Consider the following 57,671-nt stretch of genomic DNA (forward strand, 5'->3'; position numbering starts at 1 on the left):
AAGGAGCAAGCTCCTCTCATCCGCTCGACTTGCATGTGTTAGGCCTGCCGCCAGCGTTCAATCTGAGCCATGATCAAACTCTTCAGTTCAAACATCTTTGGGTTTTTAAGAAACCCTAAACTTGGCTCAGCAATCGTTGGTTACATCTTTGATTTCTCGCGGAGTAACTTGTGATGCTGATAATCTTGTTGACTATCAGTCTGACTCCACAAGCACCCACACGAATTGCTTGATTCAGTTGTTAAAGAGCGGTTGGTTAAGATCTTTCGTCTCAACCGAGGCGCGCATTCTACAGCAGCCTCATTTGCTGTCAAGTGATTATTTTCAGAAGCTTTCGAAGAATTCTTCAACAACTTCAACCACTTGCGCTTCAGATCTCTCGTCAGCGGGAGGCGAATTCTACAGCGTTACACGCTGCTGTCAACACCTCTTTTTCAACTTCCTTTTGGCTTCGATAAACTGAAGCAACCTGCCGTCGAAAACTGCGCAACTCATTGAATCTCAAGGAGTTTTCCGTTTCGACTGCGCCGGAAGTGGGGCGAATTATAGACATCTAGAATTCGCCGTCAACCCCTATTTGCAGCTTTACTTGGATTTCAGCGTAATCCGTGCAAATGCCTTCTTGCCCGCCTGGCAAACGTGAGTCGCGCCCAGTACATATATAAAGGAGCGATCAACCACCTCACCATCAACACGCACACCACCGGACGCCAACAGGTCGCGCGCCGCTGCAGAGTTCTTCACCAGACCTGCCTTATTAAGAACAGCGGCGATCGGCATGTCTTCAGCAGAAGTCAGCTCGATCTCTGGCAGGTCATCCGGCAGCTCGCCATCCTTCATGCGATTGCCCGCCGCGCGATGAGCATTGGCCGCAGCCTCTTCACCGTGGAAGCGCGCAACGATTTCTTCAGCCAGCTTGATTTTGACGTCACGCGGATTGGCGCCTGCTTCTACATCAGCACGCAGCGCATTGATCTCGTCCATCGAGCGGAAGCTAAGCAACTCGAAGTAACGCCACATCAATGCATCCGGGATCGAAACCAGTTTGCTGTACATGACGCCCGGCGCTTCCTGAATACCGACGTAGTTGCCCAACGACTTGGACATCTTCTTCACGCCATCCAGACCTTCAAGCAGCGGCATGGTCAGAATGCATTGAGCTTCCTGACCGTAACCACGCTGAAGCTCGCGCCCCATCAGCAAGTTGAACTTCTGATCGGTGCCGCCCAACTCAACGTCCGCACGCAAGGCCACCGAGTCGTAACCCTGAACCAGCGGATAGAGGAACTCGTGAATAGCGATCGGTTGATTGGTGGTGTAGCGCTTGTCGAAGTCATCGCGCTCAAGCATGCGAGCAACGGTGTACTGCGAAGTCAAACGAATGAAGTCCGCCGGCCCCATCTGATCCATCCAGGTGGAGTTGAAAGCAACTTCGGTTTTCGCTGGATCGAGAATCTTGAACACCTGAGTCTTATAAGTCTCGGCGTTTTCCAGGACTTGCTCACGGGTCAACGGTGGGCGCGTGGCGCTCTTGCCGCTCGGATCACCGATCATCCCGGTGAAGTCACCTATAAGGAAGATCACCTGATGCCCCAGTTCCTGGAACTGGCGCAGCTTGTTAATAAGCACCGTGTGACCCAAATGCAGATCCGGAGCGGTCGGATCGAAACCAGCCTTGATACGCAGCGGTTGGCCGCGCTTGAGCTTCTCGATCAGCTCGGACTCGACCAATAGTTCTTCCGCACCACGTTTAATCAGCGCTAGCTGCTCTTCAACCGACTTCATAACAGACCCGCAAGGCTCAGATTCAAAGGGAACCAACCATACAAGATCGTGCACCAATTACAAGTTTTGCCCGGCGCACGGACACCAATCCACAAACGCGCTGTCTGTAGACTTGCTTAAGAGATGATTTGGTTATATTTTATACAGTTATTTCATCTTCATCATGTCATTCATCTTTTCCAATTCATCATATTTCAAAGTCAAAACTACTTATGACCACAGAACCGTCTAAAGCGCCTCCGCTTTACCCGAAGACCCACCTGCTCGCTGCAAGTGGAATCGCTGCCCTTCTCAGTCTGGCGCTCCTGGTATTCCCTTCCAGTGATGTTGAAGCCAAAAAGACGACCCTGAGTCTTGAACTGGAAAGTCCTGCTGAACAACTGACACAAGATCAAGACGCTGCTGACGCCGCCCAAGCCACAAATGAGCCTGTCAGCTCGCCATTTGCACAAATCGAAAACACTGACGAAAACGCACCGCAAACCGCTGAAACCGAGCCGGCACCTGCCCCGGCTGCAGAGAAAGCCAAGGCTGCCAGCCATCGCGAAGTGGTCGTCGCCAAGGGCGATACGCTGTCCACTTTGTTTGAAAAGGTCGGTCTGCCCGCCGCTTCCGTTCACGAAGTATTGGCCAGCGATAAACAAGCCAAACAGTTCAGCCAACTTAAGCACGGCCAGAAGCTCGAATTCGAATTGAACCCGGAAGGCCAACTGACCAGCCTGCACAGCAAGGTCAGCGACGTCGAAACCATTACCCTGACCAAGAATGACAAGGGTTATGCCTTCAATCGGGTTACCGCTAAACCCACCGTACGCACCGCTTACGTACACGGCGTGATCAACAGCTCGCTGTCCCAGTCCGCCGCCCGCGCTGGCCTCTCGCACAGCATGACCATGGACATGGCCAGCGTGTTTGGTTACGACGTCGACTTCGCTCAGGACATCCGGCAGGGCGATGAATTCGACGTGATCTATGAGCAAAAAGTGGTCAACGGCAAAGCCGTTGGCACTGGCCCGATCCTCTCTGCACGCTTTACCAACCGCGGCAAGACTTACACCGCCGTGCGTTACACCAACAAACAAGGCAACAGCAGCTACTACACCGCTGACGGCAACAGCATGCGCAAGGCGTTCATCCGTACGCCGGTGGACTTCGCCCGCATCAGCTCGAAGTTCTCCATGGGCCGCAAGCACCCGATCCTCAACAAGATCCGCGCCCACAAAGGCGTCGACTACGCAGCACCACGCGGCACGCCTATCAAGGCTGCCGGCGACGGTAAAGTACTGCTGGCCGGCCGCCGCGGCGGTTACGGCAACACCGTGATCATCCAGCACGGCAACACTTACCGTACCCTTTACGGCCACATGCAAGGCTTTGCTAAGGGCGTGAAAACCGGCGGTACCGTCAAGCAGGGCCAGGTCATCGGCTACATCGGCACTACAGGCCTGTCTACCGGCCCGCACTTGCACTATGAGTTCCAGGTCAACGGCGTCCACGTCGATCCGCTGGGCCAGAAGCTGCCAATGGCTGACCCGATCGCCAAAGCCGAGCGCGCTCGCTTCCTCGCGCAGAGCCAACCGCTGATGGCGCGCATGGATCAAGAGAAGGCCACCATGCTGGCTTCGAGCAAGCGTTAAGCCATGGCCCTTTATATCGGTGTGATGTCCGGAACCAGCCTCGACGGTCTGGACATTGCTCTGATTGAGCAGACCTCGGCGATCAAACTGATCGCCACGCACTACATTCCCATGCCTGAATCCCTGCGCGCCGAGCTGCTTGGCTTGTGCGCCAGCGGCCCCGACGAAATCGCCCGTTCGGCGATTGCCCAGCAACACTGGGTGAAGCTCGCCGCGCAGGGTATTCATACTCTCCTCGATCAGCAGCAACTCAAACCCGAAGCCATTCGTGCGATCGGCAGCCACGGCCAGACCATTCGCCACGAACCGGCGCGCGGCTTCACGGTGCAGATCGGCAACCCTGCCCTGCTCACCGAATTGACTGGCATTACCGTGGTCAGCGACTTCCGCAGCCGCGATGTCGCCGCCGGCGGCCAAGGTGCGCCGCTGGTTCCGGCCTTCCATGAAGCTTTGTTCGAAGAGCGTACCGGTAACCAGGCAGTCTTGAATGTCGGCGGTTTCAGCAATCTGAGTCTGATAGAGCCGACCAAGCCTGTAGCCGGTTTCGACTGTGGCCCTGGGAATGTTCTGATGGACGCCTGGATTCAGCAGCAGCGCGGTGAAAACTACGACCGTAATGGCGACTGGGCGAGATCAGGGGCTGTTGAGCCAACCCTGTTGCAGGCGCTGCTCAGCGATCCATTCTTCGTCACCAAAGGCCCGAAAAGCACCGGCCGCGAAGTGTTCAACCTGCCTTGGCTGGAGCAACACTTGTCACGGTTGCCAGCCTTCGCTGCGGAAAACGTGCAGGCCACGCTGCTTGAACTGACGGCGCTGACCATCATCGAGTCGCTGCAAAGCGCTCAGTCCGACACCCAAGAGTTGCTGGTCTGCGGCGGCGGCGCGCATAACGCCACATTGATGAAGCGCTTGGCCGCCCTGCTGCCTAATGCAACCGTAGCCAGCACTGCCACTCACGGCGTCGATCCGGACTGGGTTGAAGCCATGGCGTTCGCCTGGCTCGCTCATTGCTGCCTCGAAGGCATGGCCGCCAACCGCCCGAGCGTCACCGGCGCGCGCGGTCTTCGCGTCTTGGGCGCCATCTACCCGGCCTGATCAAACCGCACACAGCAAAACGCCGCAGAACCGAAAGGCTCTGCGGCGTTTTGTTATCTGAAACGAAGAGGCGTCAGATCGAGAACGAAGAGCCGCAACCACAGGTCGTGGTGGCGTTCGGGTTCTTGATCACGAAGCGCGAACCTTCCAGACCTTCCTGGTAATCCACTTCAGCACCGGCCAGGTACTGGAAGCTCATCGGATCAACCACCAGACTCACGCCTTCGCGCTCGACGATGGTGTCGTCCTCGGCCACGTCTTCATCGAAGGTGAAACCGTATTGAAACCCTGAACAACCGCCGCCCGTAACGAATACGCGCAGCTTCAAGCGATCATTCCCCTCTTCATCGACCAGGCTCTTCACCTTGTGCGCGGCACCGTGGGTGAATTGCAAAGCCGTGGGGGTGAAGGATTCGACGCTCATGCTGACTATCTCCCGGCGTTACGCCGCCATAATGCGTGATGACGCGCATTATCCGCTTCTCCTAGAAAATCGGTCAACTATTAGAGGAGCAGCGGCAAGATTCAAGCTGCGAGCTTCAGGCTTGCGGCTCTCAACTTGAAGCTTGTAGCTGCTCTTATGGCAGCATACCGGCATGAGACAGGCCGAAGCGCTCGTCCAGACCGAACAGGATGTTCATATTCTGCACCGCTTGGCCCGACGCGCCTTTGACCAGGTTGTCGATCACCGACAACACCACCACCAGATCGCCATCCTGTGGACGGTGCACCGCGATGCGGCAGACATTGGCGCCACGCACGCTGCGGGTTTCCGGATGACTACCGGCTGGCATCACGTCGACGAACGGTTCGTTAGCATAACGCTTTTCGAACAGAGCCTGCAGATCCACCGAACGATCAACCACGGTCGCGTAGAGCGTGGAATGAATGCCACGAATCATCGGCGTCAGGTGCGGAACGAAGGTCAGCCCCACGTCCTTGCCCGCTGCGCGACGCAGACCCTGGCGAATTTCCGGCAGGTGACGGTGACCTTTTACCGCGTAGGCCTTCATGCTTTCCGACGTCTCGGAGTACAACGAGCCTACAGCCGCACCGCGACCGGCGCCGCTGACACCGGATTTGCAGTCGGCGATTAGCATCGATGTGTTGGCCAAACCAGCTTCAAGCAAAGGCAGGAAACCCAGCTGCGTCGCGGTCGGATAGCAACCCGGCACCGCGATCAGACGAGCTTTCTTGATCTGTTCGCGATTGACTTCCGGCAGACCGTAAACCGCTTCGTCTAGCAGTTCAGGCGCGCCGTGCGGCTGGCCGTACCACTTGGCCCACTCTTCCGCGTCTTGCAGACGGAAGTCCGCCGACAGGTCGATGACCTTGGTGCCCGCTGCCAGCAGTTCGCCCGCCAGTGCGTGAGCCACACCGTGCGGCGTGGCGAAGAACACCACGTCGCAAGCGCCGAGGGTTTTGATGTCCGGCACGCTGAAGGCCAGGCCGTCGTAGTGACCGCGCAGGTTCGGGTACATATCAGCCACGGCCAGACCGGCCTCGGATCGGGAAGTGATCACAACCACTTCTGCCTGCGGATGCTGTGCCAACAGACGCAGCAATTCGACACCGGTGTAACCCGTGCCGCCGACGATACCGACCTTGACCATAACCTGCCCTCAAAGAACCCACTGGAAAGCCGTCGATAATAGGGGCCGCGCGGCCCTGCGACAACCGTCAAGGTGACGTGCGGACGCTCAAGCCTCTACTATCCCGGGTACCGTGAACCTGGAATAACTAAAAATGCTCTATTTATGGATAAAAGCTTTTCACATTGTCAGCGTCGTTTGCTGGTTTGCCGGACTGTTCTACTTGCCGCGACTGTTCGTGTATCACGCGCAAAGCGAAGACACGATCAGCAAAGAACGCTTCAGCGTCATGGAGCGCAAGTTGTACCGCGGCATCATGGGCCCGGCGATGATTGCCACGCTGATCTTCGGCGGCTGGCTGATCTACCTCAATCCGAGCATCTTCAGCATGGGCGGCTGGATTCACGCCAAACTGACTCTGGTCGTTTTGCTGATCGGCTACCACCACATGTGCGGCGCGCAGGTAAAACGTTTTGCCCGTGGCGAAAACACCCGCAGCCATGTCTTTTATCGCTGGTTCAATGAAGTGCCGGTTCTGATATTGCTGGCTATTGTAATTCTGGTCGTGGTCAAGCCGTTCTAACTTCAACAAGAACAGATCTTTGGGGTATTCATCATGTCGCTGCCCGCTTTGCTCGAACAACGTCTGCGTCTGCCCGTAGTGGCGGCGCCGATGTTTCTGATTTCCAACCCTGAGTTGGTGCTCGCCTGCTGCCGTAATGGCGTAGTCGGCAGTTTCCCCGCGTTGAACCAACGCGAAAGCAGCGGCTTCAAAGCGTGGCTGGAACAGATCGAAGCGGGCCTTGCGACACTGGAGAACCCCGCGCCCTACGCAGTGAACCTGATCGTGCACAACAGCAATCCGCGCTTGCAGGCGGATCTGAACATCTGCGTCGAACACAGAGTACCGATCGTCATCACCAGCCTCGGCGCGGTGAAAGAGTTGGTCGACGCGGTACACAGTTATGGTGGCCTGGTCTTCCATGACGTCACCACGCGCCGGCACGCCGAGAAAGCGGCCGAGGCCGGGGTCGATGGTTTGATCGCGGTCGCCGCCGGCGCCGGGGGCCATGCCGGCACCTGGAGTCCGTTTGCGCTGATCGCCGAGATCCGTGAGTTCTTCGACAAGACGCTATTGCTTGCAGGATGTTTGAACCACGGCCATGAGATTCTCGCCGCACAGCTGCTCGGCGCGGATTTGGCCTACTTCGGTACGCGATTTATCGGTACCACTGAAAGTCATGCGCCTGACGCTTACAAGCAGATGCTCCTGACAGCCAAGGCAGCGGACATCATTCATACTCCAGCGGTGTCAGGGGTTCCCGCCAGTTTCATGCGCCAGAGCCTGCAAGCCGCCGGTTTCGATATGGCCTCGCTGCAAGGCAAGGGCGAAGTGAATTTTGGCGACAAGCTCAAGCCGATCAATGACGAGGCCAAGGCCTGGAAGACCGTATGGTCTGCCGGTCAAGGTGTCGGGCAGATCGATGACCTGCCGAGTGTCGATCAGTTGATCGCACGACTCGACGCCGAGTATCGTCAGGCGCAGGAGCGCGCTGCACAGCTACCGCTACGCTGGCCTCGTCAATAAAAACAGGCCAGTCGCCCGTTGACTGGCCTTACACTGCTGACCTCAATCATTCGCGACAAGGATGCCTCGGCCATGAGCGACCCCCGTTACAAGATCGTTTTCGACGGTGCTCTACAGCCCGGTGTCGATATCACGACCGCCAAACTCAATCTGGCGAATCTATTCAAAAGCGATGTGGCCGCCATTGAGCGCCTCTTCAATGGCAGCGTCGTCGCCCTCAAACGTGATCTTTCCCACAGCGATGCGCAGACGTACCTGCAAGCGCTGAACAAAACCGGGATTGATGCGCGCATTGAAAATGAAACCGCTATCGAGCTGAACCTCAATGACGTCCACGAGCATGCTCCCGCCGTGGCCGAACCTGATTCCCCTTATGCACCGCCGCGTGCCAGCGTCGGCGAAAGCCTGCCGGCCTTCGCAACGCTCAAGCCGTTTGGGGTCGAAGGCCGGATCGGTCGTCTGCGTTTTCTCGCCTGGACAATGGTGCTCGGCCTGGTGACGCTACCGATCGTAGGTGTGTTCGCACTGATCGCCTTGGGGCTGGTCAGCGGCGAATCGACCACTGGCTTGATCATCGGCGGGATTCTCGCCTTCTTTTTGTTCCTCGGCTTTTTCATCGTCAGCATTCTGTTCAGCGTTCAACGCCTGCACGATATCGGCTGGTCGGGCTGGCTCTGGTTGCTCAACCTGGTGCCGGTGGTGGGCAGTTTCTTCCCGCTGGTGATCATGGTCGTGCCGGGCAATACCGGCGCCAACCGCTACGGCCCGCCGCCGCCACCGAACAGCACAGCGGTCAAAGTGCTGTGCTCGTTGTGGATCGTGTTCTTCGCGCTGATCTTTGTCGGTGGGATATTCGGCGGTTTCTCGGCCGTTCAGGACGAATATGAAAGCAATCTGGAAAGCAGCTACCAAAGCGGTTCAGTGACCACCGATGAAATCGACGTCGAGGTCGAACCCGCAGCGAATTCCGCCGACGAGGCAGCCGAACCGGCGCAGGCCCCTGTAGACTCTGCGAAAGAATGAACAGCGCTCCCCGCCGTGACACCCGCGTCGCCGGCGCGGAGCTGTTGCGATGGAGAATTGCATGACCCGTTACGCTCTGATCACCGGCGCCTCCAGCGGCATCGGCCTGGCCATGGCCGAAGCTCTGGCCCGGCGCGGCCGCAGCCTGATTCTGGTGGCTCGACAGCGTGATCAGCTGGAAAGCATTGCGATCGAATTGACCCAGCGCTTCGGCGTCGAAGTGTTGTTCCGTGCCTGCGATCTCGGTGAGCCGTTGCGCTTGTCCGGTTTTCTGCTGGAACTGGAAGAAGGCGATCGGCAGATTGATCTGCTGGTGAACTGTGCGGGTATCGGCACTTGCGGCCCGTTCCTCGCGCAGGACTGGATGACCGAGCAGGATCTGATCGAGGTGAACATCCTCGCCCTCACCCGCCTTTGCCATGCGATCGGTAACAGCATGGCACTGCAAGGTGGCGGGCAGATTCTCAACGTCGCTTCGGTGGCGGCGTTCAATCCCGGCCCGTGGATGAGCACTTACTTCGCCAGCAAGGCTTATGTGCTGCACTTTTCCGAAGCGCTGCGGGTCGAGCTGAAAAAGTGCGCGGTCAAGGTCTCGGTGCTCTGCCCCGGCCCGACGCGTACTGCCTTCTTCCGTACCGCACAGCTGAACACGGAAAAGCTCAACGCCAGCAACGTGCTGATGAGCCCAGAGGAAGTCGCGCTGTACACCGTGCGCGCCCTCGACAAGAACCGCGCGATCATCATTCCGGGGCGCCGCAACCGCTGGTTCGCGTTCCTGCCGCGACTGGGTTCGCGCTGGCTTAACCGCACGATTGTCGGCATGGTTAACAAAGCTTACTGCCCGCGCTGAAGCAGCATTATTCAACGCGGTACACTCGATTCAGCCCTAACAACGGAGAAAACAGCAGTGGATACTCTGTTCACCAAGATCATCAACCGGGAAATCCCGGCCAAGATCATTTACGAGGACGACCAAGTTCTGGCCTTCCACGACATCGCCCCTCAGGCGCCGGTGCATTTTCTGGTGATCCCGAAGAAACCGGTGCGTACCCTCAATGACCTGACCGAAGATGACAAGGCTTTGGCCGGGCACATCCTGTTCACTGCGCAGCGTCTGGCACTGGAACTCGGTTGCGAGGACGGCTTCCGCGTGGTGATGAACTGCAATGAAAAAGGTGGCCAGACGGTTTACCACATTCATATGCATGTACTTGGCCAGCGCCAGATGAACTGGCCGCCGGGCTAAGATTCACCGACCAGGCCTGCGGTTTGTCACCTGTAGGAGCTGCCGAAGGCTGCGATCTTTTGATCTTCGAGGTAGCAAAACATGATCAAAAGATCGCAGCCTTCAGCAGCTCCTACATAAAGCCCCCCAGTACATCCAGCACATAAAGCGCATCCCGCGTGGCTGATGACCCAGCGCAAACCTTCCCCGGCCGATTCGGTTAAACTGGCCGCCGAGATTCTTCCCGGAGGTCAGCATGACTACCCAACGTCACTACTCGCCGATTGACCGTCTTCTGCTGCAAGCCGATGCCGCGATGCGTACCCTGCTGCCCTCCAGTGGCCAGCCGTACCGTCCGTCGCCAGCGATCTTGCAGCCGGACACGCAGATGAGCGACGAAGACACCCGCCACGTCGCCGGTCTGATGCGCATCAACCACACCGGTGAAGTCTGCGCCCAGGCGTTGTATCAAGGGCAAGCGTTGACCGCCAAGTTGCCGCAAGTGCGCGCAGCCATGGAGCACGCGGCTGAAGAAGAGATTGATCATCTGGTCTGGTGCGAACAACGCATTCACCAGTTGGGCAGCCATACCAGTGTGCTCAATCCGCTGTTTTACGGGATGTCGTTCGGGATTGGTGCGGTGGCCGGGTTGATCAGCGACAAAGTGAGTCTGGGCTTTGTGGCGGCGACCGAGCACCAAGTGTGTAAACACTTGAATGAACATCTGGAGCAATTGCCGGCGGAGGACGAGAAGTCCCGGGCGATTCTGGAGCAGATGCGTATTGATGAAGAGCATCATGCGGAGAGTGCGCTGGAGGCTGGAGGGTTTCGTTTTCCGGCGCCGGTGAAGTTCGGGATGAGTATTTTGGCTAAGGTGATGACCAAGAGTACTTATCGGATTTGAGAGATGTATTGCTATATAGGGCCCCTTCGCGAGCAGGCTCGCTCCTACAGGGGGCTTTGTTTCAGTAATAAAAAAGGCGACTGTCCTGAGACAGTCGCCTTTTTTTGTGTGCGGGAATCTTAGGTCGGCATGTTGCGCGCGTAGAAGATTTCCAGCATTTCGTGTTTCACCCGGTCGGTCACCTGAGCACGCTGCTCGGAGGACAGGCTACTGGTCGCGTCGCCGAACAGGTAGTTATCCAGTTCGAAGTTCTTCAGCAGCATTTTGGTGTGGAACAGGTTTTCCTGGTACACGTTCACGTCGGTCATCTGGTACGCGTCGCGAGTGTCTTCGGAGAGGTAGTTCTGGATCGAGTTGATCTCGTGGTCGATGAAGTGCTTGTTGCCTTCAACGTCACGGGTGAAGCCGCGCACACGATAATCCACAGTCACGATGTCCGAATCGAACTGGTGAATGAGGAAATTGAGCGCTTTCAGCGGTGAGATGACACCACACGTCGACACGTCGATGTCCACACGGAACGTGGCAATACCGTCGTCCGGATGAATTTCCGGATAGGTGTGCACCGTGATGTGGCTCTTGTCGAGGTGGGCCAGGATAATTTCGGGCAACGGGCCCGGCGATTCTTCGATCTGGCTGTCGGTCGGGGTGACCGGCTCTTCAGAAATCAGAATCGTGACGCTGGCGCCCTGGGGTTCATAGTCCTGACTCGCGATGTTCAGGATGTTGGCACCAATGATATCGACAACTTCCGTGAGGATCTGCGTCAGACGTTTCGCGTTGTACTCTTTATTGATGTACTCGACGTACGCCTGCTGGTCTTGCGGGGTTTCCGCGTAGCAGATGTCATAGATGTTGAAGCTCAAGGTCTTTGTCAGGTTATTGAACCCGTGGAGCTTGAGTTTGCTTTTCACCGTTAAAAACTCTCTATGTATGCGGCGCAGCCGCGTGATCAAGCATGCCCGTCAAGTGCGAACAACGCACCTGCGTAGGACGGTTAACACCTCTTCGCGATGGCGATTTTGGTTATCTGTTCAGGCGGATGATCCGTCGGTTGACCGATCACTGCCCTGAAAAAAGTGGCGCATTATGCAGACGTCAGCGGGGGATCGCCAGAGTCTGCACTGCTTTTATGATAGTTGAATGTCGCTTCAACCGAGTTCGACGATTTCGTAATCGTGGGTGATGGCCACGCCAGCGGCGCCGAGCATGATCGAGGCCGAGCAATATTTCTCGGCGGACAGCTCGATCGCGCGTTTGACCTGGGCTTCTTTCAAGCCACGGCCCTTGACCACGAAATGCATGTGAATCTTGGTGAACACTTTCGGATCTTCGGTCGCGCGTTCGGCTTCAAGAAAGGCTTCGCAGCTTTCCACGGCCTGACGCGACTTCTTCAGAATGCTGACCACGTCGAAATTGCTGCAACCGCCCACACCGAGCAGGAGCATTTCCATCGGACGAACACCCAGGTTACGACCACCGGCGTCCGGCGGACCGTCCATCACCACGACATGACCGCTGCCGGATTCGCCGAGGAACATGGCTTCGCCAGCCCATTGGATGCGTGCCTTCATCGCCAAGACTCCACTGTAGAAAAAAGGGTAGCCAGCTTAGCACGGGCATTGTGCCGCCAGCGCGCGTCGTTCCTAGGACGGATGCGTCTACGACGTAGGTAATTTCTCGAATTTGCGACGAAGTGTCTGTTAAGCTGGCGCCAATTCGCTGGCGCCCATGCCAGCTGTGCAGCGACCGCCTTCAGCGCCTCATAAAAAAACCAAACATCACCGTGCAGTCTTTTCGGGATACAACCATGGTTGCTATTACCCCCACACCCAAAATCAAGAACCTCGACAAGCTGCTGATGCATTGTCAGCGCCGTCGTCACGCGGCCAAGAGCAACATCATCTGCGCCGGCGACCGTTCCGATACGTTGTATTTCATCATCAAGGGTTCGGTGACGATCCTGATCGAGGATGACGACGGCCGCGAAATGATCATTGCCTACCTTAACGCCGGGGATTTCTTCGGTGAGTTGGGCCTGTTCGAGCAAGCCGGTCAGGAACAGGAACGCAGCGCCTGGGTGCGCGCCAAGGTTGAATGCGAGATCGCGGAAATCAGCTACACCAAGTTCCGCGAATTGTCGCAGCAGGATCCGGACATTCTTTACGTCCTCAGCGGACAAATCGCACAGCGCTTGCGCAACACCACACGCAAAGTCGGCGATCTGGCGTTCTTTGATGTGACCGGTCGCGTAGCGCGTTGCCTGCTGGAGTTGTGCAAACAGCCAGACGCAATGACCCACCCGGACGGCATGCAGATCAAAGTGACGCGTCAGGAAATCGGAAGGATTGTCGGTTGTTCACGGGAGATGGTCGGTCGCGTGCTCAAGGATCTTGAGGAACGCAACCTGGTCGATGTGAAAGGCAAAACCATGGTGGTTTTCGGTACGCGCTAAACGTACATCTGCGCCAGCATCAGACGAAACAGCTCATCGAGACGCGCCAAGGCCTGTGGCGCGTTGAATTTTTCATGCAAAGCGATGTGGCTTTGCGCCCTCACCCGCTGCTCCAGGCCGCACGCTTCATTGAAGCGATTGACCGCTGCAACCATCGATTCGCGCTCGTCATCCATCAGCATCGCCCCGTGCACCAGACCGACCGGGCGCTGTCCGCCCTGACTCTGGCGCCAGCGCTGGGCGGTGCCGACCATTTTGCGACCGTCGAGATTGACGTTGAAGCGGCCGTCGCAGAATGCGCCGTCGATTTCGCCCAAAGAAGACGTGCCACCCAACTCATCGAGCAACTGACAGATCGGATCGCAGAGACGGTGGTAGCCGGTTTCGATGCGGTTCAGATCGCCTTCGCTGCGCGGTGGTGCGTAAACCAACGCGATGTTGATGGTGGCGGCGGATTGCGGGACGGGTTCGCCGCCGGTTTCACGCAGCAGGACGGGCCAGCCGGCGGCGGCGGAGACTTCGCAGGCGTGGTCGAACGCGGGCAGGCGATTGAGGCGGCGTGGCATGACCAACGCGCGATCGCTGGGTTGCCAGAAGAGAAGGCCGAATTCGGAGTCGCCGGCGCAGACCGAGGCCAGCAAGTCTTGCTCGGCCTGGAGGCCGGCTTCGATGGTCAGGGGGGTTGGCAGCGACATAACAGGCTCCGGCAACATAAGAATCTTCAGCGGTTTCGATGGCCCCTTCGCGAGCAGGCTCACTCCTACAAGGGGAACGCATTCCAAGTGTAGGAGTGAGCCTGCTCGCGATGGCGTCGACTCGGTCTGAAAGAATATCAGTCGAGGGTCGAACCGCTGATCGAGGTGCCACGCTCCGGGAAGAACAGGCGCTGCAGTTCAGTGCCCGGGTTTTCCGCGCGCATGAACGCTTCGCCGACCAGGAACGAATACACGTCGCTGATTTCCATCAGCTCGACATCGGCACGGTTGAGGATTCCGCTCTCGGTGATCACCAACCGGTCGCGCGGAATACGCGGCAACAGGTCGAGCGTCACTTCGAGGCTGACGTCGAAGGTGTGCAGGTTACGGTTGTTGACCCCGACCAGCGGCGTGTCGAGGGTTTTCAACGCGCGCTCCAGCTCATCGCCGTCGTGCACTTCAACCAACACATCGAGACCGACGCTTTTGGCGACAGCGGCCAGCTCGGCCATTTTCACGTCATCCAGGGCGGAGACGATCAACAGCACGCAGTCGGCGCCCAACGCGCGGGCTTCGACGATCTGGTACGGATCGATCATGAAGTCCTTGCGGATCACCGGCAGACTGCACGCGGCACGCGCCTGTTGCAGATAAGCATCGGCGCCCTGGAAGTAATCGATGTCGGTCAGCACGGACAGACAGGTCGCCCCGCCCTTCTCGTAGCTTTTGGCGATGTCGGCCGGAACAAAATTCTCGCGGATCACGCCTTTGCTCGGTGAAGCCTTTTTGATTTCGGCAATCACCGCTGGCTGCTTTTTCTTCGCTTGCGCCAGCAGCGCGTTGGCGAAACCACGGGGTGCATCGGCCGCCTTGGCCAGACTTTCCAGCTCGCTCAGGCTGACGCGGGCGCTACGCTCGGCAACTTCCTGAACTTTGCGGGCCAGAATGTTTTCCAGAACCGTCGGTACACTCATCCCTCATTCTCCACTCTGAATACCGCGGTAAAGGCACCCAGCTCCTCGAGTTTTTCCCGAGCGAGGCCGGTGTGCAAAGCGTCGTGCGCGAGCTCCACGCCCTGTTTCAAACTGCTCGCCACGTCGGCGGCGTACAGCGCGGCACCGGCGTTGAGCACAATCATTTCGGCGGCTTTCTGGCCGTTCTCGGTTTTGCGCTTGCCGAGGGCATCGCGGATCAGCGCCAGCGACGCTTCCGGGCCGTCGACCGACAGACCGTGCAGGCTCTGGCTCTTCATGCCGAGATCTTCCGGCTCGACCCAATATTCGCTGATTTCGTTGTTCTTCAGCTCGGCGACAAAAGTCGGCGCGGCGAGACTGAACTCGTCCAGACCGTCCTTCGAATGCACCACCAGCACGTGCTTGCTGCCCAGACGCTGCAACACTTCGGCCAATGGCCGGCACAGTGCCTTGTTGAACACGCCCACTACCTGATGCTTAACACCGGCCGGATTCGTAAGCGGGCCGAGCATGTTGAACAACGTACGCAGGCCGAGATCGCGGCGCGGGCCGGCGGCGTACTTCATGGCTTTGTGGTGAGTCTGAGCGAACATGAAACCGATGCCGACGTTGTCGATGCAACGCGCAACCTGCACCGGCGTCAGGTTCAGATAAATGCCGGCGGCTTCGAGCAAGTCGGCGCTACCGCTTTTACCCGAGACCGCGCGGTTGCCGTGTTTGGCCACAGTGCAACCGGCTGCCGCGACGACGAACGAAGAAGCCGTCGACACGTTAAAGATGTTCGCACCGTCACCGCCGGTGCCGACCACATCGACCACGCCGTCGAGGGTTTTCAGTTCGACCTGATCGGCCAGTTCACGCATCACCGACACGGCGCCGACGATCTCGTCGATGCTCTCGCTCTTCATGCGCATGGCCATCATGAACGCGCCGATCTGCGCGTCGCTGCATTGGCCGGTCATGATTTCGCGCATCACATCGCGCATTTCATCGGTGCTGAGATCGAGGTGCTCGACGATACGGCTCAGGGCTGTCTTGATATTCATGGGACGTCCTTAGCGCGTGCCGCCGGTTTGTTTGAGGAAGTTGGCAAACAGTTCATGACCCTGCTCGGTCAGGATCGACTCGGGGTGGAACTGTACGCCCTCAATGTTCAGGGTCTTGTGACGCAGGCCCATGATTTCGTCGACCGAACCGTCGTCGTGTTGCGTCCACGCGGTCAGTTCCAGGCAATCGGGCAAAGTATCGTGCTTGACGATCAGCGAGTGGTAGCGGGTAACCGTCAGCGGATGATTCAGGCCTTGGAAAACGCCCTTGTCCTCGTGGAATACCGGGCTAGTCTTACCGTGCATCACTTGGCGGGCGCGGACTACATCGCCACCAAACGCCTGGCCGATCGATTGGTGGCCAAGGCAGACACCGAGGATCGGCAGTTTGCCAGCGAAGTGCTTGATGGCTTCGATGGAGATGCCGGCTTCGGTCGGGGTGCAAGGGCCTGGGGAGACGACGATGCGCTCGGGTTTCAGCGCTTCGATTTCGGCGACGGTCAATTCGTCGTTGCGCACGACTTTGACCTCGGCACCCAGTTCGCCGAGGTATTGCACAACGTTGTAAGTAAAGGAGTCGTAGTTGTCGATCATCAGCAACATGGCGATTCGAACCTCTTGAATTCTGACTTGGAGACAGCCTTCAGATGACTTGCCCGCAGGGCGCTGCACGATGTCGGACGCGGGTAGACGCGTCGGCACAGCGGCATTTCAAACAGGCAAGGAAGGCAAAGCGATACAGATCCGGCGGGGCCGGCAGAAAAGATTCAGGCGCGCCAACGCCAGCGGGCGTGTGCCTTGATGACTTGATCCAGAAGTTTGCTGGTGATCAACACGGGGAAGGTCTCGTTCATACGTTCCGGCACAGTAACTTAGCTGGGCGGAGCGTGCAATATGGCCGGGGCTTTGGGGGTTAAATCTATAAGAGGGTTCGCGACCGATGGCAAAAGGCCGGAAGTTTTTGGTACTGTCGTTTCGTTCACCTACAACAATAAATAAACGGACTTGCTCATGATCAAACAGACGTTGTTTGTACCGCTGGCTGGATGCTTGCTCGCACTGGCCTGCGCCCAGGCGAATGCCGCCCCCAATCCTTACTCGAATTTCGTGGTGTTTGGCGACAGTCTCAACGACGCGGGCACCTTCCGCGACACCGGCGGCCCTGCCGGCGCTACCCAGCGCTACACCAACCGTACCGGGCCAATCTATCTGGACGGCAGCGGCGAATCCCGTGATCTGAACTCCACGCAATTGCTCGGTGGCCGACTCGGCTTCACCCCGGATCAGACCGCCTCTTCCAGCTCGCAAGTGCGCGTCGAAAACGGTCAGGTCGACGGCAACAACTGGGCGGTCGGCGGTTATCGCACCGACCAGATTCTCGATTCGATCACCACACAATCCGCCACCGGTGAACGCACTCGCACTGGTTATCTGCCCTCGAACGGCTTCCGCGCTGACCCGAATGCGCTGTATTACATTTCCGGCGGCGGTAACGACTTCCTGCAGGGCCGCATCCTCAGCCTGCCGCAAGCCAACGCCGGCGCCGATCGACTGGCTGACAGCGTGCAAGCGCTGCAATCGGCCGGTGCCAAATACGTGATGGTCTGGCTGTTGCCTGACGTCGGCCTGACCCCGGCCATCAACGGCACGCCGCTGCAAGCGTTCAGCAGCCAGCTCGCCGCGCAATTCAACAGCCAGTTGGTCAGCCGTCTGCAAGGCATCAACGCGGAAATCATTCCGCTGAACATTCCTGTATTGCTGTCGGAAGTGTTCGCCGATCCGGGCCGTTTTGGTCTGGCCACTGATCAGAACCTCACCGCGACGTGCTTCAGCGGCAGCGGTTGCCCGGAAAACGCCCGTTACGGCATCAACAGTGCGACGCCAGATCCGACCAAGCTGATCTACAACGACGGCGTGCACCCGACCGAAGCCGGGCAAAAACTGATCTCCGACTATGCCTATTCCCTGCTGGCCGCGCCGTGGGAACTGACACTGCTGCCGGAAATGGCCCACGCCACCGTGCGTGCGCATCAGGATGAACTGCGCAGCCAATGGCAGGCGGATTGGGAAAACTGGCAAGCGGTCGGCCAGTGGCGCGCGATCGTTTCCGCCGGCGGCCAGCATCTGGATGTCGACAGCCAAAGCAGCGGCGCCAGTGCCGACGGCAGCGGTTACAACCTTAACGTCGGCGGCAGCTATCGTCTGAATGACGCGTGGCGTGTCGGTGTGGCGGGTGGTTTCTACCGGCAGAATCTCGAGGCCGGGCATAACGATTCGGACTACAAACTCAACAGCTACATGGCCACCGCATTTGCCCAGTTCCAGCAGAATCGCTGGTGGGCTGACGCGGCGTTGACCGGCGGCAAACTCGACTACGACAACCTCAAGCGCAAGTTTGATCTGGGCGCCAGCGAAGGTGCGGAGAAAGGTGATACCGACGGCAGCCTGTGGGCGTTCAGCACCCGTATCGGTTACGACATCGCCCAGTCGGGCAGCGAATGGCACCTGTCGCCGTTCGTCAGCGCCGATTATGCCAGCGTCGATGTCGATGGTTATTCAGAGAAGAGCAACCGCGCTACAGCGCTGACCTTCGATGATCAGACCCGCGATTCGAAACGTCTGGGTGTCGGTATTCAGGGCAAGTACAACTTCACCCCGCAAACGCAGGTGTTTGGTGAGTATGCGCATGAACGCGAGTACGAGGATGACGTGCAGAAGGTCAATATCGCGCTGAATACCTTGCCGGCGAATGACTTCAAACTTGAGGGTTATACGCCGCAGAGTCATTTGAATCGGTTGAGTCTGGGTGTTAGCCATAAGCTGACGGCGGATCTGGCGTTGCGTGGCGGGTATTCGTTCCGCAAGGATGATGACTTTACCCAGCAGGGTGTGAATGTTGGGGTGGTGTTGGATTTTTAAGCGGTAGATCGAAAGATCGCAGCCTGCGGCAGCTCCTACAGGGGGTTGTTGCAGGGCATGAAAAAAGCGGCGCCCTCACAGGCGCCGCTTTTTTATGCCTGAACACAATCAACTGTAGGAGTGAGCCTGCTCGCGATTGCGGTGGTTCAGTCAACAAATCTGTTGAATGTTAATTCGCTATCGCGAGCAGGCTCACTCCTACAGGGGGTTTTGTGGGGTCAGGTTTGCGGGGTTTGTTCGGCCAGGGCGACGGCGCGGAACATCGCGCGGCGTTTGTTCAGGGTTTCTTCCCATTCCAGGGCCGGCACCGAGTCGGCGACGATGCCGCCGCCGGCCTGCACGTGCAGTTCGCCGTTCTTGATCACTGCGGTGCGGATGGCAATCGCGGTGTCCATGTTGCCGTTCCAGGCGAAGTAACCGACCGCGCCACCGTAAACACCACGCTTGACCGGTTCCAGTTCGTCGATGATTTCCATCGCGCGAATCTTCGGCGCACCGGACAAGGTGCCCGCCGGCAGAATTGCCCGCAACGCGTCCATCGCCGTCAGGCCTTCTTTCAACTGACCGGTGACGTTGGACACAATGTGCATCACGTTGGAATAACGCTCGATAACCATTTTCTCGGTGAGTTTCACCGAACCGATTTCCGAAACGCGCCCCGTATCGTTACGACCCAAATCGATGAGCATCAAATGCTCGGCGATCTCTTTGTCGTCCGACAGCAGGTCTTTTTCCAGCGCCAGATCGGCTTCTTCGGTCGCGCCACGTGGGCGTGTGCCGGCGATCGGGCGCACGGTGATCAGGTTGTCTTCAACGCGCACCAGCACTTCCGGCGAACTGCCGACGACATGGAAGTCGCCAAAGTTGAAGAAGTACATGTACGGCGTCGGGTTGAAGCAGCGCAGCGCGCGGTACAGATCGATTGGCGCAGCCTTGAAGTCGATCGACATGCGCTGCGACGGCACGACCTGCATGCAGTCACCGGCCAGGATGTATTCCTTGATGGTGTCGACGGCTTTTTCGTAATCGTCCTGAGTAAAACTCGAACGGAATACCGGATCAGCCGATTGCTGCTTGCTAAAATCCAGGCCACGGCGCGGGGTGATCGGCTGGCGCAGTTGCTCGAGCAATTCCTGCAAACGTGCCTGACCTTGTTCGAAGGCATCGGCCTGCGCAGGGTCGGCGAGGACGATCGCGTGCATCTTGCCGGCGAGGTTGTCGAACACCACGACGGCGTCGGACACCATCAGCAAAATGTCCGGCACGCCCAGTGGATCCGGGTTCGGGCACTTGCCCAAGCGCTTCTCGACATAACGCACGCAGTCGTAACCGAAGTAACCGACCAGACCACCGTTGAAGCGCGGCAGACCGGCAATGGTCGGCACGTTGTAACGCGCCTTGAAGGATTCGACGAAGGCCAGTGGGTCTTCAACATCGTGGCTTTCGGTCTCGACGCCATCAACGGTGATGCTGACGTGATGGTCGTGAACGCGCATGACCGTGCGGCACGGCAGGCCGATGATCGAGTAACGGCCCCACTTTTCACCGCCCTGCACCGATTCGAGCAGGTAGGAGTTGGGCTGGTCGGCCAGTTTCAGGTAGATCGACAGCGGCGTGTCGAAGTCGGCCAGGGTTTCGCAGGCCAACGGAATGCGGTTGTAGCCGTCAGCGGCCAAGCGCAGGAATTCTTCGCGGATCATAAGGTGCCTCGTGGTGTGAGGTGCTATCAGTCAGGTATGCAAACGCGCCGGCAGGCCGGCCAGAAAAAAGTCAGGCGCGCCAACGCCAGCGGGCCAGGGCCTTGATGACTTTCATCCAGAGTTTGCGAGTGACCACCACGATGGCGTTTCCAGAATGGGATTGAGAAGCGTCGGGCAACGTTATCTCAGCGGCCGAACCGAGGCAACCGGGAATTAGCTTGCGCAGATCGTCGATCACCAGCGCCGGCGACTCTTCGGCAATCGGTCGGCCATGGTTGTAGCCGTAACTCAGCGCCACGCACTTGACCCCCGCCGCTTTCGCCGCCAGCACATCGCTGCGCGAATCGCCGACGAACAACGATTGCGAGGCCGGGATGTTGGCCATTTTCATCACGAAAAACAGCGCTGCTGGGTCAGGCTTCTTCTGCGGCAAGGTATCGCCGCCGATGATCCACTTGAAGTAGCGGCCGATCTTCATCTGATCCAGCAACGGCGCGACAAAGCGCTCGGGCTTGTTGGTGATCAGCGCCATGGCCACGCCTTGCTTGTGCAGCCACTTGAGGGTGTCGCGCACGCCGGGATAGACCACGGTCAGCTCATGGCTGGCGCCGTAAGCCTCCATGAACACTTCCAGCGCATGCTCGGCCTCGACGTCATCCACCGCCGAATGATCGATGCCACCGGCCAAAGCACGGCGCACCAGAACCGGCGCGCCGTTGCCAACCCACTCGCGCACCGCTTCGATGCCGGCAGGCTGGCGGCCGAGGGAGAGCAGCATGGTGTCCACCGCCGCTGCCAGGTCTGGAACCGAGTCGATCAGCGTGCCATCCAGATCGAACATCACCAGCCGTGGCAGTTTTCCCGGGAACAGCTGCTCAAATCCGCTCATGGGCGCGCCAGCGCCAGTTCGGAGCGCATCTTGTCGATGACTTCCTGGTAGTTCGGCGCATTGAAGATTGCCGAGCCGGCGACAAAAGTGTCAGCGCCAGCCGCGGCGATTTCGCGAATATTGTTAACGTTGACACCGCCGTCGATTTCCAGACGGATGTCACGGCCCGAAGCATCGATGATCGCCCGCGCTTCGCGCAGTTTGTCGAGGGTGCCGGGAATGAATTTCTGCCCGCCGAAGCCCGGATTGACGCTCATCAGCAAGACCATGTCGACCTTGTCGATCACGTACTTGAGCACGTCCAGCGGGGTTGCCGGATTGAACACCAGACCGGATTTGCAGCCGCCTTCACGGATCAGCTGCAGCGAGCGATCAACGTGCAGCGTGGCTTCCGGGTGGAAGGTGATGTAGGTCGCGCCGGCTTCGATGAAATCGCCAACGATGCGATCCACCGGGCTGACCATCAGGTGCGCGTCGATCGGCGCGGTGACGCCGTACTTGCGCAACGCCGCGCAGACCATCGGGCCGATGGTCAGGTTGGGTACGTAGTGGTTGTCCATGACGTCGAAGTGAACGAAGTCGGCGCCAGCGGCGAGAACATTGTCCACTTCCTCGCCGAGGCGGGCGAAGTCGGCGGAGAGAATCGACGGAGCAATTACGAAGGGCTGCATGACGCACCTTTTCTGAGCTAAATCACGATGGCGCGCATTGTAGCCTCATGCTTGAGCGCGCGCACCGTGACCGCGATGATCAGTACGCCGCTCGGTAAATCTTCTCGATATCGACGGCGCTGAGTTTGCGCGGGTTGTTGCGCATCAAGCGCTCAATGCCCGCGGCTTCTGCGGCCATGGCCGGGATCGCCTCTTCCGGTACACCGAAACTGCGCAGGCCGGCAGGAATTTCCACCGCTGCGCACAGGTCGGTCATCGCCTGCACGGCTTTGTCCGCCGCCTCGGCTGCACTTAGATGAGCGGTCTTCACGCCCATGGCTTCGGCAATATCCTGCATGCGCTCCACGCAGGCCATCTTGTTCCAGGTCATGACATACGGCAGCAGCAAGGCATTGCTCACACCATGGGCAATGTTGAAGCGCCCGCCCAGCGGATACGCCAGCGCATGCACCGCACCGACCCCGGCATTGCCGAACGCCATGCCGGCCATCAGGCTGGCAGTGGCCATGTCTTCGCGCGCTTGCAGGTTGGCGCCGTTGGCGTAGGCCTTGGGCAAGGCTTTGGCGATCAGCTTGATCGCGCCGATGGCCAGCGAGTCGGTGATCGGCGAGGCGTTGACCGACAGATAGGATTCGATGGCGTGCACCAATGCGTCGACGCCACTGGCGGCGGTGACGCTGCGTGGGCAGGTCAGGGTCATCTGCGGGCTGACCAATGCGACGTCCGGCAAAAGATAGTCGCTGACGATGCCTTTCTTCAGTTGCGCGACTTTGTCCGAGAGGATTGCGACGTTGGTGACTTCGGAACCGGTGCCGGCGGTGGTCGGGATAGCGATCAGCGGTGGGCCTTTGCGCGGCACCTGATCGACGCCGAACAGATCTTCCAGCGCGCCGTGGTAACCGGCATACGCGGCGACACTTTTGGCGATGTCGATGGCACTGCCGCCACCGAGGCCGATCAAGCCGTCATGCCCGCCCTCGCGGTAAACGCGCATGCAATCTTCGACGATGGCGATTTCCGGGTCTGGCAGCACGCGGTCGAAGATCTCGTACTCGCGCCCGCCCAATTGGCACAGCGCCAGCTCGACCGTGCCGGATTTGACCAGCGCCGCGTCGGTGACGATCAGCGGGTTGTCGATGTCGAGGCGCGTGAGTTCGGCGGCCAGTTGCTCGATGGCGGCGGCGCCGGTGATCAGTTTGTGAGCAATTTTGAACTGGGACAGACTCATCGTGCGCAGCCTCTTATAGATGTGGGAGCTGGGCACAAGATTAGCTGGGGATTTGGGGTTGTCTGCTATTCACTCCATGAATGACCAACGACTAGCCCCTGTCACTGATTGTTCCCACGCTCTGCGTGGGAATACCGCCGGGGACGCTCTGCGTTCCATTCGCGAGCTGGAACGCGGAGCGTCCCGAGAGGCATTCCCACGCAGAGCGTGGGAACGATCAGCGTCAGACCTGAGCAGTGCGCAGTTTTTCGCTGCGGCCGCGTAGCCATTCCAGGGTCAGCAGCAGAATCACCGAGAAAGCGATCAGCAAAGTAGCCGCAGCCGCAATCGTCGGACTGAGGTTCTCGCGAATCCCGCTAAACATCTGCCGAGGCAACGTCGCCTGCTCAGGCCCGGCGAGAAACAACGTCACCACCACCTCGTCAAACGAAGTTGCAAAGGCAAACAACGCCCCGGAGATCACCCCCGGCGCAATCAGCGGCAAGGTAACGCGACGGAACGCGGTCAGTGGCGATGCACCGAGACTCGCGGCGGCACGCACCAGGTTGTGATTGAACCCCTGCAACGTCGCCGACACCGTGATGATCACAAACGGCACGCCCAGCACCGCATGCACGACGATCAGCGAGAAGAAGCTGTTGCCCAACCCCAATGGCGCGAAGAACAGGTAACTCGCCACACCAATGATCACCACCGGCACCACCATCGGCGAGATCACCAACGCCATCACCAGCGCTTTACCGGGAAAGTCACCGCGAGTCAGACCAATCGCCGCCAGCGTACCGAAGATCATCGCCAGCACCGTCGCCGCCGGGGCGACGATGATGCTGTTCTTCAGCGCGCGCATCCATTCCGCCGAGGCGAAGAAGTCGTGGTACCACTGCAGCGAAAAGCCTTGCAGCGGATAGACCAGAAAACTCCCCGAGTTGAACGACAGCGGAATAATCACCAGCACCGGCAGAATCAGGAACAACAGAATCAGGCCGCAGAGGATCCGCAGGCTGTAGAACCACACCCGTTCAACGGGCGACATATAAGGACTCAGCATCTCGAATTCCCCCTTAGCTCAGGCGCAGGCGACTGGCGCCGACCAGCCAGCTGTAAATCAGATAAAGGACCACGGTCGCCAGCAGCAACAATCCGCCGAGTGCGGTGGCCATGCCCCAGTTGATGCTGGTGTTGGTGTAGAAGGCGACGAAGTAGCTGACCATTTGATCGTTCGGGCTGCCGAGCAACGCCGGGGTGATGTAGTAGCCGATGGCGAGGATGAACACCAACAGGCAACCGGCGCCGACACCGGCGTAGGTCTGCGGGAAGTACACCCGCCAGAAACTGGCGAACGGGTGGCAGCCGAGGGAAATGGCGGCACGCATGTAGGTAGGCGAGATGCCTTTCATCACGCTGTAGATCGGCAGGATCATGAACGGCAGCAGGATGTGCACCATCGAGATGTACACGCCGGTGCGGTTGAACACCAGTTCCAGCGGTTTATCGATGATGCCCATGGCCATCAGCCCGCTGTTGATCAGCCCGCCCGATTGCAGCAGCACGATCCATGCGGCGACGCGCACCAGAATCGACGTCCAGAACGGCAGCAGCACCAGAATCATCAGCAGATTGCTTTGCCGCGATGGCAGATTCGCCAGCAGGTAGGCCAGAGGATAGGCGAGCACCAGACAGATCACGGTGATCACCAGGCCCATCCAGAACGTGCGGGCGAAGATGTCGAGGTAGATCGCCTGATCCGGGGTGGCCGGGGCGATTTCGCCGAGGTCGTCGATGCGGTGATCGACCGCTGCCAGCAAGTAATACGGAGTGATGCTGCTGGTGTTGCGTTTGACCGCTTGCCAGTAGGCCGGGTCGCCCCAACGTTCGTCGAGTGCTTCCAGCGCTTCTTTATAAGAGGCCGGTTCGCTGGCGAAAGGCAGCGCCCGGGCGGTTTTGGTCAGCAGGCTGCGATAGCCGGCCAACTCCATGTTCAAGCGCTTGGACAGATCGCCCAGCGTCTGGTTTTTGCGCGCTTCGGCGAGGTCTTCGCCGGCGGCCTTGTAGACCGGTTCAGCGGGCAGGCCGCGGCCGTCCCAACTGGCGATGGCCGCCACGGTGCGCGGCATGCCGCCGACCACTTCGGGGTTGCCGACGCTTTTGTAGAGCAGCGCCACGATCGGCACCAGAAACACCAACAACAGAAACAGCACCAACGGCGCGATCAGCGCTTGAGCCTTCCAGCGGTTGACCCGCTCGGCGCGCTTGAGCTTCTGCTTCAAGGTGGGGCTGTTGCCCTCGTTCAGGGGAACGGCGATGGCCATGACGTACTCCGCAAATCTTTGATCGTTACAGAGGTGGCGAACCACCTCTGTTGTGTTGAAACACAGCTACTGTGGGAGCGAACCTTCCTGTGGCAGCGAACCTTTGTGGCGAGGGGATTTATCCCCGATGGGTTGCGAAGCAGCCCCAAAACCACGCAGCTCGATGCGTCAGGAAGGTTGGAGTCTCAGGTTTACGACTGCTGCGCAGCCGATCGGGGATAAATCCCCTCGCCACAAAATCTCACTCCCCACACAAACTCAGTGCACCAGAAGCTCGCCCTCACAAGAGGGCGAGCCCTCGGGTTATTTCGCAGCCCAGGAGTTGAAGCGCTGTTCCAGTTGCTCGCCGTTGTCAGCCCAGAAGCTGACGTCGATCTGCACCTGGTTGGCGATGTTTTCCGGGGTGGTCGGCATGTCTTTCAGGACGTCCTTGGCCAGCAGCGGCACGGCTTGGGTGTTGGCCGGGCCGTAGGCGATGTTTTCCGAGTAGGTCTTCTGCTGCTGCGGCTGTACGGAGTAGGCGATGAACTTCTTCGCCGCTTCGGCACGCTTGGCGTCGAGACCTTTCGGGATCGCCCAGGCGTCGAAGTCGTAGATGCCGCCGTTCCACACCACTTTCAGGTTGGACTCTTTCTGCACCGCCGCGATGCGACCGTTGTAGGCCGAGCTCATCACCACATCACCGGAAGCGAGGTATTGCGGCGGTTGCGCGCCGGCTTCCCACCACTGAATGCTTGGTTTCAGCTCATCAAGTTTCTTGAAGGCGCGATCCTGGCCGCCCTTGCTCGCCAGTTCTTTGTAGACGTCTTTCGGCGCCACACCATCGGCCATCAAGGCGAATTCGAGGGTGTACTTGGCGCCTTTACGCAGGCCACGTTTGCCCGGGAACTGCTTGGTGTCCCAGAAATCCGCCCAACTGGTCGGTGCGGTTTTCAGCTTGTCGGCGTTGTAAGCCAGCACGGTCGACCACACAAAGAAACCTACGCCGCACGGCTGAATCGCGCCTTTGACGTAGTCTTCGGATTTGCCGAACAGCGCCGGGTCGAGTTGTTCGAACATGTCTTCGTCGCAACCACGGGACAGTTCTGGCGATTCAACTTCGACCAGGTCCCACGACACGCTCTTGGTGTCGACCATGGCTTTGACCTTGGCCATTTCGCCGTTGTATTCGCCGGCGACGATCTTGCCGTTGCCCGCCGCTTCCCACGGTGCATAGAAGGCTTTGACTTGCGCCGCCTTGTTCGCCCCGCCAAACGACACCACGGTCAAATCCGGGCCAGCGGCCATTGCGCTGGCCGCACCCATCAGGCCCAGGGTCAGGGCGGTGAACTTCAGGGATCTCAACATTTATTGTTCTCTCCACGTGCAGGGTTGGTGTTGGTATTGCCGGGGCGATCAGTTCGCCTCTAGAAGTGGATCAAGCGCGCGAACGTGCTCGACCTGCCAGCCAAGCGGTACCACGTCACCGACGGCGAGCGCGGGATCGAGCTCGGCAATCGGTTGTTTCACGAAGAAGTCGGTCTTGCCGCAGACTTCCAGGCGCACCCGGACGTGGTCGCCCAGATAGATGAATTCCGCCACCCTCCCTGAGAAGCGGTTAACGCATTGATCGCTCGACCCGTTGAGGCTGACGCGCTCCGGACGGATCGACAGGGTCACCGGTTCGCCGGTCTTGCCGACATTGACCGCCAGCGCCTCGACCTTTTCGCCACGGCCCAACTCGACCACGCAACGTTCGCCGGTCTGGCTGAGCAGTCGGCCGTTGAGGCGGTTGTTCTCGCCGATGAAGTTGGCGACGAAAGTGTTTTTCGGCTCTTCGTAGAGGCTGCGCGGCGGAGCAATCTGCTGGATTTCGCCCTGATGAAATACCGCGACGCGGTCAGACATGGTCAGCGCTTCACCCTGATCGTGGGTCACGTAGACCACGGTCACGCCGAGGCGCTGGTGCAGGTGTTTGATTTCCATCTGCATGTGTTCGCGCAATTGTTTGTCGAGGGCGCCGAGGGGTTCGTCCATCAACACCAGTTGCGGTTCGAACACCAGCGCGCGGGCCAATGCCACACGTTGTTGCTGACCACCGGACAACTGCGCCGGGTAGCGCGAAGCGAACGCATCGAGCTGCACCATGCTGAGAACTTTCTTCACGCGGTCACTGACGTCGCTTTTGTTCAGGCCACGGACGGTCAGCGGGAACGCGAGGTTTTCAGCGACGGTCATGTGCGGGAACAGCGCGTAATTCTGAAAGACCATGCCGATGTCGCGCTTATGCGGCGGCACGTTATTGATCGAGCGCCCGGCCAGCAGAATCTCGCCGGCAGTCGGCGTTTCGAAACCGGCGAGCATCATCAGGCTGGTGGTTTTCCCGGAACCGGACGGCCCGAGCAGGGTGAGAAATTCGCCTTTGCGAATGTCCAGGTTGAGGTCTTTGACGATCAGGTTCTCGCCGTCGTAGCTCTTCTGCACTCCACGAAAGCTGACCAGCACATCACTGGCCCCTGCGTTTGAATCGACCTGGCTCATACCCACACCTTTGTTGTTGATGACTGCTTGTGGATTAAGCCTAGTGGTTGCTGACAGGCACGCAAATCGGGGCGCAGGAGAGAATCGCCTCAGCCGGATGGAAGGTTGGGGGTAGGGATTGCCCTACAACGATGGCGCTAACGGATACGGCAGTGGCAAGGGGTGAGCGGCGAGCTGCAAGAACAAGCAAAAAACGCGTGTCGCTAACAGATATGCCAACACGGTCTACTGTAGGAGCTGCCGAAGGCTGCGATCTTTTGACTTTATAAACAGCAAAATCAAAAGATCGCAGCCTTCGGCAGCTCCTACAGGGGGCGGGTTCAGAGGAGTTTGTGTTCCATCGCGTATTTGACCAGTTCGGCCAGCGAGGTGATGTTGAGCTTCTGCATCAGCCGCGCCTTGTGGGTGCTGATGGTTTTGCTGCTTAGCGCCAGTTGCTGGGCGATGTCGTTGACGTTGGCGCCTTGGGCCAGGCGCTCGAACACTGAAAACTCACGCTCGGATAGCAACGAATGTAGCGGACGTGCATCGGTCAGGCCGACTTCAAAAACCATCCGATCCGCCAGATCCGGGTCGATATAACGCCCACCCGCCGCGACCTTGCGGATCGCCGTGAGCAACAGCGCCGGATCGCTGTCCTTGGTCGCATAACCGGCCGCGCCGACCTTCAATGCGCGAGCGGCCATCTGCGCTTCGTCGTGCATCGACAGCACCAGAATCGCCGGCGGATTGTTCAGTGCACGAATCCGTGGGATCGCCTCCAGGCCATTGACGCCGGGCATGGAGATATCGAGCAGCACCACTTCGCACGGCACATGGCGCAGGGTTTCCAGCAGTTGTTCGCCATTGCTCGCCTCGCCCACCACTTGCAGATCCTTGGCCAGGCCGATCAATTGCTTGATGCCCTCACGGACGATGGTGTGGTCTTCGGCTACCAGTACACGGATCACGTTCTTCTCCATTGTTCGAATTCAACGTCAGCATCATTCGCGAGCAAGCTCGCTCCCACATTGGAATGCATTTCCCTGTGGGAGCGAGCTTGCTCGCGAAGAGGCCAGCGTCGACACCACAAATCCTCAGACTTCATTCACCGGCACCCAAACATTCAGGCTAGTACCCTCCCCCGGTTCACTCTCCAGCACCAACCGCCCACCCATGATCAACACCCGCTCGCGCATGCCGACCAAACCAAACGAAGTCGGCCTGCCCGTAGCGGCGACAAATCCTACGCCATCATCGGCAACCGTCAGGCACAACTCATCGCCCTCCAGCGCCAGCGTCAGTTCCACAGTATGCGCCTGAGCGTGACGCATCACGTTGGTCAGCGCTTCCTGCAAAATCCGGAACAACCCGATCGCCTTGGCATCACTCAGCGCCGGCAGATTCTCCGGCACCTGCACCAGACATGGAATCTGCGTACGCGCTTCAAATCGTCGCGCCTGCCATTCGATCGCCGACGCGATCCCGGCATCCAGAATCGGTGGACGCAGCGCCGTCGCCACATCACGCACCAATTGGAACAACTGGGCGATCAGGCGCTTCATGCTGTTCAGCCGTTCGTTCAGGCCCGGGTCGAGTTGCGCGTAGGCCAATTCGCACATCGATGTCTCCAGTTTCAGCACCGTGAGCATCTGCCCCAGCTCATCGTGCACTTCGCGGGCAATGCGCGCCTTCTCTTCTTCGCGCACGCTTTCAAGGTGCGCCGACAGTTCGCGCAGCTGTTCACGAGAATCGGCCAGTTCCAGTTCGATGCGTTTGCTCTCGGTGATGTCCCAGACGATGCCGTCCCAGACGTACGCGCCATCCTCCAGTTGCCGGGTGATCGCCTTGATTTCGGCCCAACGCTGCTGGCCCTGTCGCGTAACAATTCTGCCCTGCCACGACCAGTCGCTGTCGGTGTCCAGCGCCTGATCCTGGGTGCGGTGATAACTGGCCTTGTCGTCCGGGTGCACCAGACTGCGCAGGCCCATGTCGCGATGGGCGATGGCGGCCGGCGCGTAGCCCACCAGACTTTCGCTACCCTCGCTGATGTAGGCAAAGTCGATCTGCCCGGTCACCGGCGCGCGCTCCAGCCGGAACACCAATCCCGGCACGTTGGCGGCGATGCCTTGCAGCCGCGCCTCACTTTCCTGCAACGCGGCCAGTGCGCGACGGCGGTCGGTGACGTCGGTGAGGTAGACCACCAGGTATTCACTGTCGCGAAAACGCAGAAAACTCAGCGACACATCCGCTGGCAAAATACTGCCGTCAGCACGCACGCAACTGGTTTCAAAACTCAACGGCCCTTCTTCGCTGGCTCGCGCACGCTTCCACAGGTTGAGCCAGCGATCCATGTGCAGACCCGGTTCGAAGTCGATCAGCGGCCGCTCGATCAACCCGCCCGAGGGATAACCGAGCATGTTTTCCGCCGCGCGATTGGCGTAGCGCACATGGCTGTCCCAGTTGACCCAGAGGATGCCGACGGTGCTTTGATCGATGGAAAATTGCGTCAGCCGCAGCGCTTCTTCGCTGGCGGCGCGCAAGGCAATGTCTTCCCGGGCGGCGAGCAAACGTTGTTCGAGGCTGTGCTGCTGGCGCCGTTGCCAGAACACAATCGCCACGCAACTGAGCAACATCACCGCAAACAACAGCGCGAGGTTTTGCCAGAAGCCCGGCGACTCCGAGAATCGCGGGTATTTCGGTTGCAGCCATTGATTGTGCAAGCGCTCCAGATCTTTCGCCGGGATCGCGCGCAAGGCGCTTTGGACGATACCGGCCAGCTCCGGCCAATCCCGTCGCGAAGCAACCCGCAACAATTGCGGTAGACCGATATCGCCAACCACTACCAGTTCGGCAAATTCCGGCTCCACCGACAGTCGCCCCAGTTGCGCTTCATCGACCACCGCATAGGACGCCTGCTGACTTAGCAGCAACTGCAACGCCTGACGTTCCAGCGGCACGCCTTGCAGGTTGAGATGGGGATAGTTGCCGCGCAGATAATCGGCGGTTGCGCTGGGCATGCGCACGGCGACGCGGGTCTGGCTATCGAGTTTTTCCAGATCGATCGTGGCGCTGGCTTTTTGATCGCTGACCACCAGTTGCGGCACGCGCATGTAGGGGTCGGAAAACTGCCAGAGACGCAGCGCGCTCGGGGTTTGCATCAGGCCGGGGGCGATGTCGATTTCACCTTCGCGCACCGCCGCTTCCAGTTGCGCGAGATCTTGAAAATTGCGCCAGCTCAGTTCGACATTGAGCACCTTGGCCAACGACTTCATCAACTCGACATTGGCTCCGGACAACTTCTGCAAACGCCGGTCGTATTGCGCAAACGGCGCCTGCAACACCAGACCGACGCGCAGTTCATTGTGTTGCGCCAGCCACTGTTGCTGGCTCGCCGTCAATTGCGCAGCGTGCGCCGACGGCTCAGGCACCGCCCAGGCAATCAAGGGAAAGCACAACCAGCCGATAAACCAGAGGCAGCAAAATCGCTTCATTGAAGTCTCATACACTGACAAATTCTGACCAACCCATTAGGCTGCCGGGATACATTTCTGGCCTGGAATAACCGATGCCCTCTGTCTACCGCCTGGCAATGCCAGCATTGTGCCTGTCGCTGATCCTGCCTTGTGCGTTTTCCGTCGAAGCCGCCGATCCGGCGCCCGCCGCCTCGGCGGAAAAACCTGCGGAAGCGAAACCCGTCGAACGCCAGCCACTGCTTGAGCGTAGTCAGGAAGAAGCCGCCGCACTCGGCCGTACGGTTCCGGCGCAAGAGCAGCAACAGTTGCAGGCCGGCAGCGACACCTTCCTCGCCCTGTGGAAAACCGCCAACACCGCCGAACCCAAGGGCGCGGTGATTATCATCCCCGGCGCCGGCGAAACCGCTGACTGGCCGCAAGCAATCGGCCCGTTGCGGCAGAAATTGCCCGACGCCAAATGGAGCAGCCTGAGTATCACCCTGCCCGATCTGCAAAGCGATGCCATCGCACCGCGCGTCGTCGAGCCCGCCGCCGCGCCGAAAGCGCCGGAAACCGGCAGCAAGGATGCCACCACCGCGCAGCCGATTGAGCAGGCCGCCGGCGGTGAAGCCGAGGTCGCCGATCAAGTTGCGGCCGATACTGTGGAAGAACAGGAAAAGGCTGACGGCGAGCGCATCTTCGCCCGCATCGACGCGGCCATTGCCTACGCCGAACAGCAGAGCGCGCGCAGCATTGTCGTGCTCGGTCATGGCACCGGGGCTTATTGGGCGGCGCGTTATCTGAGCGAGAAGCAGACCGCGCAGGTGGAGAAGTTTGTGATGGTCGATGCGCAGACACCGGCCAAAGCCAAACCGGCATTGGCGGAGCTGACACCGACATTGAAATTGCCGACCGCAGATATTTTCTACATGGACAAGGCGCTGGATCGCAATGCGGCGCTGGAGCGTATGCAGGCGAGCAAGCGGTTGAAGACTTCGGCGTTTAGTCAGGTGGCGTTGCAGGCGTTGCCGGATAAAAAGGCTGAGCAGGAACAGTTGTTCCGCCGGGTGCGCGGCTGGTTGAATCCGCAGAACACCGACTGATAAAGCAAAAAGATCGCAGCCTGCGGCAGCTCCTACAGGAAACGCATTCCAAGGTAGGAGCTGCAGAAGGCTGCGATCTTTTGATCTTCAACGGTCAGCGAAAATCCCGCCGCTCACGAATCAATGTGTAGGCATTGTGCAACTCACGCGTACGCTCGGTCGCCTCACGCACCTGCGCCGTCGTTGCTCCCGTGCCGGCAATCTTGTCCGGGTGATGCCGACTCAACAGCCGCCGGTACGCCCGCTTGATCTGCGCCGGTTCGCTATTGGCCGACACCCCGAGCAAACGCATCGCCTCCTGATAACTCACCGCCGCACTGACGATTGGCCGCTTGCCGGGCTCGTAATCACTGGCCAGTGCCTGCACCTGCTGCACTGTCCAGCCCAGCCACTTGCCCCACTGCGCCAACAATTCACGTTCGCTGACACCGGCGCGACCATCGGCCCAGACCATCCGCCAACAGGCGCGCAACACACCCTCGGCAGCATGGGGCTGGCCGCTGAGTCGACGCAGATACCCGCGCAGACTGTCGTTACCCGACTTACCGCGATTGAACGCGGCAATCGCCCGACGCATTGCCGGATCACTCATCTCCAGCGCACGCATTTCGTTGCGCGCCTGCTGGATATGCCCGTCAGTGACGCGCCCATCACTCTTGGCCAGACGCCCGAGCAGCACAAACAACAATTCGTCGTTGCGCAACATCGGTCGACCGCCGAGCTTTTCGCGTAAATGCCCCCAGCTCTGCAAGTGCAGACGCCGATCCAGCGCCTGCCCCAACAAAGCCCCAAGCATGGCCCCCGGAATGCTGGCAATCGCAAATCCCGCTCCGGCTCCAATCAGAGTCCCTGGCCACAACATGTCAGCGACTCGCTTCTATCAATGTTTCCGCTTCCGCGAGACGCTCGTGGGTGCCGACATCCACCCAGTGACCTTTCAGGCGTTCGCCAGTGACTTCGCCTTCGGCCATGGCTTTACGCAGCAGCGGCGCGAGTTTGAAGGCGCCGTCCGTGCAACCGTCGAACAGTTGCGGATGCAGTACCGCGATGCCGCTGTAGGTCAAAGTCGCAGCATTAGCCTGGCCGTCGATCACCTGCCCATCGACCAGAGAAAAGTCGCCGGTTGGGTGATGCGCCGGGTTGTCCGCCAGCACCAGATGCGCCAGACCGTTGATCGGCTGGTGCAGCACGCTGAAGTCGTAATCCGTCCAGATATCACCGTTGACCACCAGAAACGCATCGTCACCGAGCAACGGCAGCGCGCGGAAAATCCCGCCGCCGGTTTCCAGCGGCTCCCCTTCCGGCGAGTACTGGATGCTCAGGCCGAACTGCGAGCCGTCACCGAGGTAATCCTCGATCTGCTGACCGAGCCAGGCGTGGTTGATCACGATCTCGTTGAAACCGGCGGCCGCGAGGGCGCGCAGGTGATATTCGATCAAGGGCACGCCGCCGGCGCGCACCAGCGGTTTAGGAGTGGTCAGGGTCAGCGGGCGCATGCGCTCGCCTTTGCCTGCCGCCAGAATCATTGCCTTCATGCTGTCGCTCCACCCCGCAGGCTGGTGAACAGCGCTTGCAACTCGGCCAGTTCCGGGCGACGGGCAATCACTGCTTCTATATAGGAGAAGAAACGCGGTACGTCAGCCAGGTAACGCGGCTTGCCGTCGCGGTGGCAGATGCGCGCGAAGATGCCGATGACTTTCAGATGCCGCTGCACGCCCATCAGGTCGCTCGCGCGCAGGAAGTCTTCGAAGTTCGACTGCACCGGGATATTCAATGCCGAGGCTTGCTGCCAGTAATTTTCCAGCCAACCGCGCACGCGTTCTTCAGGCCAGCTGAGGAAGGCGTCCTTGAACAGACAGGTGACGTCGTAGGTGACCGGGCCGTAGACCGCGTCCTGAAAATCCAGCACGCCGGGATTCGGCTCGCTGAGCATCAGGTTGCGCGGCATGTAGTCGCGGTGCACCAGCACTTTCGGCTGGGCCAGGGCGCTGTCGATCAACAGATCGCTGATCTGCTGCCACTGCTGTTGCTGGGCCGAATCGAATTCGACGCCGAGTTCACGCTTCACATACCACTCGGGGAACAGTTCCAGCTCACGGCGCAGCAAGGCAACGTCATAACTCGGCAGCGGCGCGACCATCGGCAACTGCTGAAATGCCAGCAGTGCTTGCAGGGCATCGCTGAATAATGCGTCGGCATTTTCGCCATCGATCACGTCGAGATAGGTCTTGTTACCCAAGTCATTAAGCAAAAGAAAACCGCGCTCGAGGTCTTCTGCGTAAATTTTCGGCACATTTATTCCGGATTTCGCCAGCAAAAAAGCGATATCCACGAACGGTTTGCAGTTTTCCTGGGGGGGCGGAGCGTCCATGACGACAAAGCTTTTGCCCTCGCCTTCCCAACGGAAGTAACGGCGGAAACTCGCGTCGCTGCTGGCCGCAGTCAACGTGGCCGGGGGCACAGCGCCCCAACCCTGATCTGCAAAGAGGATTGCCAGCTGTTCATCGAGCCAAACTTTCAGGTGTTGCAAGCGTACATCTTGGTCAGGCATTGCAAGGGTCTCCGACGGCGCTAGCCGTCAAGCGGGTCATGCTTTATTATCCAGCATCTTTTTCAGACCATCGAGAGGCGTGCGGCCCACACCGCGGGCAGATGGCACGCAGGAAGCCCGGACTAATAAGATGGCATTGAAATCCCCCGCGTTTCGTAAAAAATTTCCGTTGTTGGTAACCGGCAGTCTGCTGGCTATGCAACCTCTGGCCAGTCAATTCGTTGTTGCCGCCGAGCAGTATGACTGCTCCGTCTCGGCAACGGGTGGTTGGGCCTGTGCGCCCAAGGCGACGGCGGCTGCATTGCCTCCGCGCCCAGTGCATGACGGCAGTGCTGTCAGCGCTACCGGCACCGCTGTGGCCGAAGATGGCAAGGTTGCCAACGAAGGCCCTAAAACCGCACTGGTCACCGAAGCCAAAGGCCGCGGCCTGAAAGCCCGTAGCGAAGACTACAGTCACCTCGACTGGGTTCCGCGCGAGAAGCTGACTGCCGCGCAACTGGCCGAAACCGGCCCGTATTGCTCGGGTGCCTACATCGAGCCGACTCGTCCTGGCATGGATGACAAGACGAACAAAAGCGATGCGCCTACCTTTATCGGCGCAAAAGCCTCGCGCTATAACACCGATGATCAAGTCGGTACGTTGGCCGGTGATGTCGTCTTGCGTCAGGGCAGCATGCAGGTTGAATCCGACGAGGCGAGCCTGTACCAGGCCGAGAGCCGCGCCGAACTCGCGGGCGATGTTCGTATCCGCGACAACGGCGCGCTGATCGTCGGCGACCACGCCGATGTACAGCTCGACACCGGTGAAGCCAAGGTCGATAACGCCGAATACGTGATGCACAAATCGCGTATCCGCGGCAGCGCGTTGTACGCCAAGCGCGCCGAGAACGCGATCATCCGCTTGAAGGACGGCACGTACACCACGTGCGAACCGAACAGCAACGCCTGGCAGCTCAAGGGCAACAACATCACCTTGAACCCGGCCACCGGTTTCGGTACCGCGACCAACGTGACACTGCGGGTCAAGGACATTCCGATCCTGTACACCCCGTACATCTACTTCCCGATCGACGACCGTCGTCAATCCGGCTTCCTGCCGCCGACCATCGGCACCGGCAGCGATACCGGCTTTACGCTGGTAACCCCGTACTACTTCAACCTGGCGCCAAACTACGACGCCACGTTGTATCCGCGTTACATGGCCAAGCACGGCCTGTTGATGGAAGGCGAATTCCGCTACCTGACCCCGACCAGCGAAGGTCAGTTCGGCGCGGCGTACCTGAACGACGAAAGCGACGATCGCGACGGGCAGACCGACTCCAAGACAACCCGCTACATGTACAACTGGCAACACAAGGGTGGTCTGGATTCGCGCGTTCTGACGGAAGTCGATTACACCAAGATCAGCGATCCGTACTACTTCCAGGATCTGGAAACCGATCAAATTGGCGTGAAGAGTTCGGATTACGTCAACCAGCAAGGTTCGGTCACCTATCGTGGCGACAGTTACACGGCACGTTTGAACGCGCAGTCTTATCAACTGGCTACCGTAGCGAACGTCACTCCGTATGACCGTTTGCCGCAAATCACCTTCAATGGTCAGTTGCCGGTTCATCCGGAGGGTCTGGACTTTGATTACGAGACCGAGCTGGTTCGTTTTGATCGGGATCTGTTGACGGGTGATTACACCAATAAAGATGGCACTGATCCTGAGCCTCGCCTCGACAACAACATCGCAGGCCTGGCTCGCGCCAATGGCGACCGTCTGAACCTGAAACCGGGTGTCAGCCTGCCGATGAACTGGACGTATGGTTTCCTCAAACCATCGCTCAAGTATCAATACACCCAATACAACCTGGATCTTGACCAGAAAGGTAAGACCTCGTTGCTGCCAGGTGAAGATTACAGCCGCAATCAAAACCGTGGCGTACCTATCGCCAGCATCGACAGCGGTCTGTACTTTGATCGTAAGACTTCCTACTTCGGCAAGAACTACAATCAAACTCTGGAACCGCGCCTGTTCTACCTCTACGTACCAGAGAAGGATCAGGAAGACATTCCGGTGTTTGACACCAGCGAATATAGCTTCAGCTATGCCTCGCTGTTCCGTGACAACCGTTTCTCCGGCTCCGACCGTGTCGGCGACGAGAACAAGCTGTCGCTGGGCGTGACCAGTCGCTGGATCGAAGACGACGGCTTCGAGCGTCAACGCATCAGCGTCGGCCAGGCTTTGTACTTCAAGGATCGCAAGGTTCAGTTGCCAGGCATCAGCTTTGCTGACCGTGACGACGCCAAGTCCAACGTTTCGCCTTACGCACTGGAATACGAATATCGCTGGAACCGCGATTGGCGCACCACTGCCGATTACAACTGGGACCCGGACAGCCGCAGCCCACGTTCCGGCAGCGCGATGTTCCACTACCAGCCTGAAGACAATCCGAACAAGATCGTCAACGTCGGCTATCGCTATCGCAACGACCAGGTTCGCTATGACCAGAACACCGGTAAGTGGACTGTGGGCGGCGGTGACTACGGCACCCCTGGTACTGCTGGCTACGTGAAGGACTACTACAAAATCCAGCAGCATGACTTCTCGGTCATCTGGCCGATCGTTCCGCAGTGGAGCGCGATCAGCCGCTGGCAGTACGACTACAACCGCAACCGTACGCTGGAAGCCTTCGGTGGTTTCGAATACGACAACTGCTGCTGGAAACTGCGCCTGATCAACCGTTACTGGGTTTCCTACGACGAATTCAGTCAGGAAGCTCCGCAAAACGAAAAAGGCGACCACGGCGTCTTCCTCCAAATTGTTCTGAAGGGACTGGGCGGCCTGACTGGCGCCAAGGCTGAGAGTTTCCTCGACAAAGGCATCCAAGGTTATCGTCAACGTGAAGACCAAGCTTTCTGATTGTCTGCGCCCGCTGATGCTGGGCGCGCTGTTCCTGAGTACGGCGGGTAACGCCGCCGTTCAGTCCATCGATAAAGTGGTCGCGATCGTCGACAACGACGTGGTCATGCAGAGCCAACTGGATCAGCGTGTCCACGAAGTTCAGCAGACCATCGCCAAGCGTGGAGGCGGCCAGCCGCCTCCGGGCGTACTGGATCAACAGGTGCTTGAGCGCCTGATCGTCGAAAACCTGCAACTGCAGATCGGCGAACGTTCCGGTATCCGCATCACCGATGAAGAGCTGAACCAGGCTGTCGGCACCATTGCACAACGCAACAACATGACTGTGGATCAATTCCGCGCCGCTCTGGCTCACGACGGTCTGTCTTACGACGACGCTCGTGATCAGATCCGCCGTGAAATGGTCATCAGCCGTGTGCGTCAGCGTCGTGTGGCAGAACGCATCCAGGTCTCCGAGCAGGAAGTGAAAAACTTCCTCGCTTCCGATCTGGGCAAAATGCAGCTGTCCGAAGAACTGCACCTGGCCAATATCCTGATTCCAACCCCGGAAAGCGCTAACTCTGAAGCAATTCAGAACGCTGCCCGTCAGGCCATGGATGTTTACCAGCAACTCAAGCAAGGCGCCGACTTCGGTCAATTGGCCGTGGCCAAATCCGCCAGCGACAACGCACTGGAAGGCGGCGACATGGGCTGGCGTAAAGCCGCTCAATTGCCACCTCCGTTCGACCGCGAGCTGAGCAGCATGGCCGTAGGCGACATCACTCAACCAGCGCGCACACCGGGTGGTTTCATCATCCTCAAGCTGCTGGCCAAGCGTGGTGGCGAGACCCAGATGCGAGACGAAGTGCATGTCCGCCATATTCTGGTGAAGCCAAGCCCGATTCGCGACGAAGCCAAAACCAAAGCCCTGGTGCAGTCGCTGTATGACCGCATCGTGGCCGGTGAAGACTTCGCTGAACTGGCGAAAAGCTACTCCGAAGACCCGGGTTCGGCGCTCAACGGCGGCGACCTGAACTGGATCGATCCGGGCGCACTGGTGCCGGAATTCCGCGAAGTGATGGCCAAGACCCCACAAGGTCAGCTGTCCAAGCCATTCCAGACCCAATACGGCTGGCACGTTCTGGAAGTCCTTGGCCGTCGTGCCACTGACAGCACCGAACAGGCCCGCGAGCAGCAAGCCATGACCGTACTGCGTAACCGCAAATACGACGAAGAGCTGCAAACCTGGTTGCGTCAGATCCGTGACGAAGCGTACGTAGAGATCAAACTCCCTGGTGCAGACCAGGCAGCGCAGTGAAACCCAAGCGTTTCGCGCTGACACCCGGCGAACCAGCCGGCATCGGTCCCGACCTGTGCCTGCTGCTCGCCTCGCAAGCCCAGCCACATCCCCTGATTGCCATCACCAGCCGCGACCTGCTCAATGAGCGGGCCGCGCAGCTGGGGCTGGCCGTCAACTTGCTGGATGTCGGCCCGAATCACTGGCCGGACGCCCCGGCGCCCGCCAACAGCCTGTACGTCTGGGATACCCCGCTCAGCGCCCCGGTGGTGGCCGGGCAACTGGACAAGGCCAACGCTGCTTTCGTCCTCAAAACCCTGACCCGTGCCGGCAACGGCTGCCTGAACGGCGATTTCGCCGGGATGATCACCGCGCCGGTACACAAAGGCGTGATCAACGAGTCGGGCATCGCGTTCTCCGGTCACACAGAGTTTCTGGCTGACCTGACCCATACCGCACAGGTTGTGATGATGCTGGCGACACGCGGTTTACGTGTGGCACTGGTCACCACTCACCTGCCCTTGCGCGAGATTGCCGATGCGATCACGCCGGAACGGCTGGAACGGGTCACGCGAATTCTGCACAGCGATCTGCAAAACAAATTCGGCATCGCCCAGCCACGCATTCTGGTGTGCGGACTCAACCCGCACGCTGGCGAAGGCGGACACCTGGGCCATGAAGAAATCGACATCATTGAACCGACATTAGAGCGCCTGCGCGGCGAGGGCATGGACCTTCGTGGCCCGCTGCCTGCCGACACTCTGTTTACCCCCAAATATCTGGAGCACTGCGACGCAGTGCTGGCGATGTACCACGACCAGGGCCTGCCTGTGCTTAAGTACAAAGGCTTCGGCGCTGCCGTCAACGTGACCCTGGGCCTGCCGATCATCCGCACATCGGTCGACCACGGCACTGCCCTGGATCTGGCCGGCAGCGGCAAGATCGACACCGGCAGCCTGCAAGTCGCCCTGGAAACCGCCTACCAGATGGCCGAGACCCGTTTATGACCGAGCAATACCAACACAAGGCGCGCAAACGCTTTGGCCAGAACTTCCTGCACGATGCCGGCGTTATCGACCGCATCCTGCGCTCCATCAGCGCCAAGCCTGACGATCGCCTGCTGGAAATCGGCCCGGGCCAAGGCGCACTGACCGCCGGCCTGCTGAATTCCGGCGGGCAACTCGACGTGGTGGAACTGGACAAGGATCTGATCCCGATCCTCAATCAGCAGTTCGCCGGCAAGAGCAATTTCAACCTGCACCAGGGCGACGCGCTGAAGTTCGACTTCAACACGCTCAACGCCGCGCCAAACAGCCTGCGTGTGGTCGGTAACCTGCCGTACAACATTTCGACGCCGCTGATTTTTCACCTGTTGAACAACGCCGGCATCATTCGCGACATGCACTTCATGCTGCAGAAAGAAGTGGTCGAGCGTCTGGCCGCAGGCCCTGGCGGTGGTGACTGGGGTCGTCTGTCGATCATGGTTCAGTACCACTGTCGCGTAGAACATCTGTTCAATGTTGGCCCGGGCGCGTTCAACCCGCCGCCAAAAGTTGATTCGGCGATCGTTCGTCTGGTGCCGCATGCCGTGCTGCCGCACCCGGCCAAGGATCACAAGTTGCTGGAGCGCGTTGTGCGCGAAGCCTTCAACCAGCGTCGCAAGACTCTGCGCAACACCCTCAAACAATTGCTCAGCAATGCTGAAATCGAAGCTGCCGGCGTCGATGGCAGCCTGCGTCCGGAGCAACTGGATCTGGCCGCATTCGTGCGCCTGGCCGACCAGCTCGCAGTACAAGTCCCGGCCTCCCCCGCCGCCGACTGACATACGATGAACGCTATCGGGCAGGACGCCACTCTGGTTTACTGCCCGATACTTGCCTAGACTGATTCCCCATCAGCTACGCCCCGCGTTCCGCTTCGTTAAGGCCCCTTGCATGTCCGATTCCCGTTACCAGGTCGATGTCAGCGTCGTTACCCGCTATCTGGCAGACCAATCGCAACCCGAGCACGACCGTTTCGCCTTCGCCTACACCATCACCGTGCAGAACAATGGCGCGATCCCGGCCAAGCTGCTGTCGCGGCACTGGGTGATCACCGATGGCGATGGCCACGTCGAAGAAGTACGCGGCGCCGGTGTGGTGGGTCAGCAACCACTGATCAATGCCGGGCAAAGCCACACCTACAGCAGCGGCACGGTGATGACCACCAAGGTCGGCACCATGCAAGGCACTTATGAAATGGTCGCCGAAGATGGCAAGCATTTCGACGCGATCATCAAACCTTTCCGCCTGGCGGTGCCCGGGGCCTTGCACTGATGGCAACCTATGCCGTCGGCGACCTGCAAGGCTGCCTCGAACCGCTGAAGTGTCTGCTCAAGCAAGTCGTGTTCGACCCGACGCTCGATCGGCTGTGGCTGGTCGGCGATCTGGTCAACCGAGGCCCGCAGTCGCTGGAGACCCTGCGCTTTCTGTACGGCATGCGCGAGTCGCTGGTCTGCGTGTTGGGCAATCACGATCTGCATCTGCTGGCTGCCGCCAAAAATATCGAGCGTTTGAAGAAGTCCGACACCTTGCGCGAGATTCTCGACGCACCGGACTGTGCCGAACTGCTTGAGTGGGTGCGTCAGCAGAAGCTGATGCATTACGACGAAATGCGTGATGTCGCCATGGTTCACGCCGGCATTCCACCGCAATGGTCACTGCGCCGCGCCTTGAAGTGCGCGGATGAAGTCGAAACAGCGCTGCGCGACGACAACCTGTTCCCCGCCTACCTCGACGGCATGTACGGCAACGATCCGGCGAAATGGGACAACGACCTCAAAGGCGTGACTCGCCTGCGCGTGATCACCAACTACTTCACGCGCATGCGTTTCTGCACCGCTGAGGGCAAGCTCGACCTCAAGAGCAAGGAAGGCCTCGATACTGCACCGCCCGGCTACAAACCGTGGTTTCAGCACAAAGAGCGCAAGACCAAAGGCCTGCGCATCATCTTTGGTCACTGGGCGGCCCTTGAAGGCAATATCCATGAGCCAGGCATCTCGGCGCTGGACACCGGTTGTGTCTGGGGCGGCAGCCTGACCCTGATGAACGTCGACAGCGGCGAACGCCTGTCATGCAAATGCGATGAACACGGTGGTCTCGCGCCAACCGTCGCAACACTTATCCCCGAAACTTCGCCAGTCAACGCACCGCGTTAAACTGCGCTTTCAGCCGAGCAACAGGAACCCGCCATGAGCGAATTCAAACGAATCCCCCCGGAACAGGCCCAGGCCCTGCGTGAGCAAGGTGCCGTCGTCGTCGACGTCCGTGATCCGGCGACTTTCGCTGCCCTGCACATCAGCGGCTCGAAGCATCTGGACAATCATTCCCTGCACGCCTTCATTCAAGGCGCTGACCTTGATGCACCGACCGTGGTCGTCTGCTACCACGGCAATTCCAGCCAGGGCGCTGCGGCCTACCTGATCAGCCAAGGCTTTTCCGACGTCTACAGCATGGACGGCGGCTTCGAGTTGTGGCGTACGACTTATCCTGCGGAAACCGCGCAAGGCATCGCCGAATAATTTTTTTGTCACGCGCAGGCCCCGGCTGCCGTGGGCCTGCGCGGGCAGACGAACGGTCTTGCCACAACTAATTACGTATCTCGCCTTTACCTCCTGAATTCCCAACTATCCTTAAGCCCAGGCCATCCAAAACAGGGGAGAGCCGGTACACCGGCGCACGGGTCATCGGGAGTGACTTTCGCGATTGTCGATCGTGGAAGTGTTCTGGGGGGTAAACAAACAGCTGCCAAAACGGTTGTTTGCCAGCATCGACTGAGTGATCCGGCGTCGGCTCCACGTATCGAGCGAGGTGACGTCATGAGTATCTTTAGCCACTTCCAACAACGCTTCGAGTCCACACGCCAGGAAGAACTCTCGCTGCAAGAGTACCTGGAGCTGTGCAAGAAAGACCGAAGCGCCTACGTTTCCGCCGCCGAGCGTCTATTGCTGGCCATCGGCGAACCGGAACTGCTCGACACCTCGACCAATTCGAGGCTGTCACGCATCTTCTCCAACAAAGTGATCCGTCGCTATCCGGCCTTTGAAGACTTCCACGGGATGGAAGAATGCATCGACCAGATCGTTTCGTATTTCCGCCATGCCGCCCAAGGCCTGGAAGAGAAGAAACAAATCCTTTACCTGCTCGGCCCCGTCGGTGGCGGTAAATCCTCCCTGGCCGAGAAGCTGAAACAGCTGATCGAGAAAGTGCCCTTCTACGCGATCAAGGGCTCGCCGGTATTCGAATCGCCTTTGGGTCTGTTCAACGCCACCGAAGATGGCGCGATCCTCGAAGAAGATTTCGGTATCCCGCGGCGCTACCTGAACACCATCATGTCGCCCTGGGCGACCAAACGTCTGGCCGAATTCGGCGGCGACATCAGCCAGTTCCGCGTGGTCAAACTGTACCCGTCGATCCTCAATCAGATCGCCGTAGCCAAAACCGAACCGGGCGACGAGAACAACCAGGACATCTCGGCGCTGGTCGGTAAAGTCGACATTCGCAAACTCGAGGAATACCCACAGAACGATGCCGACGCTTACAGCTACTCCGGTGCGCTGTGCCGGGCCAACCAGGGCCTGATGGAATTCGTCGAAATGTTCAAGGCGCCGATCAAGGTGCTGCACCCATTGCTGACCGCGACTCAGGAAGGCAACTACAACAGTACCGAAGGCCTCGGCGCGATTCCGTTCACCGGGATCCTGCTCGCCCACTCCAACGAGTCGGAATGGCACACCTTCCGCAACAACAAGAACAACGAAGCCTTCATCGACCGGATCTACATCGTCAAAGTGCCGTATTGCCTGCGCGTCAGCGACGAAGTGAAAATCTACGACAAACTGCTGTTCAACAGTTCTCTGGCCAAAGCGCATTGCGCGCCTGACACCCTGAAAATGCTCGCGCAGTTCACTGTGCTTTCGCGCCTCAAAGAGCCGGAAAACTCCAACATCTATTCGAAGATGCGCGTCTACGACGGTGAAAACCTCAAAGACACCGATCCGAAAGCCAAGTCGATTCAGGAATACCGCGACTCGGCAGGTGTTGATGAGGGCATGAACGGTCTGTCGACCCGCTTTGCATTCAAGATCCTCTCCAAGGTCTTCAACTTCGATCCGCATGAAATCGCCGCCAACCCGGTGCACCTGCTCTATGTGCTGGAACAGCAGATCGAACAGGAACAATTCCAGGCCGAAACCCGCGAACGCTATCTGCGCTACCTGAAAGAATACCTGGCACCGCGTTATATCGAATTCATCGGCAAGGAAATCCAGACCGCTTACCTCGAGTCTTACAGCGAGTACGGCCAGAACATCTTCGACCGCTACGTGCTGTATGCAGACTTCTGGATTCAGGATCAGGAATACCGCGATCCGGAAACCGGCGAGATCCTCAACCGTGTTGCCCTGAACGAAGAACTGGAGAAAATCGAAAAACCGGCCGGCATCAGCAATCCGAAGGATTTCCGCAACGAAATCGTCAACTTCGTCCTGCGCGCCCGGGCCAACAACAACGGCAAGAACCCGACCTGGCTCAGCTACGAAAAACTGCGCGTGGTCATCGAGAAGAAAATGTTCTCGAACACCGAGGATCTGCTGCCGGTCATCAGCTTCAACGCCAAGGCCAGCAAGGAGGATCAGCAAAAGCACAACGACTTCGTCACTCGAATGGTCGAACGCGGCTACACCGACAAACAGGTACGGCTTCTTTCCGAATGGTACCTGCGGGTACGGAAGTCGCAGTGAAGCAGCTGCAAGCTTCTAGCTACGAGCTGCAAGAACAAAGCGCGTAACCCACTGATGCCCGGGAACCTGCTTTTACTTGCAGCTTGAAGCTCACAACTTGAAGCTGCCCGGAGGGCTTCCTATGAGTTATGTGATCGACCGACGTTTGAATGGCAAGAACAAGAGCACGGTAAACCGCCAGCGTTTCCTGCGGCGTTACCGTGACCACATCAAAAAGGCTGTCGAAGAGGCGGTCAGCCGGCGCTCCATCACCGATATGGAGCATGGCGAACAGATCAGTATTCCTGGTCGCGACATCGACGAACCGGTGCTTCACCACGGCCGCGGCGGCAAACAGACCGTGGTTCATCCCGGTAACAAGGAATTCACCGCCGGTGAACACATTGCTCGTCCACCGGGCGGTGGCGGCGGGCGCGGCCCCGGCAAGGCCGGTAATTCCGGCGAAGGCATGGACGAGTTCGTCTTCCAGATCACTCAGGAAGAGTTTCTCGAATTCATGTTCGAAGACCTCGAACTGCCGAACCTGGTCAAACGCAACCTGAGCGGCACCGACACCTTCAAAACCGTGCGCGCCGGCATCAGTAACGAAGGCAACCCGTCCCGGATCAACATCATCCGCACCCTGCGTTCGGCCCATGCACGGCGCATCGCTTTGTCTGGCAGTAGCCGGGCGAAACTGCGCGAAGCCAAAGCAGAACTCGAGCGGCTAAAACGCGAAGAGCCAGATAACTTTGGCGATATTCAGGAACTCGAAGCAGAAATCGAGAAACTCAGCGCGCGCATTCATCGCGTACCGTTCCTCGACACCTTCGATCTGAAATACAACCTGCTGATCAAACAACCGAACCCAAGCTCGAAAGCCGTGATGTTCTGCCTGATGGACGTGTCCGGCTCCATGACCCAGGCGACCAAGGACATCGCCAAACGCTTTTTCATCCTGTTGTACCTGTTCCTGAAACGGAACTACGACAAGATCGACGTGGTGTTCATCCGTCACCACACCAGTGCGCGCGAAGTCGACGAAGAAGAGTTTTTCTATTCACGGGAAACCGGCGGCACCATCGTTTCCAGTGCATTGAAACTGATGCAAGAGATCATGGCCGAGCGTTATCCGAGCAACGAATGGAACATCTACGCGGCGCAGGCTTCCGACGGCGACAACTGGAACGATGACTCGCCGATCTGCCGCGACATCCTCATCAATCAGATCATGCCGTTTGTGCAGTACTACACTTACGTGGAGATCACCCCGCGCGAACATCAGGCTTTGTGGTACGAGTACGAACGCATCGCCGACGCCTTTTCTGACACTTTTGCCCAGCAGCAACTGGTCTCGGCCGGGGATATCTATCCGGTCTTCCGTGAACTCTTCCAGCGCAGGTTAGTGACATGACCGCCAAAGAGCAGAAGCGCCAACCCATTTCCACCGGCTCTGAATGGACGTTCGAGCTGATCCAGACCTACGACCGCGAAATCGCCCGTATCGCGGCCGGCTATGCGCTGGACACCTACCCCAACCAGATCGAAGTGATCACCGCCGAGCAGATGATGGACGCCTATGCCTCGGTGGGCATGCCGCTGGGTTATCACCACTGGTCCTATGGCAAACACTTCCTCAGCACCGAAAAATCCTACAGCCGCGGGCAGATGGGCCTGGCGTACGAGATCGTGATCAACTCGGATCCGTGCATCGCCTACCTGATGGAAGAAAACACCATCTGCATGCAGGCGCTCGTGGTGGCGCACGCGTGCTATGGCCACAACAGTTTCTTCAAGGGCAATTACCTGTTCCGCACCTGGACCGACGCCAGTTCGATCATCGATTATCTGGTGTTCGCCAAGCAGTACATCATGCAGTGCGAGGAGCGCCACGGCATCGACGCGGTGGAGGACTTGCTCGACTCCTGCCACGCGCTGATGAATTACGGCGTCGACCGCTACAAACGCCCCTACCCTATTTCCGCCGAAGAAGAACGCCGGCGGCAAAAGGATCGCGAAGAACACATGCAGAAGCAGATCAACGATCTGTGGCGCACCATTCCCAAAGGCGCGGACAAATACAGCGACAAGGACAACGCACGCTTCCCGGCCGAGCCGCAGGAAAACATCCTCTACTTCATCGAGAAACACGCGCCATTGCTCGAGCCTTGGCAGCGCGAGATCGTGCGTATCGTGCGCAAGATCGCCCAGTACTTTTATCCACAGCGCCAAACCCAGGTGATGAACGAAGGCTGGGCAACTTTCTGGCACTACACGCTGATGAACGACCTGTACGACGAGGGCCTGGTCACCGACGGTTTCATGATGGAGTTCCTCACCTCACACACCAGCGTGGTGTTCCAGCCAGGTTTCGATAGCCCTTACTACAGCGGCATCAACCCGTACGCATTGGGTTTCGCCATGTACCGCGACATCCGGCGCATGTGTGAAGAACCTACCGAGGAGGATCGCCACTGGTTCCCGGACATTGCCGGGAGCGACTGGCTGTCGACCATCAAATTCGCCATGAGCAGCTTCAAGGACGAGAGCTTCATCCTGCAATATTTGTCACCGAAGGTGATCCGCGATCTGAAACTGTTCAGCATCATGGATGACGATCAAAAGGACGATTTGCTGGTGCCGGCGATCCATGACGAGCCCGGTTACCGAATCATCCGCGAAACCCTGGCCGCGCAATACAACCTCGGCAACCGTGAACCGAACGTGCAGATTTACAGCATCGATCGACGTGGCGACCGCTCACTGACCCTGCGTCATCAGCAGCACGACCGCAAACCGTTGGGCGATTCCACTGAAGAGGTGCTCAAACACTTGCACCGTTTGTGGGGCTTCGATATTCATCTGGAAACGCTGCAGGGCGACCAGATCATGAAAACCCATCACGTGCCGCCGCGCAGTGAACACAGCGAAGGGGATTACGGCCGGCTCGACCTCGCCGTCATTCATCTTTGAAACGGTTGTGGCCTCCGAAAGTCCGGCGCAAGGGTTATCCTGTCGGGCTAACGGAGGTTTTTTATGCAGATTTTCAAGGTTGGCGGCGCGGTTCGTGATCGCCTGCTGGGGTTGCCGGTTACAGATGTCGATCGAGTGGTGGTCGGCGCCACGACCGAGGAAATGCTCGCGCAGGGGTTTCGTCCGGTCGGCGCAGATTTTCCGGTATTTCTTCATCCGAAAAGCGGCGAGGAGTACGCCCTCGCCCGCACCGAACGTAAAAGCGGTCGCGGCTATGGCGGCTTCACCTTTCACGCCAGTCCCGAAGTGACGCTTGAAGAAGACCTGATTCGCCGCGACCTGACCATCAACGCCATCGCTGAAGACGATCAGCAAAATCTGACCGATCCATACCACGGTCAGCGCGATCTTGAAGCGCGAATCCTGCGTCACGTATCCCCGGCGTTCGCCGAAGATCCCCTGCGTGTCCTGCGTGTAGCCCGCTTCGCGGCGCGTTATGCCGGGCTCGGTTTTAGCGTTGCGCCGGAAACGCTTGAGTTGATGCGTCAACTCAGTGAGTCCGGTGAACTGGAGGCACTGACCGCTGAGCGCAGTTGGAAAGAAATCTCCCGCGCGCTGATGGAAGATCAGCCACAGGTATTCATTCAGGTGCTTCGCGATTGCGGCGCGCTGAAAGTCTTGATGCCGGAAGTGGATGCGCTGTTCGGCGTGCCGCAACCGGAGGCGCATCACCCAGAAATCGACACCGGCCTGCACACGCTCAGCGTGCTGGAGCAATCAGCGCTGCACAAACAACCGCTGACCGTACGCTGGGCCTGTCTGCTGCACGATCTTGGTAAAGGCCTGACACCGGAAGAGGAATGGCCACGGCACATCGCCCATGAGCACACCGGACTGAAGCTGATCAAAGCGGTCAACGAACGCTTTAAAGCGCCGAAGGATTGCCAGGAACTGGCCTTGCTGGTTGGCAAATACCACACCCATGGGCACCGGGCGCTGGAGCTGAAGGCTTCGACGTTGCTGGAGTTGTTGCAGAGTTTTGACGTGTATCGCCGGCCGCAGCGGTTTGAAGAATTTATCGCTGCGTGCGAAATGGATGCCCGGGGCCGCAAAGGGCTGGAGCAGAGAAGTTATCCACAAGCGGATTATTTGCGCGGTGCAGCGAAGGTTGCACGGGAGGTTGCGGTTCAGCCGTTGCTGGAGAAGGGATTCAAGGGGCCGGAGTTGGGTGAGGCGCTGAAGCGTGAGCGACTGAAAGCGTTGAAGGCCTACAAAGAGAAAGCCTGAAGCAAGATCAAAAGATCGCAGCCTTCGGCAGCTCCTACATGGGAATACGCGTTTCTCTGTAGGAGCTGCCGCAGGCTGCGATCTTTTGCTTTTAAAGACCCGAAGGCGTGAGCTGCTGCCCGCGCCACTCAAACCCGACCGGCGCCAACACCTGATCAATCTGCGCCTCCGCCCACAACGTCGCGAAGCTTTTTCCCACACCCGGATGCACGCGATCCGGCGCAATCAGCGACAACGGCCACAACACAAAAGCATTTTTCAGAATTTCCGCACGCGGCAACACCAGACCGTCGAAATTGCCCGCCAGATCGCCGTACAACAGCACGTCGATATCCAGCGGCAAACCCTTGCGATCCGGGGCATATCGACCGTTATCCGCCTCAATAAACTTCAAGCGACGATCCAGTTCAATCAACGGCAGATCGGTAAACGCCGACACCACAAAATTGAAGAACGGCCCGCTTTTGATCCCGACTGGCTGGCTCTCGAACACCGCCGAACAGCGGATATCCACCAGAAACGTCGCCAACGCGTCGAGACCTGCACGCAAATGGATTTCGCGCTCGATATTGCTACCGAGCCCGAGGTAGACCTGAGTCAGCGACATCCGCGCTCGATCTCCACACCCACGCCGCCCTTGGCCGCTGGCACCGCGCCAGGCTTGGTCAGCTTCAGCCGAACCCAAGTGATGTTGAATTCACTCATCAGCACTTCGACCAGACGCTCGGCGAACGTCTCGACCAGTTGAAACTGCGCTTGCTCGGCGAAACCCTGAATCCGTGTGGAAACGCTGGCGTAATCGAGCGCCAGGGTCAGGTCGTCACCGGCGGCGGCCGGGCGATTGTCCCAGGCGAAGCTCAGATCAAGACGCAGGCACTGGCGGATGCCGCGCTCCCAGTCGTAGGCACCGATCACGGTATCGACTTCCAGGCCCTCGATAAACACTCTGTCCAAGCACTTCTCTCCGCTGCACGACAAGGGCGCAATGCGCCGTTAGAATCAGGGCGTCCTCGCCCGGAATAGTTAGCATGTTTTGGTTACTGGCGACTCTCGCCTACCTGCTCGGCTCGCTGTCCTTCGCCATTTTGCTCAGCCGCCTGACCGGAAATCCAGATCCGCGAATGAGTGGCTCGGGTAATGCCGGCGCCACCAACATGCTCCGCCTGGTCGGTCGCAAACTGGCGATCCTGACCCTGCTGGGTGATCTGTGCAAAGGCCTGGTGCCGGTGCTGATTGCCTCGGCTGTCGGCCTTTCGCTGCAGGAGCAGGCGTGGATCGGCGTGTGTGCCGTGATCGGTCACCTGTTCCCGCTGTATTTCCGCTTCCGTGGTGGCAAAGGTGTCGCCACCGCCGCCGGCATGCTGCTGGGCCTGTATCCGCCCGCCGCGCTGCTGGCCGTGTGTGCCTGGCTGCTGACGTTCTACCTGACCCGCACCAGCTCGCTGGCGGCGCTGATCGCCACGCCGCTGACCCTGCCACTGCTGGCCTGGCAAGAACCGGAGGCGCTGCTGCCGATGAGCGCGCTGACACTGCTGATCGTCTGGCGCCACCGCGGCAATCTACGCGACCTGTTTGCCGGGCGCGAACGGCATTTTTAAATACCGTCCATGAGCGCCGCTCATCACAGCGGCGACAACTGCTCCATCGGCCAACGCGCCTGCACGCTGATCGCCAGACTTTCCTGCTGACCGGCCTGCAAGCGCTGGCAACCGGCAAACGCGATCATCGCGCCATTGTCGGTGCAGAACTCCGGACGCGCATAAAACACATCGCCCTTCATGTCGCCGAGCATTTTCTCCAGCGAAACGCGCAAGGCCTTGTTGGCGCTGACGCCGCCAGCGATCACCAGACGCTTCATGCCCGCCTGTTTCAGGGCACGCTTGCACTTGATGGTCAAAGTCTCCACCACGGCCTGCTGGAACGCCAGCGCGATGTCGCAACGGGCTTGCTCGTTGTCGTCCCCGGCGCTGACGCACTGCTGCCAGGCGTTGAGCGCGGAGGTTTTCAGACCGCTGAAGCTGAATTGCAGACCCGGGCGATCGCACATCGGACGCGGAAAGGTAAAACGTCCTGCAACGCCCTTCTCCGCCAACTTGGCGATTTCCGGCCCGCCCGGATAATTCAGGCCCATCATTTTCGCGGTTTTGTCGAATGCTTCGCCGGCAGCGTCGTCGAGCGTCTCGCCGAGCAAGGTGTATTGACCGATGCCATCGACCTGAACCAGCTGCGTATGACCGCCCGAGACCAACAAAGCGACGAACGGGAATTCCGGCGGTTTTGGCTCCAGCATCGGTGCGAGCAAATGCCCTTCCATGTGGTGCACGCCGAGCGCCGGAATGCCCCAGGCAAACGCCAGCGCCTGAGCGCAGGAAGCGCCGACCAGCAACGCGCCAACCAGGCCAGGGCCCGCGGTATAGGCGATCGCGTCGATCTCGGTGGGTACACAGTCCGCTTCGGCCAACACCTGACGAATCAAGGGCAGCATGCGTTTGACGTGGTCACGCGAGGCGAGCTCCGGCACCACACCGCCATAGGCGCGGTGCAGGTCGATCTGGCTGAACAGCGCGTCGGCCAGCAGACCGCGCTCACTGTCATATAATGCGACGCCGGTTTCGTCGCAGGAGGTTTCTAATCCCAGTACTAGCATGGGTTTGCGCCTTGTTTAGGCTGACTTCGAAGGCGCGCATAATAGTCGCCACGTGATGCCCCGACCAGCGGTTTTCGATCAGAGGCTTTGCATTCCGGGCGATGAGGGGTTAACATCCGCAACCCTTAAAAACCGACGTCTTCAAGTGCTCTTTTGCCGCGAGGATGTTGACCCCGGTAATGAATGAAGGTAGCTCTGGATGCCAGCCGTCAAAGTTAAAGAGAACGAACCCTTCGACGTAGCTCTGCGTCGTTTCAAGCGCTCCTGCGAAAAAGCCGGTGTACTGGCTGAAGTTCGTAGCCGCGAATTTTACGAGAAGCCAACTTCTGAGCGTAAGCGCAAAGCAGCAGCCGCTGTTAAGCGTCACGCCAAGAAAGTTCAGCGCGAACAGCGCCGCGCCGTTCGTCTGTACTAATACACAGACGTTCGTAGCAAGCTTCTTGCCTAAGCCCGGCTCTGAGCCGGGCTAATGGCATTTGCGTAAAACGCTTGATGCTTCAACGTCGAAGCCGCACACGCGACTAAGACGAATCTGCTTAACACGTCAGACCTGGCTCTTTTGCCAGCGGTGCACGTCTTTTCTGACGAGCCTTTCAAGGCTACTGACGAGCACACCCACTGATTCCTCTCACGACGATCAGCCCAAGGCACCTGCATGCGTGCCCGCTTTATTGAGCTATCCGAGGCCCTCAACCGGCCGTCAGCGGATTCAGCGCAACACTTTCAAATAGTCGAAGACTGATAGGTACTAACGTCAGTGGATTTTCGGCAGATACACTTCCCGACAGCGATTACGCAGACGACACCGGTCGAGCCGCACTTTTTGCGTGCTTCAAACAACGACCCGCGTCCGGCAGCCTTACGCATCGGACTTATTGCAGCGCAGACGACGAGAATGCCATGGCCGGGCTAATTCCCCAGAGCTTCATTGACGACCTGCTGAACCGCACCGACATCGTCGATGTGGTCAGTTCGCGCGTGCAATTGAAGAAGGCCGGCAAGAACTACACCGCCTGTTGCCCGTTTCACAAAGAGAAAACCCCGTCGTTCAGCGTCAGCCCCGACAAGCAGTTCTATTACTGCTTCGGCTGCGGCGCCGGCGGTAATGCCCTCGGCTTTCTCATGGATCACGACAACCTGGATTTTCCCCAGGCCATCGAAGATCTGGCGAAAGCCGCCGGCATGGAAATCCCCCGCGAAGAAAGCGGCCGCGAGCGCAAGCCACGGCAACCGACTGATTCGCCGCTCTATCCGTTGCTCACCGCCGCTGCCGATTTTTACAAGCAGGCCCTCAAGAGCCACCCCGCGCGCAAAGCTGCCGTGGATTACCTCAAGGGTCGCGGCCTGACCGGCGAGATCGCCCGGGATTTCGGCCTCGGCTTCGCGCCGCCAGGCTGGGATAACCTGTTCAAACATTTGAGCAGCGACACCCTTCAGCAAAAAGCCATGATCGACGCCGGGCTGCTGATCGAGAACGCCGAAACCGGCAAACGCTATGACCGCTTCCGCGATCGCGTGATGTTCCCGATCCGCGACACCCGTGGCCGCATCATCGCCTTCGGCGGCCGCGTACTCGGCGACGACAAACCAAAGTATCTGAACTCCCCGGAAACCCCGGTTTTCCATAAAGGTCAGGAACTCTACGGCCTTTATGAAGCACGCAAGAACAACCGCAACCTCGACGAAATCATCGTCGTCGAAGGTTATATGGACGTCATCGCGCTCGCCCAACAAGGCTTGAAGAATGCCGTCGCAACGCTGGGCACCGCGACCAGCGAAGAACATTTGAAGCGCCTGTTTCGCGTCGTGCCGAACGTGTTGTTCTGTTTCGACGGCGACCAGGCCGGCCGCAACGCCGCGTGGCGCGCACTCGAAGCAACGCTGTCAAGCCTGCAGGACGGGCGTCGCGCACGCTTTTTGTTTCTGCCCGAAGGCGAAGACCCGGATACGCTGGTTCGCGCTGAAGGCACCGATGCCTTCAAGGCGCGCATCAATCAGCACGCTCAGCCGCTGGCGGATTATTTCTTCCAGCAACTGACCGAAGAGTCTGACCCGCGTTCGCTCGAAGGCAAGGCGCACATGGCCACCCTCGCCGCACCGTTGATCGACAAAGTGCCGGGCGCCAACCTGCGCATCCTGATGCGTCAGCGCCTGACCGAAATCACCGGCCTGAGCAGCGAAACCGTCAGTCAGCTGGCGCAAAATGCGCCGCAGGAAGCGCCGCCCGCTTACGACCCGGGCATCAATTACGACGCAATGCCGGACTACAGCGACTACCATCAGCCGCAGGCACAGGACATGTATGTGCCGCAGCAGGAGTGGACGCCGAAGAAACCTGGCGCTGGCGGCAAGAAGTGGGACAAGAAGCCCTGGGATAAAAACGGCAAGCGTGGCGGCGATCGCGACCAGCAACGCCCGCGCACGCCGATTGGCGTCGAATCGCCAACCCTGACCGCCCTGCGCACACTGCTCCATCACCCGCAACTGGCCGAGCGCGTCGAAGATGCCGGGCACATTGCGGACGAGAATCAGACCAACGCCCAGCTGCTTGTGGCGCTGCTCGAAGCCGTACAGAAGAATCCCAAGCTAAACTCATTTCAGTTGATCGCGCGATGGCACGGCACTGAACAGGGTCGATTGCTCAAGGCATTGGCAGAAAAGGAGTGGTTGATTGACGGAGATAACCTTGAACAACAGTTTTTCGACACCATTACTAGCTTGTCAGCCCGCCAACGCGAGCGAAATCTTGAACAGTTACTCAGGAAAGCCCGTCAAAGCGAACTGAGTATTGAAGAGAAAAATCAACTGCGCGACCTTCTAAGTCGCAATGTTTCCGCATCAAACCCGACCTCAACTGGCGCGTGAGGTCATAGCTCAGGTATAATCCTCGGCTTGTTTTTTGCCCGCCAAGACCTTCAGTGGATAGGGTGTTATGTCCGGAAAAGCGCAACAGCAGTCTCGTATTATTGAGTTGATCAAACTGGGTCGTGAGCAGAAGTATCTGACTTACGCCGAGGTCAACGACCACCTGCCCGAGGATATTTCAGATCCAGAGCAGGTGGAAGACATCATCCGCATGATTAACGACATGGGGATCCCCGTACACGAGAGTGCTCCGGATGCGGACGCCCTTATGTTGGCCGACGCCGATACCGACGAGGCCGCTGCGGAAGAAGCAGCCGCCGCGTTGGCAGCGGTGGAGACCGATATCGGTCGCACCACTGACCCGGTGCGCATGTACATGCGTGAAATGGGTACGGTCGAGCTTCTGACTCGTGAAGGCGAAATTGAAATCGCCAAACGAATCGAAGAAGGCATCCGTGAAGTGATGAGCGCAATCGCGCACTTCCCTGGCACGGTTGACCATATTCTCTCCGAGTACACTCGTGTGACCACCGAAGGTGGCCGCCTGTCCGACGTCCTGAGCGGTTATATCGACCCGGACGACGGCATTGCGCCGCCTGCCGAGGTACCGCCGCCTGTCGAAGCGAAAGTCGCGAAAGCCGACGACGAAACCGACGACGAAGAAGCCGAATCTTCCGATGACGAAGAAGAAGCCGAAAGCGGTCCGGATCCGGTTATCGCCGCCCAGCGTTTTGGCGCGGTCGCCGACCAGATGGAAATCACCCGCAAGGCCCTGAAAAAGCACGGTCGCAGCAACAAGGCAACGATTGCCGAATTGCTGGCGCTGGCCGAGCTGTTCATGCCGATCAAACTGGTACCGAAGCAATTCGAAGGTTTGGTTGAACGTGTTCGCGGTGCCCTTGATCGTCTGCGCCAGCAAGAGCGCGCGATCATGCAACTGTGTGTACGTGATGCACGTATGCCACGCGCTGATTTCCTGCGTCAGTTCCCGGGTAACGAAGTCGACGAAAGCTGGTCCGACGCCCTGGCTAAAGGCAAGAGCAAGTACGCCGAAGCAATTGGTCGCGTACAGCCGGACATCATTCGTTGCCAGCAGAAACTGATCGCGCTGGAAACCGAAACCGGTCTGACCATCGCTGAAATCAAGGACATCAACCGTCGCATGTCGATCGGTGAGGCCAAGGCCCGCCGCGCGAAGAAAGAGATGGTTGAAGCCAACTTGCGTCTGGTGATCTCGATCGCCAAGAAGTACACCAACCGTGGTCTGCAATTCCTCGATCTGATCCAGGAAGGCAACATCGGCTTGATGAAAGCGGTAGACAAGTTCGAATACCGTCGTGGTTACAAGTTCTCGACTTATGCCACTTGGTGGATCCGTCAGGCGATCACTCGCTCGATCGCCGACCAGGCCCGCACCATCCGTATTCCGGTGCACATGATCGAGACGATCAACAAGCTCAACCGTATTTCCCGGCAGATGTTGCAGGAAATGGGTCGCGAACCGACCCCGGAAGAGCTGGGCGAACGCATGGAAATGCCTGAGGACAAGATCCGCAAGGTATTGAAGATCGCTAAAGAGCCGATCTCCATGGAAACGCCGATCGGTGATGACGAAGACTCCCATCTGGGTGACTTCATCGAAGACTCGACCATGCAGTCGCCAATCGATGTCGCCACTGTTGAGAGCCTGAAAGAAGCGACTCGCGAAGTGCTGTCCGGCCTCACTGCCCGTGAAGCCAAAGTGCTGCGTATGCGTTTCGGTATCGACATGAACACCGACCACACACTCGAAGAAGTGGGCAAACAGTTTGACGTAACGCGTGAGCGGATTCGTCAGATCGAAGCCAAGGCGCTGCGCAAGCTGCGCCACCCGACGCGAAGCGAGCATCTGCGCTCCTTCCTCGACGAGTGATACCAGAACCCCCGGCCCAGGCCGGGGGTTTTGTTTTTAGGCAGATTAAATTCCTCGCACCACCCTCCCCGCTGCAGTCCGCGTCTACACTCGAAACAATCACCCCCGAGCCATAACGAGAGCGTTATGCCCAGACTGGCGCCCGTGCTTTTCTTGCTGTCACTGATGATTTGGACCGCAACGGCTAACGCGCTGACTCTGACCGATGAAGAACGTAGCTGGCTGGCGGCTCACCCGGACTTGCGCCTGGGTGTCGATGCGTCGTGGCCACCGTTTGAGTTTCGTGACGACCAGAGCCGTTATCAGGGCTTGGCGGCTGATTACATCGACGTGATTCGCCAGCGTCTGGCGATCAAACTCACGCCGATTGAGCCCATCAGCTGGACGGAAGTGCTGGAGCAGGTCAAAACCGGCAAGATCGATCTGCTGCCGGGGATCATGTCCACTCCGGAACGGCAGAACTATCTGTCATTCACCCGGCCCTACCTCGACTTCCCGATTGTCATCCTCGCCCACGTCGGCGGCGCGCAACCGCGCAAACTTGATGATCTGTACGGATTAAAAATCGCCGTGGTGGAAAACTATGCGCCGCACGAACTCCTGCGCACCCACCACCCGGATCTGAATCTGGTGGCCATGCCCAACGTCAGTTCGGCGTTGCAGGCGCTGGCGACCGACGAAGTTGACGCCGTTGTCGGCGAT

52 protein-coding genes and 1 rRNA gene (1 of these 53 running past the window's edge) are annotated in these 57,671 nt (G+C 58.9%); 27 read left to right on the plus strand and 26 right to left on the minus strand.

The genetic code is table 11. The features are described from left to right. Both AD669_RS24360 and tyrS read right to left on the minus strand, forming a co-directional pair. A 16S ribosomal RNA gene (locus AD669_RS24360) occupies window positions 1-89 on the minus strand; the annotation flags it as partial. Window positions 90-585: 496 nt separating this feature from the next. After that, window positions 586-1,785 carry a tyrosine--tRNA ligase gene (gene tyrS, locus AD669_RS24365; protein WP_053124337.1) on the minus strand — a complete coding sequence of 400 codons (1,200 nt, stop codon included), beginning with the start codon at window positions 1,783-1,785 and terminating at the stop codon, window positions 586-588. Between the two features lie 212 nt (window positions 1,786-1,997). Here tyrS and AD669_RS24370 point away from each other — a divergent pair, with 212 nt between their 5' ends. Together AD669_RS24370 and AD669_RS24375 are read left to right on the plus strand one after the other, a co-directional pair. Further along, window positions 1,998-3,422 carry a peptidoglycan DD-metalloendopeptidase family protein gene (locus AD669_RS24370; RefSeq protein WP_053124339.1) on the plus strand — a complete coding sequence of 475 codons (1,425 nt, stop codon included), beginning with the start codon at window positions 1,998-2,000 and terminating at the stop codon, window positions 3,420-3,422. Between the two features lie 3 nt (window positions 3,423-3,425). Continuing rightward, entirely contained in the window at window positions 3,426-4,517 is a 1,092-nt protein-coding gene (locus AD669_RS24375; RefSeq protein ID WP_053124342.1) for an anhydro-N-acetylmuramic acid kinase, read from the plus strand. 73 nt (window positions 4,518-4,590) lie between these two features. On the opposite strand, the gene erpA is transcribed toward AD669_RS24375, so the two are convergent. Together erpA and argC are read right to left on the minus strand one after the other, a co-directional pair. Continuing rightward, window positions 4,591-4,941 (minus strand): iron-sulfur cluster insertion protein ErpA, encoded by a 351-nt coding sequence (gene erpA / locus AD669_RS24380; RefSeq protein ID WP_008077999.1) that lies wholly within the window; start codon window positions 4,939-4,941, stop codon window positions 4,591-4,593. Between the two features lie 154 nt (window positions 4,942-5,095). Beyond that, the gene (gene argC, locus AD669_RS24385) at window positions 5,096-6,130 is read right to left on the minus strand and encodes an N-acetyl-gamma-glutamyl-phosphate reductase (protein ID WP_053124345.1); all 1,035 of its coding nucleotides are present in this window, start codon (window positions 6,128-6,130) and stop codon (window positions 5,096-5,098) included. 133 nt (window positions 6,131-6,263) lie between these two features. Between argC and hemJ the strand changes: the two genes are divergently transcribed. The 6 genes from hemJ to coq7 all read left to right on the plus strand — a co-directional run bounded on the left by hemJ (window position 6,264) and on the right by coq7 (window position 10,849). Then, entirely contained in the window at window positions 6,264-6,692 is a 429-nt protein-coding gene (gene hemJ / locus AD669_RS24390) for a protoporphyrinogen oxidase HemJ (protein WP_053124346.1), read from the plus strand. A gap of 33 nt (window positions 6,693-6,725) precedes the next feature. Then, a complete protein-coding gene (locus tag AD669_RS24395) occupies window positions 6,726-7,697 on the plus strand; it encodes a nitronate monooxygenase family protein (protein WP_053124348.1) in 972 nt (323 codons plus the stop codon). A 72-nt stretch (window positions 7,698-7,769) separates the two neighbouring features. Beyond that, window positions 7,770-8,720, plus strand: coding sequence for a DUF805 domain-containing protein (locus tag AD669_RS24400; protein ID WP_053124349.1), 951 nt, complete (start codon window positions 7,770-7,772; stop codon window positions 8,718-8,720). A gap of 61 nt (window positions 8,721-8,781) precedes the next feature. Then, window positions 8,782-9,570, plus strand: coding sequence for an SDR family oxidoreductase (locus AD669_RS24405; protein WP_053124351.1), 789 nt, complete (start codon window positions 8,782-8,784; stop codon window positions 9,568-9,570). A gap of 57 nt (window positions 9,571-9,627) precedes the next feature. Further along, window positions 9,628-9,966 carry a histidine triad nucleotide-binding protein gene (locus AD669_RS24410; protein WP_053124353.1) on the plus strand — a complete coding sequence of 113 codons (339 nt, stop codon included), beginning with the start codon at window positions 9,628-9,630 and terminating at the stop codon, window positions 9,964-9,966. Window positions 9,967-10,201: 235 nt separating this feature from the next. Continuing rightward, window positions 10,202-10,849 carry a 2-polyprenyl-3-methyl-6-methoxy-1,4-benzoquinone monooxygenase gene (gene coq7, locus AD669_RS24415; protein ID WP_053124355.1) on the plus strand — a complete coding sequence of 216 codons (648 nt, stop codon included), beginning with the start codon at window positions 10,202-10,204 and terminating at the stop codon, window positions 10,847-10,849. Between the two features lie 119 nt (window positions 10,850-10,968). Here coq7 and speD read toward each other — a convergent pair whose 3' ends face one another. Continuing rightward, on the minus strand, window positions 10,969-11,763 hold the full coding sequence (gene speD, locus AD669_RS24420; protein WP_053124357.1) for an adenosylmethionine decarboxylase: 795 nt from the start codon (window positions 11,761-11,763) through the stop codon (window positions 10,969-10,971). Window positions 11,764-12,000: 237 nt separating this feature from the next. Continuing rightward, window positions 12,001-12,423, minus strand: a complete 423-nt coding sequence (locus AD669_RS24425; RefSeq protein WP_003228794.1) for an OsmC family protein — start codon at window positions 12,421-12,423, stop codon at window positions 12,001-12,003. Window positions 12,424-12,659: 236 nt separating this feature from the next. Here AD669_RS24425 and crp point away from each other — a divergent pair, with 236 nt between their 5' ends. Further along, window positions 12,660-13,304 (plus strand): cAMP-activated global transcriptional regulator CRP, encoded by a 645-nt coding sequence (gene crp / locus AD669_RS24430; RefSeq protein ID WP_053124359.1) that lies wholly within the window; start codon window positions 12,660-12,662, stop codon window positions 13,302-13,304. On the opposite strand, the gene AD669_RS24435 is transcribed toward crp, so the two are convergent. The 4 genes from AD669_RS24435 to AD669_RS24450 form a co-directional block, all read right to left on the minus strand. Next, a complete protein-coding gene (locus AD669_RS24435) occupies window positions 13,301-13,999 on the minus strand; it encodes a lipoate--protein ligase family protein (protein ID WP_053124362.1) in 699 nt (232 codons plus the stop codon). The two genes, crp and AD669_RS24435, sit on opposite strands and share 4 nt — an antisense overlap. Before the next feature lie 137 nt (window positions 14,000-14,136). Further along, window positions 14,137-14,973, minus strand: coding sequence for an indole-3-glycerol phosphate synthase TrpC (gene trpC, locus AD669_RS24440; RefSeq protein ID WP_053124365.1), 837 nt, complete (start codon window positions 14,971-14,973; stop codon window positions 14,137-14,139). Beyond that, on the minus strand, window positions 14,970-16,019 hold the full coding sequence (trpD, locus tag AD669_RS24445) for an anthranilate phosphoribosyltransferase (RefSeq protein ID WP_053124367.1): 1,050 nt from the start codon (window positions 16,017-16,019) through the stop codon (window positions 14,970-14,972). The genes trpC and trpD overlap by 4 nt, the downstream gene beginning before the upstream one ends. 9 nt (window positions 16,020-16,028) lie before the next feature. Then, a complete protein-coding gene (locus tag AD669_RS24450) occupies window positions 16,029-16,622 on the minus strand; it encodes an aminodeoxychorismate/anthranilate synthase component II (RefSeq protein WP_034155101.1) in 594 nt (197 codons plus the stop codon). A gap of 408 nt (window positions 16,623-17,030) precedes the next feature. Between AD669_RS24450 and estP the strand changes: the two genes are divergently transcribed. After that, complete coding sequence (gene estP / locus AD669_RS24455) at window positions 17,031-18,938, plus strand: esterase EstP (RefSeq protein ID WP_053124369.1); 1,908 nt, start codon at window positions 17,031-17,033, stop codon at window positions 18,936-18,938. A 218-nt stretch (window positions 18,939-19,156) separates the two neighbouring features. Here estP and trpE read toward each other — a convergent pair whose 3' ends face one another. The 10 genes from trpE to AD669_RS24505 all read right to left on the minus strand — a co-directional run bounded on the left by trpE (window position 19,157) and on the right by AD669_RS24505 (window position 31,728). Continuing rightward, window positions 19,157-20,638 (minus strand): anthranilate synthase component I, encoded by a 1,482-nt coding sequence (gene trpE / locus AD669_RS24460; RefSeq protein ID WP_053124370.1) that lies wholly within the window; start codon window positions 20,636-20,638, stop codon window positions 19,157-19,159. Between the two features lie 70 nt (window positions 20,639-20,708). Beyond that, complete coding sequence (locus tag AD669_RS24465) at window positions 20,709-21,527, minus strand: phosphoglycolate phosphatase (RefSeq protein ID WP_053124372.1); 819 nt, start codon at window positions 21,525-21,527, stop codon at window positions 20,709-20,711. Then, window positions 21,524-22,198 (minus strand): ribulose-phosphate 3-epimerase, encoded by a 675-nt coding sequence (rpe, locus tag AD669_RS24470; RefSeq protein ID WP_007918813.1) that lies wholly within the window; start codon window positions 22,196-22,198, stop codon window positions 21,524-21,526. The genes AD669_RS24465 and rpe overlap by 4 nt, the downstream gene beginning before the upstream one ends. A 79-nt stretch (window positions 22,199-22,277) precedes the next feature. Next, window positions 22,278-23,426 carry an iron-containing alcohol dehydrogenase gene (locus AD669_RS24475; RefSeq protein ID WP_053124374.1) on the minus strand — a complete coding sequence of 383 codons (1,149 nt, stop codon included), beginning with the start codon at window positions 23,424-23,426 and terminating at the stop codon, window positions 22,278-22,280. Between the two features lie 223 nt (window positions 23,427-23,649). Beyond that, the gene (locus tag AD669_RS24480) at window positions 23,650-24,474 is read right to left on the minus strand and encodes an ABC transporter permease (RefSeq protein ID WP_053124376.1); all 825 of its coding nucleotides are present in this window, start codon (window positions 24,472-24,474) and stop codon (window positions 23,650-23,652) included. A 13-nt stretch (window positions 24,475-24,487) separates the two neighbouring features. Further along, entirely contained in the window at window positions 24,488-25,735 is a 1,248-nt protein-coding gene (locus tag AD669_RS24485; protein WP_007910155.1) for an ABC transporter permease, read from the minus strand. A 303-nt stretch (window positions 25,736-26,038) separates the two neighbouring features. Continuing rightward, a complete protein-coding gene (locus tag AD669_RS24490; protein ID WP_053124378.1) occupies window positions 26,039-27,082 on the minus strand; it encodes an ABC transporter substrate-binding protein in 1,044 nt (347 codons plus the stop codon). Between the two features lie 48 nt (window positions 27,083-27,130). Continuing rightward, a complete protein-coding gene (locus AD669_RS24495) occupies window positions 27,131-28,255 on the minus strand; it encodes an ABC transporter ATP-binding protein (RefSeq protein WP_053124380.1) in 1,125 nt (374 codons plus the stop codon). Window positions 28,256-28,575: 320 nt separating this feature from the next. Continuing rightward, the gene (locus AD669_RS24500; protein WP_172680165.1) at window positions 28,576-29,217 is read right to left on the minus strand and encodes a response regulator transcription factor; all 642 of its coding nucleotides are present in this window, start codon (window positions 29,215-29,217) and stop codon (window positions 28,576-28,578) included. Between the two features lie 114 nt (window positions 29,218-29,331). Then, window positions 29,332-31,728, minus strand: a complete 2,397-nt coding sequence (locus tag AD669_RS24505; RefSeq protein WP_053124382.1) for a PAS domain S-box protein — start codon at window positions 31,726-31,728, stop codon at window positions 29,332-29,334. Window positions 31,729-31,802: 74 nt separating this feature from the next. Here AD669_RS24505 and AD669_RS24510 point away from each other — a divergent pair, with 74 nt between their 5' ends. Beyond that, on the plus strand, window positions 31,803-32,792 hold the full coding sequence (locus tag AD669_RS24510; protein ID WP_053124385.1) for an alpha/beta hydrolase family protein: 990 nt from the start codon (window positions 31,803-31,805) through the stop codon (window positions 32,790-32,792). 94 nt (window positions 32,793-32,886) lie between these two features. Here AD669_RS24510 and AD669_RS24515 read toward each other — a convergent pair whose 3' ends face one another. From AD669_RS24515 to AD669_RS24525, 3 genes are read right to left on the minus strand one after another with little or no spacing between them, the layout of a single operon-like run. Further along, on the minus strand, window positions 32,887-33,654 hold the full coding sequence (locus tag AD669_RS24515) for a TerB family tellurite resistance protein (RefSeq protein WP_053124388.1): 768 nt from the start codon (window positions 33,652-33,654) through the stop codon (window positions 32,887-32,889). A 1-nt stretch (window position 33,655) separates the two neighbouring features. Beyond that, window positions 33,656-34,327 (minus strand): N-acetylmuramate alpha-1-phosphate uridylyltransferase MurU, encoded by a 672-nt coding sequence (murU, locus tag AD669_RS24520; protein WP_053124390.1) that lies wholly within the window; start codon window positions 34,325-34,327, stop codon window positions 33,656-33,658. Then, on the minus strand, window positions 34,324-35,343 hold the full coding sequence (locus tag AD669_RS24525; RefSeq protein WP_053124391.1) for an aminoglycoside phosphotransferase family protein: 1,020 nt from the start codon (window positions 35,341-35,343) through the stop codon (window positions 34,324-34,326). Before AD669_RS24525 ends, murU begins: the two co-directional genes overlap by 4 nt. A 130-nt stretch (window positions 35,344-35,473) precedes the next feature. Between AD669_RS24525 and AD669_RS24530 the strand changes: the two genes are divergently transcribed. From AD669_RS24530 to AD669_RS24580, 11 genes are all read left to right on the plus strand, one after another. Next, on the plus strand, window positions 35,474-38,251 hold the full coding sequence (locus tag AD669_RS24530) for an LPS-assembly protein LptD (protein WP_053124393.1): 2,778 nt from the start codon (window positions 35,474-35,476) through the stop codon (window positions 38,249-38,251). Next, on the plus strand, window positions 38,232-39,548 hold the full coding sequence (gene surA, locus AD669_RS24535) for a peptidylprolyl isomerase SurA (protein ID WP_156316189.1): 1,317 nt from the start codon (window positions 38,232-38,234) through the stop codon (window positions 39,546-39,548). Before AD669_RS24530 ends, surA begins: the two co-directional genes overlap by 20 nt. Beyond that, the gene (pdxA, locus tag AD669_RS24540; protein ID WP_053124395.1) at window positions 39,545-40,534 is read left to right on the plus strand and encodes a 4-hydroxythreonine-4-phosphate dehydrogenase PdxA; all 990 of its coding nucleotides are present in this window, start codon (window positions 39,545-39,547) and stop codon (window positions 40,532-40,534) included. The genes surA and pdxA overlap by 4 nt, the downstream gene beginning before the upstream one ends. Beyond that, entirely contained in the window at window positions 40,531-41,349 is an 819-nt protein-coding gene (gene rsmA, locus AD669_RS24545) for a 16S rRNA (adenine(1518)-N(6)/adenine(1519)-N(6))-dimethyltransferase RsmA (protein ID WP_053124397.1), read from the plus strand. Before pdxA ends, rsmA begins: the two co-directional genes overlap by 4 nt. 112 nt (window positions 41,350-41,461) lie before the next feature. After that, the gene (gene apaG / locus AD669_RS24550) at window positions 41,462-41,842 is read left to right on the plus strand and encodes a Co2+/Mg2+ efflux protein ApaG (protein ID WP_053124399.1); all 381 of its coding nucleotides are present in this window, start codon (window positions 41,462-41,464) and stop codon (window positions 41,840-41,842) included. After that, window positions 41,842-42,723 carry a symmetrical bis(5'-nucleosyl)-tetraphosphatase gene (locus tag AD669_RS24555; RefSeq protein WP_053124401.1) on the plus strand — a complete coding sequence of 294 codons (882 nt, stop codon included), beginning with the start codon at window positions 41,842-41,844 and terminating at the stop codon, window positions 42,721-42,723. The genes apaG and AD669_RS24555 overlap by 1 nt, the downstream gene beginning before the upstream one ends. Window positions 42,724-42,756: 33 nt before the next feature. Continuing rightward, complete coding sequence (gene glpE / locus AD669_RS24560) at window positions 42,757-43,086, plus strand: thiosulfate sulfurtransferase GlpE (protein WP_008085194.1); 330 nt, start codon at window positions 42,757-42,759, stop codon at window positions 43,084-43,086. Window positions 43,087-43,383: 297 nt separating this feature from the next. Beyond that, complete coding sequence (locus tag AD669_RS24565; RefSeq protein WP_007910115.1) at window positions 43,384-45,306, plus strand: PrkA family serine protein kinase; 1,923 nt, start codon at window positions 43,384-43,386, stop codon at window positions 45,304-45,306. 121 nt (window positions 45,307-45,427) lie between these two features. Further along, window positions 45,428-46,699 carry a YeaH/YhbH family protein gene (locus AD669_RS24570; RefSeq protein WP_053124403.1) on the plus strand — a complete coding sequence of 424 codons (1,272 nt, stop codon included), beginning with the start codon at window positions 45,428-45,430 and terminating at the stop codon, window positions 46,697-46,699. Continuing rightward, a complete protein-coding gene (locus AD669_RS24575; protein WP_053124404.1) occupies window positions 46,696-48,258 on the plus strand; it encodes a SpoVR family protein in 1,563 nt (520 codons plus the stop codon). The genes AD669_RS24570 and AD669_RS24575 overlap by 4 nt, the downstream gene beginning before the upstream one ends. Window positions 48,259-48,321: 63 nt before the next feature. Further along, complete coding sequence (locus tag AD669_RS24580; protein WP_053124406.1) at window positions 48,322-49,545, plus strand: multifunctional CCA addition/repair protein; 1,224 nt, start codon at window positions 48,322-48,324, stop codon at window positions 49,543-49,545. Between the two features lie 91 nt (window positions 49,546-49,636). Here AD669_RS24580 and folK read toward each other — a convergent pair whose 3' ends face one another. Both folK and folB read right to left on the minus strand, forming a co-directional pair. Then, window positions 49,637-50,152, minus strand: a complete 516-nt coding sequence (gene folK / locus AD669_RS24585; protein ID WP_053124410.1) for a 2-amino-4-hydroxy-6-hydroxymethyldihydropteridine diphosphokinase — start codon at window positions 50,150-50,152, stop codon at window positions 49,637-49,639. After that, window positions 50,143-50,499 carry a dihydroneopterin aldolase gene (gene folB, locus AD669_RS24590; RefSeq protein ID WP_053124412.1) on the minus strand — a complete coding sequence of 119 codons (357 nt, stop codon included), beginning with the start codon at window positions 50,497-50,499 and terminating at the stop codon, window positions 50,143-50,145. Before folB ends, folK begins: the two co-directional genes overlap by 10 nt. Window positions 50,500-50,573: 74 nt before the next feature. Here folB and plsY point away from each other — a divergent pair, with 74 nt between their 5' ends. Further along, complete coding sequence (gene plsY, locus AD669_RS24595) at window positions 50,574-51,143, plus strand: glycerol-3-phosphate 1-O-acyltransferase PlsY (RefSeq protein ID WP_053124414.1); 570 nt, start codon at window positions 50,574-50,576, stop codon at window positions 51,141-51,143. Between the two features lie 23 nt (window positions 51,144-51,166). Here plsY and tsaD read toward each other — a convergent pair whose 3' ends face one another. Beyond that, entirely contained in the window at window positions 51,167-52,192 is a 1,026-nt protein-coding gene (tsaD, locus tag AD669_RS24600; RefSeq protein WP_053124416.1) for a tRNA (adenosine(37)-N6)-threonylcarbamoyltransferase complex transferase subunit TsaD, read from the minus strand. A gap of 199 nt (window positions 52,193-52,391) precedes the next feature. Here tsaD and rpsU point away from each other — a divergent pair, with 199 nt between their 5' ends. From rpsU to AD669_RS24620, 4 genes are all read left to right on the plus strand, one after another. Beyond that, complete coding sequence (gene rpsU / locus AD669_RS24605; protein WP_002551877.1) at window positions 52,392-52,607, plus strand: 30S ribosomal protein S21; 216 nt, start codon at window positions 52,392-52,394, stop codon at window positions 52,605-52,607. 485 nt (window positions 52,608-53,092) lie between these two features. Beyond that, on the plus strand, window positions 53,093-55,057 hold the full coding sequence (dnaG, locus tag AD669_RS24610) for a DNA primase (protein WP_053124418.1): 1,965 nt from the start codon (window positions 53,093-53,095) through the stop codon (window positions 55,055-55,057). Window positions 55,058-55,124: 67 nt separating this feature from the next. After that, entirely contained in the window at window positions 55,125-56,969 is a 1,845-nt protein-coding gene (rpoD, locus tag AD669_RS24615) for an RNA polymerase sigma factor RpoD (RefSeq protein ID WP_053124420.1), read from the plus strand. Between the two features lie 126 nt (window positions 56,970-57,095). Beyond that, on the plus strand, window positions 57,096-57,671 hold the beginning of the coding sequence (locus AD669_RS24620; protein ID WP_053124422.1) for a bifunctional diguanylate cyclase/phosphodiesterase. The gene runs 3,171 nt beyond the window's last position; the window shows 576 of its 3,747 coding nt (coding positions 1-576); its start codon is at window positions 57,096-57,098; the stop codon falls past the right edge of the window.

This window comes from Pseudomonas sp. P1.31 (assembly GCF_001269815.1).
Lineage (GTDB): Bacteria > Pseudomonadota > Gammaproteobacteria > Pseudomonadales > Pseudomonadaceae > Aquipseudomonas > Aquipseudomonas rustica.

Excerpts from the sequence above, each read along its gene's own strand:
- tyrS (WP_053124337.1), bottom strand. The coding sequence starts at position 1,785 with ATGAAGTCGGTTGAAGAGCAGCTAGCGCTGATTAAACGTGGTGCGGAA.
- AD669_RS24370 (WP_053124339.1), top strand. The coding sequence starts at position 1,998 with ATGACCACAGAACCGTCTAAAGCGCCTCCGCTTTACCCGAAGACCCAC.
- AD669_RS24375 (WP_053124342.1), top strand. The coding sequence starts at position 3,426 with ATGGCCCTTTATATCGGTGTGATGTCCGGAACCAGCCTCGACGGTCTG.
- erpA (WP_008077999.1), bottom strand. The coding sequence starts at position 4,941 with ATGAGCGTCGAATCCTTCACCCCCACGGCTTTGCAATTCACCCACGGT.
- argC (WP_053124345.1), bottom strand. The coding sequence starts at position 6,130 with ATGGTCAAGGTCGGTATCGTCGGCGGCACGGGTTACACCGGTGTCGAA.
- hemJ (WP_053124346.1), top strand. The coding sequence starts at position 6,264 with ATGCTCTATTTATGGATAAAAGCTTTTCACATTGTCAGCGTCGTTTGC.
- AD669_RS24395 (WP_053124348.1), top strand. The coding sequence starts at position 6,726 with ATGTCGCTGCCCGCTTTGCTCGAACAACGTCTGCGTCTGCCCGTAGTG.
- AD669_RS24400 (WP_053124349.1), top strand. The coding sequence starts at position 7,770 with ATGAGCGACCCCCGTTACAAGATCGTTTTCGACGGTGCTCTACAGCCC.
- AD669_RS24405 (WP_053124351.1), top strand. The coding sequence starts at position 8,782 with ATGACCCGTTACGCTCTGATCACCGGCGCCTCCAGCGGCATCGGCCTG.
- coq7 (WP_053124355.1), top strand. The coding sequence starts at position 10,202 with ATGACTACCCAACGTCACTACTCGCCGATTGACCGTCTTCTGCTGCAA.
- AD669_RS24425 (WP_003228794.1), bottom strand. The coding sequence starts at position 12,423 with ATGAAGGCACGCATCCAATGGGCTGGCGAAGCCATGTTCCTCGGCGAA.
- crp (WP_053124359.1), top strand. The coding sequence starts at position 12,660 with ATGGTTGCTATTACCCCCACACCCAAAATCAAGAACCTCGACAAGCTG.
- AD669_RS24435 (WP_053124362.1), bottom strand. The coding sequence starts at position 13,999 with ATGTCGCTGCCAACCCCCCTGACCATCGAAGCCGGCCTCCAGGCCGAG.
- trpC (WP_053124365.1), bottom strand. The coding sequence starts at position 14,973 with ATGAGTGTACCGACGGTTCTGGAAAACATTCTGGCCCGCAAAGTTCAG.
- trpD (WP_053124367.1), bottom strand. The coding sequence starts at position 16,019 with ATGAATATCAAGACAGCCCTGAGCCGTATCGTCGAGCACCTCGATCTC.
- AD669_RS24450 (WP_034155101.1), bottom strand. The coding sequence starts at position 16,622 with ATGTTGCTGATGATCGACAACTACGACTCCTTTACTTACAACGTTGTG.
- estP (WP_053124369.1), top strand. The coding sequence starts at position 17,031 with ATGATCAAACAGACGTTGTTTGTACCGCTGGCTGGATGCTTGCTCGCA.
- trpE (WP_053124370.1), bottom strand. The coding sequence starts at position 20,638 with ATGATCCGCGAAGAATTCCTGCGCTTGGCCGCTGACGGCTACAACCGC.
- AD669_RS24465 (WP_053124372.1), bottom strand. The coding sequence starts at position 21,527 with ATGAGCGGATTTGAGCAGCTGTTCCCGGGAAAACTGCCACGGCTGGTG.
- rpe (WP_007918813.1), bottom strand. The coding sequence starts at position 22,198 with ATGCAGCCCTTCGTAATTGCTCCGTCGATTCTCTCCGCCGACTTCGCC.
- AD669_RS24475 (WP_053124374.1), bottom strand. The coding sequence starts at position 23,426 with ATGAGTCTGTCCCAGTTCAAAATTGCTCACAAACTGATCACCGGCGCC.
- AD669_RS24480 (WP_053124376.1), bottom strand. The coding sequence starts at position 24,474 with ATGCTGAGTCCTTATATGTCGCCCGTTGAACGGGTGTGGTTCTACAGC.
- AD669_RS24485 (WP_007910155.1), bottom strand. The coding sequence starts at position 25,735 with ATGGCCATCGCCGTTCCCCTGAACGAGGGCAACAGCCCCACCTTGAAG.
- AD669_RS24490 (WP_053124378.1), bottom strand. The coding sequence starts at position 27,082 with ATGTTGAGATCCCTGAAGTTCACCGCCCTGACCCTGGGCCTGATGGGT.
- AD669_RS24495 (WP_053124380.1), bottom strand. The coding sequence starts at position 28,255 with ATGAGCCAGGTCGATTCAAACGCAGGGGCCAGTGATGTGCTGGTCAGC.
- AD669_RS24500 (WP_172680165.1), bottom strand. The coding sequence starts at position 29,217 with ATGGAGAAGAACGTGATCCGTGTACTGGTAGCCGAAGACCACACCATC.
- AD669_RS24505 (WP_053124382.1), bottom strand. The coding sequence starts at position 31,728 with ATGAAGCGATTTTGCTGCCTCTGGTTTATCGGCTGGTTGTGCTTTCCC.
- AD669_RS24510 (WP_053124385.1), top strand. The coding sequence starts at position 31,803 with ATGCCCTCTGTCTACCGCCTGGCAATGCCAGCATTGTGCCTGTCGCTG.
- AD669_RS24515 (WP_053124388.1), bottom strand. The coding sequence starts at position 33,654 with ATGTTGTGGCCAGGGACTCTGATTGGAGCCGGAGCGGGATTTGCGATT.
- murU (WP_053124390.1), bottom strand. The coding sequence starts at position 34,327 with ATGAAGGCAATGATTCTGGCGGCAGGCAAAGGCGAGCGCATGCGCCCG.
- AD669_RS24525 (WP_053124391.1), bottom strand. The coding sequence starts at position 35,343 with ATGCCTGACCAAGATGTACGCTTGCAACACCTGAAAGTTTGGCTCGAT.
- AD669_RS24530 (WP_053124393.1), top strand. The coding sequence starts at position 35,474 with ATGGCATTGAAATCCCCCGCGTTTCGTAAAAAATTTCCGTTGTTGGTA.
- rsmA (WP_053124397.1), top strand. The coding sequence starts at position 40,531 with ATGACCGAGCAATACCAACACAAGGCGCGCAAACGCTTTGGCCAGAAC.
- apaG (WP_053124399.1), top strand. The coding sequence starts at position 41,462 with ATGTCCGATTCCCGTTACCAGGTCGATGTCAGCGTCGTTACCCGCTAT.
- AD669_RS24555 (WP_053124401.1), top strand. The coding sequence starts at position 41,842 with ATGGCAACCTATGCCGTCGGCGACCTGCAAGGCTGCCTCGAACCGCTG.
- glpE (WP_008085194.1), top strand. The coding sequence starts at position 42,757 with ATGAGCGAATTCAAACGAATCCCCCCGGAACAGGCCCAGGCCCTGCGT.
- AD669_RS24565 (WP_007910115.1), top strand. The coding sequence starts at position 43,384 with ATGAGTATCTTTAGCCACTTCCAACAACGCTTCGAGTCCACACGCCAG.
- AD669_RS24570 (WP_053124403.1), top strand. The coding sequence starts at position 45,428 with ATGAGTTATGTGATCGACCGACGTTTGAATGGCAAGAACAAGAGCACG.
- AD669_RS24575 (WP_053124404.1), top strand. The coding sequence starts at position 46,696 with ATGACCGCCAAAGAGCAGAAGCGCCAACCCATTTCCACCGGCTCTGAA.
- AD669_RS24580 (WP_053124406.1), top strand. The coding sequence starts at position 48,322 with ATGCAGATTTTCAAGGTTGGCGGCGCGGTTCGTGATCGCCTGCTGGGG.
- folK (WP_053124410.1), bottom strand. The coding sequence starts at position 50,152 with ATGTCGCTGACTCAGGTCTACCTCGGGCTCGGTAGCAATATCGAGCGC.
- plsY (WP_053124414.1), top strand. The coding sequence starts at position 50,574 with ATGTTTTGGTTACTGGCGACTCTCGCCTACCTGCTCGGCTCGCTGTCC.
- tsaD (WP_053124416.1), bottom strand. The coding sequence starts at position 52,192 with ATGCTAGTACTGGGATTAGAAACCTCCTGCGACGAAACCGGCGTCGCA.
- rpsU (WP_002551877.1), top strand. The coding sequence starts at position 52,392 with ATGCCAGCCGTCAAAGTTAAAGAGAACGAACCCTTCGACGTAGCTCTG.
- dnaG (WP_053124418.1), top strand. The coding sequence starts at position 53,093 with ATGGCCGGGCTAATTCCCCAGAGCTTCATTGACGACCTGCTGAACCGC.
- rpoD (WP_053124420.1), top strand. The coding sequence starts at position 55,125 with ATGTCCGGAAAAGCGCAACAGCAGTCTCGTATTATTGAGTTGATCAAA.